Annotated in this window: 48 protein-coding genes and 1 riboswitch (1 of these 49 only partly in view); of the genes, 20 read left to right on the top strand and 28 right to left on the bottom strand. The window is 73.2% G+C overall.

Annotated elements, in window-relative coordinates; genetic code table 11:
• Positions 1–512 precede the first annotated feature (512 nt).
• Entirely contained in the window at positions 513–2,033 is a 1,521-nt protein-coding gene (locus tag AB0N04_RS06610; protein WP_360204422.1) for a PAS domain-containing sensor histidine kinase, read from the top strand.
• A 530-nt stretch (positions 2,034–2,563) separates the two neighbouring features.
• Here the strand turns inward: AB0N04_RS06610 and AB0N04_RS06615 are convergent.
• Entirely contained in the window at positions 2,564–2,815 is a 252-nt protein-coding gene (locus AB0N04_RS06615) for a WhiB family transcriptional regulator (protein WP_014138019.1), read from the bottom strand.
• 370 nt (positions 2,816–3,185) lie between these two features.
• Positions 3,186–4,157 (bottom strand): diacylglycerol kinase family protein, encoded by a 972-nt coding sequence (locus tag AB0N04_RS06620; protein WP_360204425.1) that lies wholly within the window; start codon positions 4,155–4,157, stop codon positions 3,186–3,188.
• A gap of 50 nt (positions 4,158–4,207) precedes the next feature.
• On the opposite strand from AB0N04_RS06620, the gene AB0N04_RS06625 reads away from it, so the two are divergent.
• The gene (locus tag AB0N04_RS06625) at positions 4,208–4,636 is read left to right on the top strand and encodes a hypothetical protein (RefSeq protein ID WP_360204428.1); all 429 of its coding nucleotides are present in this window, start codon (positions 4,208–4,210) and stop codon (positions 4,634–4,636) included.
• A 67-nt stretch (positions 4,637–4,703) separates the two neighbouring features.
• On the opposite strand, the gene AB0N04_RS06630 is transcribed toward AB0N04_RS06625, so the two are convergent.
• From AB0N04_RS06630 to sodN, 8 genes are all read right to left on the bottom strand, one after another.
• Entirely contained in the window at positions 4,704–5,696 is a 993-nt protein-coding gene (locus tag AB0N04_RS06630; RefSeq protein ID WP_360204431.1) for an RNA polymerase sigma factor SigF, read from the bottom strand.
• Positions 5,697–5,853: 157 nt separating this feature from the next.
• Positions 5,854–6,264: an anti-sigma regulatory factor gene (locus tag AB0N04_RS06635; protein WP_360204433.1), complete on the bottom strand. Its 411-nt coding sequence runs from the start codon at positions 6,262–6,264 to the stop codon at positions 5,854–5,856.
• A gap of 249 nt (positions 6,265–6,513) precedes the next feature.
• The gene (locus AB0N04_RS06640; protein WP_360204436.1) at positions 6,514–6,990 is read right to left on the bottom strand and encodes a GNAT family N-acetyltransferase; all 477 of its coding nucleotides are present in this window, start codon (positions 6,988–6,990) and stop codon (positions 6,514–6,516) included.
• Between the two features lie 10 nt (positions 6,991–7,000).
• The gene (locus tag AB0N04_RS06645; protein WP_360204438.1) at positions 7,001–7,384 is read right to left on the bottom strand and encodes a nuclear transport factor 2 family protein; all 384 of its coding nucleotides are present in this window, start codon (positions 7,382–7,384) and stop codon (positions 7,001–7,003) included.
• Between the two features lie 102 nt (positions 7,385–7,486).
• Positions 7,487–8,479, bottom strand: a complete 993-nt coding sequence (locus tag AB0N04_RS06650; RefSeq protein ID WP_360204441.1) for an ABC transporter substrate-binding protein — start codon at positions 8,477–8,479, stop codon at positions 7,487–7,489.
• Between the two features lie 8 nt (positions 8,480–8,487).
• Positions 8,488–9,264 carry an ABC transporter ATP-binding protein gene (locus tag AB0N04_RS06655; RefSeq protein WP_360204443.1) on the bottom strand — a complete coding sequence of 259 codons (777 nt, stop codon included), beginning with the start codon at positions 9,262–9,264 and terminating at the stop codon, positions 8,488–8,490.
• Positions 9,264–10,328 (bottom strand): iron ABC transporter permease, encoded by a 1,065-nt coding sequence (locus AB0N04_RS06660; RefSeq protein ID WP_360204445.1) that lies wholly within the window; start codon positions 10,326–10,328, stop codon positions 9,264–9,266. The genes AB0N04_RS06655 and AB0N04_RS06660 overlap by 1 nt, the downstream gene beginning before the upstream one ends.
• A 176-nt stretch (positions 10,329–10,504) precedes the next feature.
• Positions 10,505–10,644: riboswitch (cobalamin riboswitch) on the bottom strand.
• A gap of 98 nt (positions 10,645–10,742) precedes the next feature.
• A complete protein-coding gene (sodN, locus tag AB0N04_RS06665; protein WP_360204447.1) occupies positions 10,743–11,138 on the bottom strand; it encodes a superoxide dismutase, Ni in 396 nt (131 codons plus the stop codon).
• 177 nt (positions 11,139–11,315) lie between these two features.
• On the opposite strand from sodN, the gene sodX reads away from it, so the two are divergent.
• Positions 11,316–11,780: a nickel-type superoxide dismutase maturation protease gene (gene sodX, locus AB0N04_RS06670; RefSeq protein ID WP_360204449.1), complete on the top strand. Its 465-nt coding sequence runs from the start codon at positions 11,316–11,318 to the stop codon at positions 11,778–11,780.
• Here the strand turns inward: sodX and AB0N04_RS06675 are convergent.
• The 5 genes from AB0N04_RS06675 to AB0N04_RS06695 all read right to left on the bottom strand — a co-directional run bounded on the left by AB0N04_RS06675 (position 11,777) and on the right by AB0N04_RS06695 (position 16,570).
• Entirely contained in the window at positions 11,777–12,367 is a 591-nt protein-coding gene (locus tag AB0N04_RS06675; protein ID WP_360204451.1) for a CGNR zinc finger domain-containing protein, read from the bottom strand. The two genes, sodX and AB0N04_RS06675, sit on opposite strands and share 4 nt — an antisense overlap.
• A 113-nt stretch (positions 12,368–12,480) precedes the next feature.
• Positions 12,481–13,233, bottom strand: a complete 753-nt coding sequence (locus AB0N04_RS06680) for an amino acid ABC transporter ATP-binding protein (RefSeq protein WP_360204856.1) — start codon at positions 13,231–13,233, stop codon at positions 12,481–12,483.
• 44 nt (positions 13,234–13,277) lie between these two features.
• The gene (locus tag AB0N04_RS06685) at positions 13,278–14,252 is read right to left on the bottom strand and encodes an amino acid ABC transporter permease (protein ID WP_360204454.1); all 975 of its coding nucleotides are present in this window, start codon (positions 14,250–14,252) and stop codon (positions 13,278–13,280) included.
• Between the two features lie 34 nt (positions 14,253–14,286).
• Complete coding sequence (locus AB0N04_RS06690; protein ID WP_360204457.1) at positions 14,287–15,222, bottom strand: ABC transporter substrate-binding protein; 936 nt, start codon at positions 15,220–15,222, stop codon at positions 14,287–14,289.
• Positions 15,223–15,637: 415 nt separating this feature from the next.
• Positions 15,638–16,570: an ABC transporter substrate-binding protein gene (locus AB0N04_RS06695; protein WP_360204461.1), complete on the bottom strand. Its 933-nt coding sequence runs from the start codon at positions 16,568–16,570 to the stop codon at positions 15,638–15,640.
• 579 nt (positions 16,571–17,149) lie between these two features.
• Between AB0N04_RS06695 and AB0N04_RS06700 the strand changes: the two genes are divergently transcribed.
• Both AB0N04_RS06700 and AB0N04_RS06705 read left to right on the top strand, forming a co-directional pair.
• Positions 17,150–18,346, top strand: a complete 1,197-nt coding sequence (locus AB0N04_RS06700; RefSeq protein WP_360204464.1) for an NADP-dependent malic enzyme — start codon at positions 17,150–17,152, stop codon at positions 18,344–18,346.
• 131 nt (positions 18,347–18,477) lie between these two features.
• The gene (locus AB0N04_RS06705; RefSeq protein WP_360204467.1) at positions 18,478–19,440 is read left to right on the top strand and encodes a zinc-binding dehydrogenase; all 963 of its coding nucleotides are present in this window, start codon (positions 18,478–18,480) and stop codon (positions 19,438–19,440) included.
• 144 nt (positions 19,441–19,584) lie between these two features.
• Here AB0N04_RS06705 and AB0N04_RS06710 read toward each other — a convergent pair whose 3' ends face one another.
• The 7 genes from AB0N04_RS06710 to AB0N04_RS06740 form a co-directional block, all read right to left on the bottom strand.
• The gene (locus AB0N04_RS06710) at positions 19,585–20,622 is read right to left on the bottom strand and encodes a PadR family transcriptional regulator (RefSeq protein WP_360204469.1); all 1,038 of its coding nucleotides are present in this window, start codon (positions 20,620–20,622) and stop codon (positions 19,585–19,587) included.
• A gap of 1 nt (position 20,623) precedes the next feature.
• Positions 20,624–21,532 (bottom strand): DUF4097 family beta strand repeat-containing protein, encoded by a 909-nt coding sequence (locus tag AB0N04_RS06715; protein ID WP_360204472.1) that lies wholly within the window; start codon positions 21,530–21,532, stop codon positions 20,624–20,626.
• A gap of 256 nt (positions 21,533–21,788) precedes the next feature.
• Positions 21,789–21,968 (bottom strand): DUF6104 family protein, encoded by a 180-nt coding sequence (locus tag AB0N04_RS06720; protein ID WP_360204474.1) that lies wholly within the window; start codon positions 21,966–21,968, stop codon positions 21,789–21,791.
• Positions 21,969–22,015: 47 nt separating this feature from the next.
• Positions 22,016–24,031: a serine/threonine-protein kinase gene (locus tag AB0N04_RS06725; protein WP_360204477.1), complete on the bottom strand. Its 2,016-nt coding sequence runs from the start codon at positions 24,029–24,031 to the stop codon at positions 22,016–22,018.
• Positions 24,032–24,292: 261 nt separating this feature from the next.
• Positions 24,293–28,024, bottom strand: coding sequence for a multifunctional oxoglutarate decarboxylase/oxoglutarate dehydrogenase thiamine pyrophosphate-binding subunit/dihydrolipoyllysine-residue succinyltransferase subunit (locus AB0N04_RS06730; protein ID WP_360204479.1), 3,732 nt, complete (start codon positions 28,022–28,024; stop codon positions 24,293–24,295).
• Positions 28,025–28,342: 318 nt separating this feature from the next.
• Complete coding sequence (locus AB0N04_RS06735) at positions 28,343–29,476, bottom strand: HAMP domain-containing sensor histidine kinase (protein ID WP_360204482.1); 1,134 nt, start codon at positions 29,474–29,476, stop codon at positions 28,343–28,345.
• 93 nt (positions 29,477–29,569) lie between these two features.
• Positions 29,570–30,307, bottom strand: coding sequence for a response regulator transcription factor (locus AB0N04_RS06740; protein WP_360204484.1), 738 nt, complete (start codon positions 30,305–30,307; stop codon positions 29,570–29,572).
• Positions 30,308–30,868: 561 nt separating this feature from the next.
• On the opposite strand from AB0N04_RS06740, the gene AB0N04_RS06745 reads away from it, so the two are divergent.
• The 4 genes from AB0N04_RS06745 (at position 30,869) to AB0N04_RS06760 (ending at position 36,467) form a co-directional block, all read left to right on the top strand.
• Complete coding sequence (locus AB0N04_RS06745) at positions 30,869–31,657, top strand: rhomboid-like protein (protein WP_360204486.1); 789 nt, start codon at positions 30,869–30,871, stop codon at positions 31,655–31,657.
• A gap of 146 nt (positions 31,658–31,803) precedes the next feature.
• Positions 31,804–34,197, top strand: a complete 2,394-nt coding sequence (gene lon, locus AB0N04_RS06750; protein ID WP_360204488.1) for an endopeptidase La — start codon at positions 31,804–31,806, stop codon at positions 34,195–34,197.
• A 131-nt stretch (positions 34,198–34,328) separates the two neighbouring features.
• Complete coding sequence (locus tag AB0N04_RS06755; RefSeq protein WP_360204491.1) at positions 34,329–35,183, top strand: GtrA family protein; 855 nt, start codon at positions 34,329–34,331, stop codon at positions 35,181–35,183.
• A gap of 51 nt (positions 35,184–35,234) precedes the next feature.
• Complete coding sequence (locus tag AB0N04_RS06760; protein WP_360204493.1) at positions 35,235–36,467, top strand: ROK family transcriptional regulator; 1,233 nt, start codon at positions 35,235–35,237, stop codon at positions 36,465–36,467.
• A 116-nt stretch (positions 36,468–36,583) separates the two neighbouring features.
• Here AB0N04_RS06760 and AB0N04_RS06765 read toward each other — a convergent pair whose 3' ends face one another.
• Positions 36,584–37,621 (bottom strand): ABC transporter permease, encoded by a 1,038-nt coding sequence (locus AB0N04_RS06765; RefSeq protein WP_360204495.1) that lies wholly within the window; start codon positions 37,619–37,621, stop codon positions 36,584–36,586.
• A 112-nt stretch (positions 37,622–37,733) separates the two neighbouring features.
• Here AB0N04_RS06765 and AB0N04_RS06770 point away from each other — a divergent pair, with 112 nt between their 5' ends.
• Positions 37,734–38,183 (top strand): MarR family transcriptional regulator, encoded by a 450-nt coding sequence (locus AB0N04_RS06770; RefSeq protein ID WP_360204498.1) that lies wholly within the window; start codon positions 37,734–37,736, stop codon positions 38,181–38,183.
• 143 nt (positions 38,184–38,326) lie between these two features.
• A complete protein-coding gene (locus AB0N04_RS06775; protein WP_360204500.1) occupies positions 38,327–39,874 on the top strand; it encodes an MDR family MFS transporter in 1,548 nt (515 codons plus the stop codon).
• A gap of 115 nt (positions 39,875–39,989) precedes the next feature.
• Here the strand turns inward: AB0N04_RS06775 and AB0N04_RS06780 are convergent, their stop codons facing one another.
• Positions 39,990–40,238: a hypothetical protein gene (locus AB0N04_RS06780; protein WP_360204502.1), complete on the bottom strand. Its 249-nt coding sequence runs from the start codon at positions 40,236–40,238 to the stop codon at positions 39,990–39,992.
• Positions 40,239–40,264: 26 nt separating this feature from the next.
• Complete coding sequence (locus AB0N04_RS06785) at positions 40,265–41,440, bottom strand: inorganic phosphate transporter (protein WP_360204504.1); 1,176 nt, start codon at positions 41,438–41,440, stop codon at positions 40,265–40,267.
• A 333-nt stretch (positions 41,441–41,773) separates the two neighbouring features.
• On the opposite strand from AB0N04_RS06785, the gene AB0N04_RS06790 reads away from it, so the two are divergent.
• Positions 41,774–43,399: an NlpC/P60 family protein gene (locus tag AB0N04_RS06790; protein WP_360204507.1), complete on the top strand. Its 1,626-nt coding sequence runs from the start codon at positions 41,774–41,776 to the stop codon at positions 43,397–43,399.
• Between the two features lie 150 nt (positions 43,400–43,549).
• Here the strand turns inward: AB0N04_RS06790 and AB0N04_RS06795 are convergent, their stop codons facing one another.
• Positions 43,550–45,829: an FdhF/YdeP family oxidoreductase gene (locus AB0N04_RS06795; RefSeq protein WP_360204509.1), complete on the bottom strand. Its 2,280-nt coding sequence runs from the start codon at positions 45,827–45,829 to the stop codon at positions 43,550–43,552.
• 163 nt (positions 45,830–45,992) lie between these two features.
• On the opposite strand from AB0N04_RS06795, the gene AB0N04_RS06800 reads away from it, so the two are divergent.
• A complete protein-coding gene (locus AB0N04_RS06800) occupies positions 45,993–47,981 on the top strand; it encodes a serine/threonine-protein kinase (RefSeq protein ID WP_360204512.1) in 1,989 nt (662 codons plus the stop codon).
• 47 nt (positions 47,982–48,028) lie between these two features.
• Here AB0N04_RS06800 and AB0N04_RS06805 read toward each other — a convergent pair whose 3' ends face one another.
• Complete coding sequence (locus AB0N04_RS06805; RefSeq protein WP_360204515.1) at positions 48,029–49,948, bottom strand: FAD/NAD(P)-binding protein; 1,920 nt, start codon at positions 49,946–49,948, stop codon at positions 48,029–48,031.
• Positions 49,945–50,928, bottom strand: coding sequence for an amino acid ABC transporter permease (locus AB0N04_RS06810; RefSeq protein WP_360204518.1), 984 nt, complete (start codon positions 50,926–50,928; stop codon positions 49,945–49,947). The genes AB0N04_RS06805 and AB0N04_RS06810 overlap by 4 nt, the downstream gene beginning before the upstream one ends.
• A 686-nt stretch (positions 50,929–51,614) precedes the next feature.
• Here AB0N04_RS06810 and AB0N04_RS06815 point away from each other — a divergent pair.
• The 7 genes from AB0N04_RS06815 to AB0N04_RS06845 all read left to right on the top strand — a co-directional run.
• Positions 51,615–52,787 (top strand): LLM class flavin-dependent oxidoreductase, encoded by a 1,173-nt coding sequence (locus tag AB0N04_RS06815; RefSeq protein ID WP_360204521.1) that lies wholly within the window; start codon positions 51,615–51,617, stop codon positions 52,785–52,787.
• The gene (locus AB0N04_RS06820) at positions 52,784–53,305 is read left to right on the top strand and encodes a GNAT family N-acetyltransferase (protein WP_360204524.1); all 522 of its coding nucleotides are present in this window, start codon (positions 52,784–52,786) and stop codon (positions 53,303–53,305) included. The genes AB0N04_RS06815 and AB0N04_RS06820 overlap by 4 nt, the downstream gene beginning before the upstream one ends.
• 10 nt (positions 53,306–53,315) lie before the next feature.
• Complete coding sequence (locus tag AB0N04_RS06825; RefSeq protein ID WP_360204527.1) at positions 53,316–54,260, top strand: ABC transporter substrate-binding protein; 945 nt, start codon at positions 53,316–53,318, stop codon at positions 54,258–54,260.
• Between the two features lie 49 nt (positions 54,261–54,309).
• On the top strand, positions 54,310–55,392 hold the full coding sequence (locus tag AB0N04_RS06830; RefSeq protein ID WP_360204530.1) for an amino acid ABC transporter permease: 1,083 nt from the start codon (positions 54,310–54,312) through the stop codon (positions 55,390–55,392).
• Positions 55,393–55,454: 62 nt separating this feature from the next.
• Positions 55,455–56,207: an amino acid ABC transporter ATP-binding protein gene (locus AB0N04_RS06835; protein ID WP_360204858.1), complete on the top strand. Its 753-nt coding sequence runs from the start codon at positions 55,455–55,457 to the stop codon at positions 56,205–56,207.
• A 90-nt stretch (positions 56,208–56,297) separates the two neighbouring features.
• A complete protein-coding gene (locus AB0N04_RS06840; protein WP_360204533.1) occupies positions 56,298–57,284 on the top strand; it encodes an ABC transporter substrate-binding protein in 987 nt (328 codons plus the stop codon).
• Between the two features lie 84 nt (positions 57,285–57,368).
• On the top strand, positions 57,369–57,471 hold the start of the coding sequence (locus AB0N04_RS06845; protein WP_360204536.1) for a serine/threonine-protein kinase. It continues 1,118 nt past the right edge of the window; the window shows 103 of its 1,221 coding nt (coding positions 1–103); the start codon lies at positions 57,369–57,371; its stop codon lies beyond the right edge, outside the window.

A 57,471-nucleotide genomic window follows, 5' to 3' on the forward strand; every position in this document is an offset into this window, starting at 1 on the left:
CATCGTCGTGCCGGCCTGGCGTTCGATCTCGCAGCCCCCGCCCGTCGAGGCGATCACCGCCCTGCGCCCGTCCACAGCCTGTGGACGGGGCCCGAGCCGTTCGAGCGGCGGAGCGGGGCTCCGGCGGGGGAGTCCCGGGGCGGCCGCCGCACCCGGGGGCGGCCGGAAAGCACTACGGGCCACGGCGCCGACACGGGACCCTCAACCCGTGCGGCACCGCAGCCCGGAGCTGTCGTCGGTCGCCGGGGTCGATCGAGAACTGTGCGGGGTCCTCGCTCGGCGGCGTCCGACCGAGGAAAGGCCTCGCGCGGTCAGGGCAGTTGCGCGGTGGGCCTCTCCTTGGTGCTCATTCATTGTGGACTAGACCAATCTCGGTTGTCCAGGCCTCCCCGAAAATTGGTCTGGACAACTCGGGTCGACCGGTTCCGCCGCAGGCCGGCCGCGCGATCCGCCCCCGGTCCGCCTCCCGGTCCGCCGCGCCCCGCCCGCACCCGCGGCGATACGCTCGCCATGTGCCCTCGCTGAACGAACTCGTCCGCCGCCACACCACCCTCACCGGGGCCGACGTGGAATGGCTCCACATGCTGGTCTCGGAGTGGCAGCTGCTCTCCGACCTCTCCTTCGCCGACCTCGTCCTGTGGATCCCCACCTGGGACGGCATCCGCTACGTCTCGGTGGCGCAGATGCGGCCCAACACCGGGCCCACCTCCTACCAGGACGACATGGTCGGCCACCTCGTCCCGCGCGGCCGCCGCCCGCTCCTGGACGCCGCCTTCGACGAGGGCCGGATCGTGCGCGAGGGCGACCCCGAGTGGCGCGAGGAGGTGCCGGTGCGGGTGGAGTCCATCCCGGTCCGGCGCGAGGGCAAGGTGCTCGGGGTGATCGCCCGCAACACCAACCTGCTCACCGTCCGCACCCCCAGCCGGCTGGAGCTCACCTACCTCCAGAGCGCCTCCGACCTGGCCCAGATGATCGCGGCCGGCGCCTTCCCGTTCCCCGGCATCGAGCAGGCCGACATGGACGCCGCGCCGCGGGTCGGCGACGGCCTGATCCGCCTGGACGCGGACGGCATCGTCACCTACGCCAGCCCCAACGCCCTCTCCGCCTACCACCGCCTGGGGCTGACCACCGACCTCGTCGGCAGCCACCTCGGCCGGGCCACCGCCGACCTCGTCCCGCCCTCCCGGGCGGCCGTGCACGAGGCGCTGGTGAAGCTGGCGAGCGGCTGGGCGCCGCGGCAGACCGAGGTGGAGGCGCAGGGCGGAGTGGTGACGGTGCGGGCGATCCCGCTCAAGCCGAAGGGCACCCTCACCGGCTCGCTGGTGCTCTGCCGGGACGTCACCGAGCTGCGGCGCCGCGACCGCGAGCTGATGACCAAGGACGCCACCATCCGGGAGATCCACCACCGGGTGAAGAACAACCTGCAGACCGTCGCGGCGCTGCTGCGCCTGCAGTCCCGCCGGATGGAGTCGGAGGCCGGCCGGGCCGCGCTGGACGAGGCGGTGCGCCGGGTCGGCTCGATCGCGATCGTGCACGAGACGCTCTCCCAGGCGCTGGACGAGCAGGTGGCCTTCGACGAGATCGCCGACCGGGTGCTGGCGATGGCGATGGAGCTGTCCCAGGACGGACGGGTCGCCACCCGCCGCAGCGGCAGCTTCGGCATCCTGTCCGCGGAGGTCGCCACCCCGTTGTCGATGGTGCTGACCGAGCTGCTGCAGAACGCGCTGGAGCACGCCTTCGGCCCGACCGCCTCCGGGAACCTGGAGGTGAGCGCACTGCGCGGACGGGCCCCGGCGACGGGGATGGGCTGGTCGGACAGCTGGAACGGCGGGGCCCGGCCGGAGGAGTACCTGCTGATCACCGTGCAGGACGACGGCCGCGGCATGCCCGAGGGGTTCGATCCGAAGACGGCCGGCAACCTCGGCCTGCAGATCGTCCGCACGCTGGCGACCGGCGAGCTGGGCGGCACCTTCGACATGGTGGCCGGACCGAACGGCGGCACCAAGGTGATCCTGGAGATCCCGGTCCGCTGACCGGCTGTCCCGGCCTCCGCGTTCCAACTGCCGCGTTCCAACTGCCGCGTTCCGGCTGCCGCGTCCGGCCGGCGCACTCGGGCCGATGTGCTCCGGCCGGCAGGTTCAGGCCGCCACGGGTCGGTGCGTCGAGGAGCGCGGCGGGGGCGTGCATCCGGCCCGGGCGCCGGGTCCGCACCCCACGCGCCCCGGGACGGCGCACCCGTCCGGGCGCGGAAACAGAAACGAGGCCCTGTCGACCGGGGGGGGGTGGGTCGACAGGGCCTCTCAACCCGTTCCGGCCGTCGGGGGGAGTCGGCCGGAACGGGGGCTCTGGGTAGCGACACCTCGCCGGTGCGTTGCACACGGTGAGCGCCACAGCTCCACAATATTGCTCTAAGTGAACAGTATCAAGTGTCTGGGGCGGTCCGGTGTCGCGGGACCTCGCGGGGCAAGGTCCTTTGTGCGGAAGGCTTCACCAGGAGGTGCAGGGAAGCCTTTGATCATGTGTCGATCGGTGCTGCGGTTACCGCTGGTACTACGGCGTGTGATCAGGCGGTGCGGGCGCGGTTGCGGGCGGCACGGCGCTTCATCGCGCGACGCTCGTCCTCGCTCATGCCGCCCCAGACGCCGGCGTCCTGGCCGGTCTCAAGAGCCCACTGCAGGCACTGCTCCATGACCGGACAGCGGCGGCACACGGCCTTGGCTTCCTCGATCTGCAGCAGAGCAGGACCGGTGTTCCCGATCGGGAAGAACAGCTCCGGGTCCTCTTCGCGGCAGACAGCGCGGTGGCGCCAGTCCATGGTCGTCCAACTCCTCCTGCCGGCGGGGGTCACCCGATCGGCATAATCGATGGCTTGTGAATGTGAACGCTTTCACGAATCCCGCAACAGCAAAAGAGACCAAAGGCCCGCCGGGGCCCGGGTGGTCTGTGCTGGGGAGGGATTCGGCGATTCGAGGGACGCCCCGCGGTCGACACCCGCCAGGATCTGAGGTTGCCGTCGCTGCGATGTGTCCCGAACGCCATGTAGAGGTTCGCAAACCTCGGGCCCGGATACAACCCCCTTCAGGGAGGAATTTTTGATTCTTCGGTGTCGCCTAGCTCACAGCCAGTACTTCTATGGAGTGAAGGGGGCTTGTGCGTTCGAGAAGAAGGGTGAACCCCCCTTCCGGTCACACAATCACACGCAGTGCCCGCCGAACGCCTGTGAAACTGACGCGCCTCCTGTCTCCAAGATGGTCGCCGTCGACCTGGAACGGGGCGGGTTCCTCTGAAACCAAGGTGAAGTGTCTGACGTCGTGATAGGAGACGACGTGCTTGCCGGTGGGGCCCACCGGCGGTGCGCCGTCGCTCGAAGGCGCGTACGACCGCAGGATCTGACGGATCGTTCGAGCCGTACCGAACGCCGTCATCCGGGTGATGCCGAAGACGTCGAGATCCGTGTCGAAGGAGGCGAGCGGTGAGGGGTACACCGGTCGGTTGCCCAGGAACGTCCACGGGGAGGTGTTGCTGACTATGGCCAGCACCAGGCCCGGCACGCCCTGGTGGCCCGGGAGTTCCAGGGTCACCGGGCCGGAACGGCGCTGCTCACGCTGGGTGACGTAGTGCCGGAGCGCCTGCCCGACGTAGAGCGCGTGGGTGGACTTGCGCCCCGCCCTCCGCTGCTCCTCCACCCGGCCCACCACCCCCGCGTCGAAGCCGAGGCCGGCGGTGAAGGTGAACCAGCGGTCCGGCAGCCCCTCGGTCATCGCCTTGCCCAGGCCGATCGGCCGCTCGCTGCCCTGGTCCAGCGCGTTCAGCAGGGCGCCGGTGGCCTCCACCGGGTCGTTCGGCAGCCCCAGTGCCCGGGCGAACACGTTGGTCGAACCGCCCGGCACCACGGCCAGTCGCGGGACCTTCTCGCCCGGGCCGTGCGCCAGCAGCCCGTTCACCACCTCGTTGACGGTGCCGTCACCGCCGAGCGCGACCACCAGGTCGACCGTGCCGTCCTCCGTCGCCTCGCGGGCCAGGTCGCGCGCGTGGCCCCGGTACTGCGTCTCCGCGACCTCCAGCTTGAGGTCGCTGCGCAGCGCGTGGATCAGCACGTCCCTGGTCCGGCCACTGGTGGTGGTGGCCTTGTGGTTCACGACCAGGAGAGCGCGCATGGGGAAAGCCTACGGGTCGGTACGGGCCGACCGGCGGCTACCCTGCTGGAGTGACCGCAGAATCCTCCGCACCCGTACCCTCGGCGGGCCCGGCCCGCCCCGCGCCGCTGACCGTGGGCGCCGCCATCACCGCCCTGGAGGGCGCCGCGCTGGCCGTCGTCGGCGTCTGGGACATGGTCTCGGCGCTGTCCGGGCAGTCCAAGCAGCTGGCCCTGAACGAGTTCGGCGGCCTGGTCATCGTGCTGCTCGGGGTGCTGCCGATACTGGCCGCCCGGGCGCTGCTCAAGGAGCGCCGCTGGGGCCGCAGCCCCGCGGTGCTGACCAACTCGATCTGCCTGCCGGTCGGCTACTACATGCTGCAGAGCGGTGGCGCGATGATCGCCGTCGGCGTGCTGGTGGGTCTGCTCGGTCTGGTCGGCATCGGCTCGCTGCTGAACCCGAAGGCGACGGCGGCCCTGTACGCGCCGCACGAGGGCTGAGCGTCAGGGCCGTCACGGCCGTCACGGCCGTCGGGGGGTCGGCCGCCGTCTCCGGCGGCCGACCGTCCTACTCCTCCACGAGGAGCTTCTCCCGCAGCTGCGCCAGGGTCCGGGCCAGCAGCCGGGACACGTGCATCTGGGAGATCCCCACCTCGGCGGCGATCTGCGACTGCGTCATGTTCCGGAAGAACCGCAGCACCAGGATCTTCTGCTCCCGGGGCGGCAGTTGGGCCAGCAGCGGCTTGAGCGACTCGCGGTACTCGACGCCCTCCAGGGCCTCGTCGGTGGCGCCCAGGGTGTCCGCCACGGCCGGCGACTCGTCGTCGCTGTCCGGGACGTCCAGGGACAGCGTGGAGTACGCGTTGGCGGACTCCAGACCCTCCAGGACGTCCTCCTCGGAGATGCCCAGGTGCTCGGCGAGCTCGTGCACCGTGGGGGAGCGGCCGTGCCGCTGGGAGAGCTCGCTGGTCGCCGTGGTGAGCGACAGCCGCAGCTCCTGCAGCCGGCGCGGCACCCGGACCGCCCAGCCCTTGTCGCGGAAGTGCCGCTTGATCTCGCCGACGATGGTCGGCGTCGCGTAGGTGGAGAACTCGACCCCGCGCTCGTGGTCGAAGCGGTCCACCGACTTGATCAGGCCGATGGTGGCGACCTGGGTGAGGTCGTCCAGCGGCTCGCCCCGGTTGCGGAACCGCCGGGCCAGGTGCTCGACCAGCGGGATGTGCATCCGCACCAGCTGGTTGCGCAGCTCGACGCGCTCCGGGGAGCCCTCGGGCAGCGCCGACAGCCGGACGAACAGCGCGCGGGCCGCCTCCCGGTCCGGCGCGCCCGTGCGGTGCGGGCCCTGGGTGGGCACCGCGCCCCGCAGGTCCCCCGCCTCGTCCGCCGGCTCGGGCGGGGTCGGCGAGGCGGGCGTCGGATCAGACGTCGGCTCGGTCGGGTGGCTCATCCGGTGGGCGTCCTTCGGGTGCGCATCGTCGTTGGCGGCGAGGCCGGGAACGCTCGCCTGGGTCGGTACGGCAGGGCCCGCCGTCGCGAGGCCGGTACGGTCCAGATCACTCACGGCCATTCCCCCGTTCCGTTCCGGGAGCACCGGGGCCCGTTGGCCCCGGCATCTTCTCGTTGGTCGTACCGCTGGGGGGCGGTACCGGGCGCCGCCCGCCCGGCCCCGGATCGGGGGCGGACGGACGGCCCTTCGCGCGGTGCTGCTCGACGCCCGTCTAGTGGGCGGCGGGGCCGCCGCGCTTCTTGTGCAGGCTGATCGACACGGTCTTGTCCTCGGCGACCGAGGAGTCCACCTCGCCGGCCAGTGCGGAGAGCACCGTCCAGGCGAAGGTGTCGCGTTCGGGCGCCTTGCCGTCCGTGGTCGGGGCGGCGACCGTCACCTTCAGCGAGTCGCCGACCAGCCGGAACTCGCAGGACAGGACGGAACCGGGCACCGCCTGCTGGAGCAGGATGGCGCAGGCCTCGTCGACCGCGATCCGAAGGTCCTCGATCTCGTCGAGGGTGAAGTCGAGCCGCGCCGCCAGGCCGGCCGTCGCTGTTCGCAGGACCGAGAGGTAGGCCCCTGCCGCGGGCAGCCGGACCTCCACGAAGTCCTGCACTCCGGGCTCGCCGTCGATCTGGGACACCCTCACCTCCTGGGTGACGCGCTGTGCTTCCGGGCCGGTGGCCGCGGCACTGTCTGTTGCTTGGCTCAACTGCTTCGCCCCAACTGTCCAGAGGGGTGGTGCGGTACGTACCGGTCATACCCCTCGCAGGGCGGCCGGACGCCGCGTATCCGCCTGAGACCTTACCGCTTTCCGCACGCCGTCCGGGGCTCGGGAGTCACTCATGGTAAGCCATCGCGACGCAGGGTGGCAGGGGTTCGGGCGGACCGTTCAGCGGCTCCCGGCGGCGGTGAGCGCCTCGCCGGTGAGCCGGAAGATGCTCCAGTCGTCCATCGGGACGGCGCCGAGCGACTTGTAGAAGTTGATCGAGGGCTCGTTCCAGTCGAGGACCGACCACTCCATCCGCGCGTAGCCGCGCTCGACGGCGATCCGCGCCAGCTCCAGCAGCAGGGCCTTGCCGTGGCCGCCGCCGCGGGCCTCCGGGCGGACGTAGAGGTCCTCCAGGTAGATCCCGTGGGTGCCGCGCCAGGTCGAGAAGTTGAGGAACCAGACGGCGAAGCCGACCGGCTCGCCGGTGGCCTCGTCCTCGGCGACCAGGCCGAAGAGCGCGGGACTGGCACCGAACAGAGCGTCGTGCAGCTGCTCCTCGGTGGCCACCGCCGCGTGCGGTTCCTTCTCGTACTCGGCGAGTTCGCGGACCATGGCGTGGATGACGGGGACGTCGGTGGCGACGGCGGTGCGGATCATGCCGACGAGCCTACTGGGCGGGCCCGGTCTCGTCCCAGGCCTGGATCGAGGTCTGGTCGACGATCCTGCCGTCCCGCAGGTCGGCCATGGAGGTCATCAGCACCCGCACGCCGTCGGGGTAGCGGCAGGACTCCATGAAGGCGACGTGCTCGCCCTGGACCACCACCTGTTCGAGGGTGTGGGTGGGCTCGCGGCTGTAGACCTCGTTCAGCATGGCGGCGATCTCGTCCCGCCCGTGCATCACCAGGGGGTGGCTGGGCTGGGTCTTGCGGTCGACCACGCGCAGTTCCGCGTCGTCCGCGTACAGGGCCAGCAGGGCCGCGGGGTCGCTGCGCTCGATGCCCTCGCGCAGCGCACGGGTGTCGAAGGCGGACGGCGCCGCCGTGGTGGTCATGATCTCGCTCCTCCGGTCGGGTCCGTCGGCTCGCACCTCCGAGCGTACGCCCGGCGGGCCGGGCCGGCGGGCCCGCCGGGGGAGCGGGATCCGGGCCGCCGGTCAGCGGGCGGGGACGGTGCGCAGGTAGGCGGCCAGTGCGGTGATCGCGGCCGGGTTGCGCGGGCTCTCCACCAGGTCGACGTAGTCCAGGACGAAGATCCGGTCGTTCCGGACCGCCGAGACGCCGGCGAGCGGCGGGAAGGACTTCAGGAAGGCGCGCTTGGCCTCGGCGCCGGTCTCCCCGTAGTTGTTGATCACGATCACCTCGGGATCGCGCTCGACGACGCTCTCCCATCCGACGGTGGTCCAGCTGTCGGCGAGGTCGCCCGTCACGTTGGTCCCGCCGGCCCTGGCGATGATCTCCTGGGGCGCGGCGAACCTCCCGGCGGTGTACGGCTTGTCCTTCCCGCTGTCGTACAGGAAGACGGACGGCCGGTGCGCGGGCTCAGGCACGGCGGCCACCTGCGCCCGGAAGTCGGCGATCAGCCGGTCGGCGCGGTCCCGGACGTCGAAGACCTCGCCCAGGTTGGCCAGGTCGGTGTAGAGCGCGTCCAGCGGGGACATCACCCCGCGCTCGGGGCCCCGGCCGCTGCGGCAGGACTCGCTGAGCACGTACGAGCCGATGCCGAGGTCCTTCAGCGCCTGCGGGGTGAAGCCGCTCCCCTCGTCGAAGCCGTAGTGCCAGCCCGCGAAGACCAGGTCGGCCCGGGCGTCCAGCACGATCTCCTTGGTGATCTCCTTCCTGGAGAGCCACGCGGTCCGCTGGTAGCCGTCCTTCCAGGCGACCTGGTCGACCCGGCCCTTGTCGTCGGGCATCACGTAGCCGGCCATCCGGTCGGCGAGGCCGAGGGCGAGCATCAGCTCGGTGATGCCGACGTCGTTGGTGACCGCCCGGGCGGGCTTGCGGTCGAAGGTGAGCGCGGTGCCGCAGTTCTGCACGGTCACCGGGTAGTGGGCGGAGCCGGCGGCGGCGTCGCCGGGGGCGATCTCCGCGCCGCAGGCGGTGAGTCCGAGGGCGAGCAGGGCGGCGGAGGCAACGGCCTTGGTGCGCAAGCGGGTTCCTAGCGGGTGGGGTGGACACGGTCGAAGAGCAGCTGGAGGGCGCCGGTCACCGGGTGCCGGACGGGGGTGGCCCGGACGCCGAACACCTCGGCCAGCAGGTCGGGCCGGAGCACCTCGGCGGGCGGCCCGGAGGCGACGATCCGGCCGGCCCGCAGCACGTACAGCAGGTCGCAGTGGCCGGCCGCCAGGTTGAGGTCGTGCAGGGCGGTGAGCACCGTCGGCCCGGCCTCCCGGACCAGCGCCAGCACGTCCAACTGGTGGGCGATGTCCAGGTGGTTGGTGGGTTCGTCGAGCACCAGCAGCCGCGGGTCCTGGACCAGCGCGCGGGCGATCAGCACCCGCTGCTTCTCGCCGCCGGACAGGCTCGGGAAGCCCCGTCCGGCCAGGTGCTCGGCGCCGACCCGGCGCAGCGCCCGCGCGCAGCGCGCGCGGTCGTCCGGGCCCGGCCCGCCCAGCCCGCTCCGGTGCGGCAGCCGGCCCATCGCGACCACCTCGGCGACGGTGAAGTCGAACTCGGCGGAGTGCTCCTGCGGCAGCGCGGCCACCCGCCGGGCGGCCTCGCGGGCGGGGAGCGCGTGCAGCTCGGCGCCGTCCAGCAGGACGGCCCCGGCGGCGGGCCGCAGCGCCCGGTAGACGCAGCGCAGCAGGGTCGACTTGCCGCTGCCGTTCGGCCCCACCAGACCGACCACCTGCCCGGCGGCGGCCTTCAGCACGACGTCGTGGACCAGCCGGGCACCGGCCAGGTCGACCGAGACCCGGTCGAGGGAGAGGTCCATCAGCGCCCCCCGAGGGCGTGGCCGCGGCGGCGCATCAGGAACAGGAAGCAGGGCACGCCGAGCACCGCGGTGCCGACCCCGACGGGCAGTTCGGCGGGCGCCAGCAGGGTCCGCGAGACGATGTCCACCCAGACCAGCAGTAGCGCACCCGCCACCGGCGCGACCAGCAGCACCCGGCGGTGGCCGGCCCCGACCAGCATCCGGGCCAGGTGCGGGACCATCAGCCCGACGAAGCCGATCGCCCCGCTGACCGCGACCACCGTGCCGGTGACGGCGGCGGTCACCACGAACAGCTCGCGGCGCAGCCGGTCCGGGTCCACGCCGAGCGAGGCGGCCGTCTCGTCACCCATGGCGAGCGCGTCCAGCCGGCCCGCGGAGCAGTGCAGGTGGACCAGGCCGGCGAGCACGGTGGCGGCGACGATCGGGACGGATCCCCAGGTGGCGCCGCCGAGGTTGCCGAGCAGCCACATCATGGCGTCCCGGGCGGCCTCGCCGCGGGCGGCGGCGAAGACCATCAGCGCGGTGGCGGCGGAGAAGCCGTAGGAGAGCGCGGTGCCGGTGAGCACCAGGCGCAGCGGGGTGAGTCCGTGGGCGGTCCGGGCGGCCAGGTAGACCAGCACCATGGCGAGCAGCGCGGTGCCGAAGGCGGAGGCCGAGATCGCCCACACCCCGAGCGAGGCGAAGGCGCCCAGCAGCAGGACGGCGTTGGCGCCGACGGCCGCGCCGGAGGAGATCCCGAGCACGAACGGATCGGCCAGCGCGTTGCGCACCAGAGCCTGCACGGCGACCCCGGTGGCGGCGAGCCCGGCGCCGACCACCGCGGCCAGCACGGTGCGCGGCAGCCGGATCTCCCAGACGATGGCGTACGCGGCGGCCTCGTCGGCCTCCAGTCGACCGCCCGTCAGCCCGGCGGCGAGCAGCCGCAGCACCCGGGCAGGGCCGAGGCCGGCGGCGCCCAGCGCGACCCCGCAGACCAGCGAGAGCAGCAGGGCGACGGCCAGGCCGAGGGCGAGGGGCGGGGCGGGTATCCGCCGGGCGGGCGGCGCGGCCGCGGCGCCGCTCACGTGCCGGCCCCGCCGGGCCGCACACGGGCGTGGGCCCGCGCGCACCTGTTGACGGTCCGTTCGCTGCGCTCGTTCACCGGGGTTGTGCGCCTTGCCTCGGGCCGCGGGCGCGCGGGGGCGGGCGCCGGGCGGGCGCGGGCCCGTGCGGCGCCGTCCCCTCGCAGTCCACGGCGAGTTGTCGGGAGGTCAGCGGCCGGGGGCGATCGGGCTGGCGCGGCCGTGCGGGCCGCGCTCACCGTTGCGGGTCAGCGCCGGACTCACACCGGACTTCCCCCTCGGACGCCCTGGCAGCATAACAGCCACTCAGGCTAGGCAACCCTTACCGGGGTGGGTCCCGGCCGGGTCGGCCGTGGACGCACGACCGCCCCCGTCCGGCGGTGCGGACGGGGGCGGTCGGGTGGCGACGCGTCAGGCTCAGGCCTGCTTGGTCTCCCAGAAGATCTTGTCGACCTCGGCGATCAGGTCCAGCAGGGCCTGGCCGGTGGCCGGGTCGGTGGACGCCTTGGCGGCCGAGGCGGCCTTCAGGGTGTCGTTGATCAGCGCGTGCAGCTGCGGGTACTTCTCGAAGTGCGGGGCCTTGAAGTAGTCGCTCCACAGCACCGAGATGTGGTGCTTGACGGCCTCGGCGCGCTGCTCCTTGATGATGACGGCGCGGGCGCGGAAGTGCGGGTCCTCGTTGGCCTGGTACTTCTCCTGGGTGGCCTTGACCGACTCGGCCTCGATCCGGGCCTGCGCCGGGTCGTACACGCCGCAGGGCAGGTCGCAGTGGGCGTGGGCGGTGGCGCGCGGTGCAAACAGACGAGAGAACATGGGAGTCCTTCCTTAGATCGTCTTCCCGCGCCCGAGATTACCCTTCCGCCCTGCGGGTTTCGCGATCGGGCGGTGGGCCTAGGGCAAAAGGCGGACCCGGAACCGGGGTAATCCGGACATCGAACGGGGTGACGATCCGTGCGGCAGACTGGGACCGTTCGGTCGGGAGGAGGAGTCGTGGCGCGGAGCGCGGAAGCCGGGGGCGGCGCCCGGGGCGGCGGCGCGCTGCCGTTCGGGCTGGTCGACGTGGCCGGGCCCTCGATGGTCCCGACCCTGCGCGAGGGCGACCAGCTGCTGGTGCGCTACGGCGCGCCGATCCGCCCGGGCGCGGTGGTGCTCTTCCGGCACCCCTTCCAGCAGGACCTGCTGGTGGTCAAGCGGGCCGCCGAGCGCCGCCCGGCGGGCTGGTGGCTGCTGTCCGACAACCGGCCGGTGGACAGCGACAGCCGCAGCTACGGCCCGGTGCCGGACGAGCTGGTGCTCGGCCGGGTGCTGCTGCGGTTGCGCCCGCGCCCGGCCTGGCTGGCGCCCGGCCGCCGGCTGGAGCGGCTGCTGCTCGGCGGCCGGCTGGCCGCCGTCCCGGGCCTGGCCCGCCGGCTGGGCCTCTGGGTGGAGGACGTCCACCCGCCGCAGCCGCGCTAGGGGGTGTTGCCCGGCGCCGCGGCCTCCGCCTCCTGGCGCTTGCGGGCCCGGTAGGCGGCGACGTTGGCGCGGGTCGCGCAGCGGTCCGAGCAGTAGCGGCGGGAGCGGTTGGTCGAGGTGTCCAGGTAGGCGTTGCGGCAGGGGGCGGCCTGGCAGATGCCGAGCCGGTCGGCGCCCAGCTCGGTCAGGTGCACGGCCAGGCCCATGCAGGCGACGGCGCTGAAGTGCGCGGTGGCGGTCGGCGAGTTGTCGGCGAGGTGCAGGTGCCAGCGGGGCCGGCCGGCGTCGTCCAGGTAGTCGTGCCCGGAGACCAGCGGGCTGACGGGGTACTCCATCAGCAGGCTGTTCAGCAGGTCGACGCCCCGGACCTCGTCGTTCTCGGCGGCGGCCTCGAAGACCCCGCGCAGTCTGGTCCGCACCGCCCGCAGCCGGGGCAGGTCGGACTCGTCGGCCAGCGCGGCGGCCCGCGAGGAGTCGGAGAACAGCTCGCGCACGGCCTCGACGGAGGTCAGCGAGTCGGTTCCGCGCTCGGGCTCCTCGGTGTTCACCAGCCGGACGGCGAGGTCGGCGTACGAGGCGAGCTCCACGGCGGTCCTTCCAGAAGTGTCGGTAACGGGCTGACTGCTTCCAGCCTATTACCCGAGTGGGGAAAACGTCGGCGCCCGGCAGGAGCAGCCTGCCGGGCGCCGACGGTAGGGATCTACAGGACCTTGGAGAGGAAGGCCCTGGTGCGTTCGTGCTGCGGGTCGGTGAGCACGTCGCGGGGGGTCCCGGACTCGACGACGACGCCGCCGTCCATGAACACCAGCGCGTCGCCGACCTCGCGGGCGAAGCCCATCTCGTGGGTGACGACGATCATCGTCATCCCCTCCTCGGCCAGCCCGCGCATGACGTCCAGCACCTCGCCGACCAGCTCCGGGTCGAGCGCGGAGGTGGGCTCGTCGAAGAGCATCAGCTTCGGCTTCATGGCCAGTGCGCGGGCGATCGCCACGCGCTGCTGCTGGCCGCCGGAGAGCTGCGACGGGTAGTTCTTCGCCTTGTCGGACAGGCCGACCCGCTCCAGCAGGGCCATCCCGCGCTCGCGGGCGTCGGCCTTGGACTCGCCCTTCACCTGGACCGGCGCCTCGATGACGTTCTCTATGGCGGTCATGTGCGGGAACAGGTTGAAGCGCTGGAACACCATGCCGATGTCGCGCCGCTTGAGCGCGACCTCGCGGTCCTTGAGCTCGTAGAGCTTGTCGCCCTTGCGCCGGTAGCCGACCAGCTCGCCGTCGACGGACAGCAGTCCGCCGTTGATCTTCTCCAGGTGGTTGATGCACCGGAGGAAGGTCGACTTGCCGGAGCCCGACGGGCCGATGAGGCAGAACACCTCGCGGGGCTTGACCTCCAGGTCGATGCCCTTGAGCACCTCGACCAGGCCGTACGACTTGCGCACGCCCTCGGCCTTGACCATCGGCTCGCCCGGTGCGGCGTCCTGCGGCTGCTTGGTCAGATCGGTCATGCGTGACCACCTCCCTCGAGCCCCGGGACGACGTCGTGCTCGGTCTTCGGCGCGGGCTTGCCGCGGAAGAGGCCGCGCACGCGCTGGAGCGGGGTCGGCGGCAGCGTCCTGCTGGTACCCCGAGCGTAGTACCGCTCGACGTAGTACTGCCCGACGGTCAGCACGGAGGTCAGGAAGAGGTACCAGAGGCTGACGGTGATCAGCAGCGGGATGGTCTGGAAGGTGCGCGAGTAGATGTTCTGCCCGGCCCGGAACAGCTCCTCCAGCGCGATGACGCTGACCAGCGAGGTGGTCTTGAGCATCGAGATGGTCTCGTTGCCGGTCGGCGGGATGATCACCCGCATGGCCTGCGGCAGGACGATCCGGCGCATGGTCGCGAACCGGCTCATGCCGAGCGCGTGGGCCGCCTCGGTCTGCCCCTCGTCCACCGACTGGATGCCGCCGCGGACGATCTCCGCCATGTACGCGGCCTCGTTGAGGCCCAGGCCGAGCAGCGCCGCGGTGAAGACCGGGATCAGCGTGTTGGTCGACTCGGACCAGAACTCCGGGCCGAACGGGATGCCGATCGACAGCTTGGGCCAGAGCGCGCCCATGAAGTTCCAGAAGACCAGCTGGACCAGGACGGGGGTGCCGCGGAAGACCCAGATGTAGAACCACGCGGTGCCGGACAGCAGGGGGTTCGGCGACAGCCGCATCACCGCGAGGATGATGCCGCCGGCGACGCCCATCACCATGGACAGCGCGGTCAGTTCGAGGGTGACGCCCAGGCCGTGCAGGATGCTGGAGTCGAAGAGGTAGGTGTTGACGACGTCCCACTGGAAGGCGGGATTGAAGATCAGGGCGTGGAGCATCATGGCCGCGAGGACCGCGACGACGACGGCTCCGGCCCACCGGCCGGGGTGGCGGACCGGGACGGCCTTGAAGGTTTCGGGCCGTCCCGGGTGCGCCGTCCCCTGATCGGAATGGTTCACAGTGGCCTCAGGGGGGTGGGGAACTGGCGGAGGGTCAGCTGGTGGCGCCGTTGATCTGGGACTGGGTGATCGCGCCCGCCTGGACGCCCCACTTCTCGAGGATCTGCTTGTAGGTGCCGTCGTCCATCAGCGACTGGACGGCGCCCTGGACGGGCTTGGCGAGCGCGGAGCCCTTGGTCAGGACGATGCCGTACGGGGCCTTGCCCTCGACGGTGCCGAGCTGCTCCAGCTGGCCGTTGGTCTGCTTGATGGCGTAGTCGACGACCGGGGAGTCGGCCAGCATGACCTGGTCGCGGCCGGAGACCACGGCCTGGGTCACGTCGGTCTGCAGGTCGAACTTGTCGCCGTCGTTGGGCACCGGGGGCTTGCCGGCCTTGACGCACGCCGGGTTGATGACGTCCTTGATCTGGTCGGCCTGGGTGGTGCCGGTCTGGACGGCGACCTTCTTGCCGCAGAGGTCGTTGGCGTCGATCTTGTCCGGGTTGCCCTTCTTGACCGCCGCGCTGGTGCCCGCCGAGAAGTAGGTCACCATGTCGACGGTGGCCTCACGGTCCTTGTTGTCCGTGAAGGAGCTCATGCCCAGCTGGAACTTGTTGGCCTGGATGCCCGGGATGATCGCGGTGAACGGGGAGTTCTGGACCTCGACCTGGAGACCGAGCTTCTGGCCGATGGCGTTGGCCAGGTCGACGTCCATGCCGATGACCTTGCCCGAGGCGTCCTGGAACTCGTTGGGCGCGTAGGAGGCGTCGGCCGCGACGACGATCTTGCCCGAGGACTTCACGTCGGCCGGCAGCTGGGAGACCAGGGTGGGGTCGGCGGTGACCGCCTTGACCGAGGCGGACGCGTTGGCGCCGCTGCTGCCGGCCGAGGAGGACGAGCCGCTGCTGCCGCAGCCGGTCAGGACGAGGGAGACGGTGGCGGCAACCGCGCCGGCGGCGAGGAGCCGGGTGCGCTGGGTACGGGCGGTCATGAGGGGGATCTCCTCCTGAGGGAGAGGTCGGGCGGAGCGCGCCGCGGGGGCGGCACACCTGGGCAGCAGGCCGTACGGCGCTGTACGGGTGTATGTCGCTGTACGTCGTCGTACGTGCAGGGCCGGGTCGTGCAGTGCCCGGGCGGGGGGTACCGCCCGGGGTGGTACGAAGAACTGCATCCGCCACCCTCCGCCGAGGTGGACGTTGACCGAACCGCCTCGACCAGTGGCCGGCTCGATCCGAGATGGGGGGAATCCTGCCATCTGAGGACGGTCAGGTGGCCCTCATTCAGATCAAAATCGGATAACGAGGGCTCACACCGTCCGCTATTCGGACCGATTCCGGGCCCCTGTCACCCTGCGTATAAGTATGCAGATCCCCCTGCTTCTGGCCCGGAGGCCCGCCGCCCGAGGCTCAGATGCCGCCGTTGACCACCGCGTTCTGCGCCGCACCGGCGCTGACGTTCCACTTCCCGAGGATCTTGTCGTAGTCGCCGCTGCGGATCAGCTGGTCGACGGCCTTGGCCATCACGTCCCGCAGCGCGGTGTCGTCCTTGCGCAGCGCGATCCCGTACGGGTTGGAGGTGGACTGCCCGCCGGTCACCTCGAAGCGGTTGCCGCCGTCGGTGGTCTTCGCCGCGTAGGCCGCCACCGGGAAGTCGTTCACGCCGGCCGCGGCCGCGCCGGAGGCCACCTCGGCCAGCGCCTTGGCGTCGCTGTCGAACTTGCGGGTGGTGAGCTGGCGCCCGGTCCGGGCGCAGACGGCCACCTGGCGGGTGATGATCTCGTCCTGCGTGGTGCCCTGCTGCAGCGCGACCGTCCGGCCGCACAGGTCGTCCAGGTTCCGGATCCCCTTCGGGTTGCCCTTCGGGACGATGATCGAGGTGCCCGCGATGAAGTAGTCCACGAAGTCGACGCCGGGGTTGACCTGCTTGCCGTTGTCGTCCAGGCCCTCGCGGCGCTTGCGGATGTCGCTGATCGCGGACATCGCCATGTCGAACTGCTTGGCCTGCAGTCCGGGCACCAGCTTGTCGAACGGGGTGTCGACGATCTCGATCCGCACGTCCAGGATCTTGCCGAGCGCGTTGGCTATGTCCGGGTCGAGGCCGTCCGGCTTGCCGTCCGAGCCGCGGAACTCGACCGGGGCGTAGTTGACGTCCATGCCGATCCGCAGCACCCCGGCGGAGCGCTGCGCCTTCGGCAGCTTGCCGCGGATGTCCTGGACCGGATCGCTCGCCGCGGCGGCCTGCCCGCCGTCGTCGCAGCCGGTCAGCAGCAGGGCTCCGGCGGTGGCCAGTGCGACGCAGGCGGCGACCTGGCGGCGGCGGGGGAGGGGGAGGTGGTGCATGAGGGGGCTCCTGTGGGAGTGACGTGCGGCCGCCACGGTGACTCGTGGGTGTACGCGAAATGGCGGACAAGCGATCCTGCCATCCCGCCCTGCCGGGCCCGGCGGCGGGTGTGTCAGAATTCGGTACCGGGTGACCCCCGAACGCTCGAACCAGACCGCCGAGTCCCGACAGGCTCGGGGTGTCCGGGAACGGAAGTCACGACGTGGCTCCGTATCCGGGACACCGGCTCCCCTTCGCGTCTGCGTTCACTCCTGCGGGTGCGCGTGCGCCATCGCCGTTGCCGCCGCCGGAGCCCGTCGCTTCCGACGCCGGGCCCCTGTGACGCGACAGCTCGGCGATGAACTGCACGTGACGAGGACGAAAAGGCATAGGTGCGATGCCTTTGTCCGACCTACGCTCGGCCGCAAGCACAACGCGGACAGACAAGACCCATAAACCCTCATCCGAGGGCGCCGCCCGACGCAGCGCCCCGACCCACCCCCCGGGTCCGCTTCGGCGTACCCGGTTTCCGGTTTCCGGAGGGGTCGTCCCGCCCGTCGGCCGCGCACCCTCGCCAGAACAATGACGAAGAGGTCATCGTGGCAGCGGAGATCATCAGCAGCAGCACCCAGGACACCGACGATCCGGTCGACGCGGTCTTCGCGCTCCACCGCGGCGGCAAGATGGAGATCCGGGCGACCGTCCCGGTGCGCGACGCGGACGACCTGTCCCTCGCCTACACCCCCGGTGTCGCCCGCGTCTGCACGGCCATCGCCGAGCAGCCGGAGCTGGTCAACGACTACACCTGGAAGTCCAACACCGTCGCCGTGGTCACCGACGGCACCGCGGTGCTGGGTCTGGGCGACATCGGCCCGGAGGCCTCCCTGCCCGTGATGGAGGGCAAGGCCATCCTGTTCAAGCAGTTCGGCGGCGTGGACGCGGTGCCGATCGCGCTCGCCTGCACCGAGGTCGACGAGATCGTCGAGACCGTGGTCCGGCTGGCGCCCTCCTTCGGCGGCGTCAACCTGGAGGACATCTCCGCCCCCCGCTGCTTCGAGATCGAGCGCCGCCTCCAGGACGCCCTGGACATCCCGATCTTCCACGACGACCAGCACGGCACCGCGATCGTCACCACCGCCGCCCTGTGGAACGCGGCCAAGGTGACCGGCCGCGAGATCGGCTCGCTGCGGGCCGTCATCTCCGGCGCGGGCGCGGCCGGCATCGCGATCGCCAAGATGCTGGTCGCGGCCGGCATCGGCGACGTCGCGGTCTGCGACCGCAAGGGCGTGGTGTACGAGGGCCGCGGCGACCTCACCGACGTCAAGGCCGAGATCGCCGAGCAGACCAACCGCACCGGGCAGAAGGGCTCGCTGGCCGACGCGCTGGCCGGCGCCGACGTGTTCATCGGCGTCTCCGGCGGCACCGTGCCGGAGGAGGTCGTCGCGACCATGGCCGAGGGCGCGTTCGTCTTCGCGATGGCCAACCCCAACCCGGAGATCCACCCCGAGGTGGCCCACAAGTACGCGGCGGTCGTCGCCACCGGGCGCAGCGACTTCCCGAACCAGATCAACAACGTGCTGGCCTTCCCCGGCATCTTCGCCGGCGCCCTGCAGGTGCGGGCCAGCCGGATCACCGAGGGCATGAAGCTGGCCGCCGCCAAGGCGCTGGCCGGTGTCGTCGCCGACGAGCTGACCCCGCAGAAGGTCATCCCCTCGCCGTTCGACGAGCGGGTCGCCCCGGCGGTCACCAAGGCCGTCGCCGAGGCCGCCCGCGCCGAGGGCGTGGCCCGGATCTGACGCGGCCGGGGGAGCGCACCGGTCCGCCGGGAGCGCTCCCCCGCCTCTTCGGGCGGGGCCGCCGAAGCCGGGACGCGCGTCACACCCGTGCGTGGTTCCCGGCCCCGGCCGTCGCCGCTATCGTCCGGGACATGTTTGCTGCCTACGCCGCACGTATCGACGCCGCCGACCCGCTGAGCGGACTGGAGTTGGGCGAACTCCCCGAGCCGCAGGCCCGCCCCGGCTGGAGCGTGGTCACGGTCAGGGCCGCCAGCCTGAACCACCACGACCTGTGGTCGCTGCGCGGCGTCGGCCTGCCCGCCGAGAAGCTGCCGATGATCCTCGGGTGCGACGCCGCCGGCGTCGACGAGCACGGCAACGAGGTGGTCCTGCACTCGGTGATCGGCCAGTCCGGCCACGGGGTGGGCCCCGACGAGCCCCGGTCCATCCTGACCGAGCGCTACCAGGGCACCTTCGCCCAGAAGGTGGCCGTCCCCACCTGGAACCTGCTGCCCAAGCCCGCCGGGCTGACCTTCGAGCAGGCCGCCTGCCTGCCCACCGCCTGGCTGACGGCGTACCGCATGCTGTTCACCAACGCCGGGGTCCGCCCGGGCGACACCGTCCTGGTGCAGGGCGCCGGCGGCGGGGTCTCGACCGCGCTGATCGCCCTCGGCAAGGCCGCGGGGCTGCGGGTCTGGGTCACCGGCCGGGACGAGGCCAAGCGCGGGCGCGCCGTGGAGCTCGGGGCCGACGCCGCCTTCGAGAGCGGCGCCCGGCTGCCCGAGCGGGTGGACGCGGTGATGGAGACGGTCGGCGCGGCGACCTGGTCGCACTCGGTGAAGTCGCTGCGGCCGGGCGGCACCATCGTCATCTCGGGTGCCACCTCCGGCGCCAACCCGAGCGCCACCGAGCTGAACCGGATCTTCTTCCTGGAGCTCAAGGTGGTCGGCTCGACGATGGGCACCAAGGAGGAGCTGGCCGGGCTGCTCTCGCTCTGCGCCACCACCGGCGTCCGGCCGGTGATCGACTCGGTGCTGCCGCTGGCCGAGGCCCGGGACGGCTTCGCGCGGCTCGCCAAGGGCGACGTCTTCGGCAAGATCGTGCTGACGCCCTGACGCCCTGACGCCCTGACGCCCTGACGCCCTGACTGGCCGGCCCACCGGCCGCCCGGCGTCCCGGTGGCCCGGACACGGCCCGGCCCGGCGCCCTCGGGAAGAGGGGCCGGGCCCGGGTCCGTCCGCGGCGGCCGAGCGGCCGGCTCAGCCGAGCAGCCGCTTCAGCCGCTCGCCGGCCGTGCCCAGCACCGAGCTCGCCTCGGCCAGCGCGTCGCCGTCCACGCCGCCGTCCCGGGCCGCGTCGCGGACCTGGTCGCGGAAGCGGTCGAGCAGTCGCTCCAGCTCGCGGGCCGGGTCGCCGGCCGGGTCGGTGCGCGCCCAGGACGGCAGGTCCTCGGGGGCGGTCGGAGCGGCGTCCTCGTCCAGGTCGATCCGGGTGACGGTGACCCGCTCGGCCGGCTCGTCGGCCGGGTGGCCCCAGCGGGCCGCGTCGGCCAGCCCGGACAGGCCCTTGGTCAGCTCGGACAGGCCCTCGGCCAGGCCGGTGGGCCAGTCGCCCTTGGCGGCGTGCTCGCGCACCTGCTGCTCGACCCGGCGCTTGATCCGCAGCGCCTCCTGCTGCGCGGCCGTCCGGGCGGCCTTGGACTGCTCGCGCAGCCGGCGGGCCTCCGCCTCCGCGGCCTTCGCCTTGGCCTTGGCGGCCTTCTCCTGCTCCCGGGCGCGCTTGGCCTGGTCCTTGGCCTGCCGCTTGAACTGGGCGAACTCCTCCTTGGCGCGCTGCCAGGCCTCGTTGTCGCCCCAGGGCCCGGCCCACGGGTCCCCGCCGTCGGTCTTCTCGGAGCGGTCCGGCCGGGGCGCCTGCTTGGCGGCCTGCCAGAGCTCCTCGCGCAGGTCCTTGGCGCTGTCCCGGACGTCCTCGCGGATCGCGCCGGCGGCGAGCTGGGCCACCGAGTCGCGGATCTCCAGCTCCAGTTCGTCCAGCTCGCCCTGGCGGGCCTCCAGCTCGGCGCGTCCCGCGTCGCTCAGCCGGTAGACCTTGCGGCCGCCCTCGGTGCTGTGGGCGACCAGGCCCTCCTGCTCCAGCTTGGCGAGCCGCGGGTAGACCGTCCCGGCGGAGGGGGCGTACAGGCCCTGGAAGCGCTCCTCCAGCAGGCGGATCACCTCGTAGCCGTGCCGGGGCGCCTCGTCCAGCAGCTTCAGCAGGTACAACCGGAGCCGGCCGTGGCCGAACACGGGGGTCATCTCAGGCCTCCTTGGTGAGGTCGGGCTTGCCGGGGCCGGCCGGGAGCTCCTTGGTGACGGCCGGCGCGTCGTCCTCCGGGTCGGGGCGGCGCAGCACGGTGACGGCACCGGAGACGGTGGTGACGGCGAGGCTGCCGCGGCCGTCGCCGAGCTGGCCGGACAGCCGCTTGGCGCCCCAGGTGCTGCTCACCTTGAGGCCGTCGAAGGTGCTGGAGAGGTCGCCGCTGGTGGAGCCGGCCTCGACCTTGGCGTCGGCCAGCGAGGGGATCCGGATCGCGACCGGGCCGGAGACGGTGGTGACCTTGACGTCGGCCGGGTTGGCGACGTCCAGGTCCAGGGTGACGGCGCCGGTGACCGAGTTGGCCTGCACCCGCTCGGCGGTGCCGGCGACGACGGTGAGCCGCCCGGAGACGGTGTTGACCTTGAGCTGGCCGGCCACCGACTGGGCGTCCACGTCGCCGGTGACGGTGTTGGCGTCGGTGCGGCCGGTCAGCCCGGCGAGGGTGGTGTCGCCGCTGGCGCTCTGCACCGAGACGTGCCCGGTGATCCCGGAGACGGTGACGCCGGCCGAGACGGTGCCGACCTTGACCTCGGCCTCGGCCGGGACGGTGAGGGTGACGCCGGCGATCCGCTTGCGCTTGAAGGAGCTGAAGAGGCCCTTGACCGCGTCGACGCTCTTCAGCCGCTCGCCGAACTCGCTCCAGCTGTTGATGTCCTGGTAGGTGACGGTGAGGACGCCGTCCACCAGCGTCACGTGCAGCGGCTCGCCCTGGAGCTCGGTGACCTCCAGGCGGGCCGGGCCCTCGGCGGCCACCACGTTCACCGTGCCGTCGATGATCCGCACGTGCAGCGCGCGGACCGCCTCGTCGAGGGTGATCCTCTCGGGTCCGTCGACCGTCCACTGGCTCATCTCTGCCGCCTCCCGTCGTGGATCGCGATGTATCGCGTTCTCTTCTAAAGACGATATATCGCGTTGCGGGGAAGTCAAGGGCGTCCGACCCCGGTCCCGCCCCCGAGACGACCCGGAGCCGCCCCCTAGGGCCCGCGGCCCGGGAGCCGCCGGCAGGGAGCCGCCGGGCGGACCCCGGGCGGGAACGCCGGAGGCCCGGGAGGCGGTTGCCTCCCGGGCCTCTCGGCTCCGGCCACCGGGTCGTCGCGTCAGCCGGTCAGTCGTCGTCCTCGTCGTCGAGCCGGGCCAGCCAGGTGGCCAGCCGCTCGACCGGGATCTCGAAGTCCGGGTTGAGGTCGACGAACTCGCGCAGGCGCTCGGCCAGCCACTCGAAGGTGACCTCCTCGTCGCCGCGCCGGTTCTGCAGCTCCTCGATGCCGCGGTCGGTGAAGTACACGGTTCGCTCCGGTCAGATGGGGATTGACCCGGTCAGGATAGTCCGGGTCAGCTGGCCCGCCAGGTGCTGACGGTGAGCTTGGCGGCTCCGGTGGTCGGGTCCGCGGTCTCGATCGCGGCGACGGCGATGTTCCGGGTGACCCGGTCGCGGACGCAGAGCAGGCGGCCGGGGGCGACCCGGTTGTAGGAGAGGTCGGTGTCCGGCCGGGAGTCGATCGCGGCGGCGCACTGCTCGGCGGTCACCGAGGACTCGGTGATCACCGCGAAGTCCGAACGGTTGTCGCCGTAGCTGGTGAAGGCGTTGGCCTTGCTGCTGCCGCCGCCGACGTTGGTGACCCCGAGCCCCCACTTCAGGTCGTTGGAGCGCGGCACCACGGTGCCCGAGTCCAGGTCGATCCGGTAGGCGTCGGAGGAGTAGTCGGCGCCGGGGATGGCCAGCGACTTCTTGTCGAGCATCGGGGTGTAGCCGGCCGGCCGGGCCGGGGCCGAGACGGTGCCCTGGGCGGACTTCGAGGGGGCGGCCGTCACCGGCGCGCTGGAGGCGGTGGCGCCCGACCCGGTGCTCGACCCGGTGCCCGCGGCGGCGCTCGGGGAGGTGCCGCCGGTGGTGGCCGGCTGGGGAGCGGGCTGGGCCGGGGGCTGCTGGGAGGCGGTCGCGGCGGAGTCCTTCTTCTTGCCGTCGTCCAGCTTCTTCATCAGCACCACGCCGCCCGCCGTGCCGCCGACCGCCATCACCAGGGCGACGGTGAGCAGCACCTTCCAGGACACCCCGCCCTTGCGCCGGGGTGCGGGCTCCGGCTCGGCGGCCGGCGGGTCCGTGAAGGCGGGCGCGGGCGGCGGGGTGTCGTGGCCCGCGGGCTCCTGGCGCAGCTGCACGGTGGGCGGCGCGGACAGCACCGGGGCGGTCGGCGTCTCGGTGGGCTGCTGCGGGGCGCCGTAAGCCCCGAGCGGGGGCGGCGCGAAGCCCGGCGGCGGGCCGGCCGGCTGCTGCGGCGAGGGCGGCGGGGTCAAGGTCAGCGCGGTCGCCGGGTGGGTCGGCGCGCCGAGCGGCGGCGGGGGCGCGGTGGGCGCCGCGGCCGGTGCGGGCGGCGGGGTGGCGGGCGCGGCCGGCAGCGGGGTGGGCGGGGTCTTCGGGAGGTCCGAGCGGCGGGTGATCTCGGTGTTGACCTGCCGCGGCAGCCAGTCGTCGCCGAACCGGAGCTGGCCGCCGACCTCCGGGTGGTTGCGGGCGACCTGGATGATCTCGGCGGGCGTCGGGCGGTCCTCCGGGGACTTCGCCAGGCAGCGCTGGACCAGCTCGCGCAGGTCCGCGGGGACGCCCGACAGGTCGGCCTCCTCGTGCACCACCCGGTAGAGCACCGCGGTGTCCGGGCCGTCGCCGAAGGGCGCGGTGCCGCCGGCCACGTACGCGGCCAGCGCGCCGAGCGCGAAGACGTCGGTGGCGGGGGTCACCGCGCGGCCCTGGGCCTGCTCGGGGGACATGAAGGCGGGGGAGCCGATCCGGTAGCCGGTACCGGTCAGCGCGGTGGCGTCGGCGGCCCGGGCGATGCCGAAGTCGATCACCCGCGGGCCGTCGCCGGCGACCAGCACGTTGGCGGGCTTGAGGTCGCGGTGGACCACCTCGACGCTGTGGATCGCCTGCAGCGCCTCGGCGATGCCGCCCATCAGCAGCAGCACGGTGCGGACCGGCAGCGCGCCGTTCTCCCGGACCACCTGCTGCAGGGACGGGCCCGGGACGTAGGCGGTGACCAGCCAGGGGGCGTCCGAGTCCAGCCCGCCGGAGTCGATCACCTGCGCGGTGTAGAGGCCGTGGATCCGCTGCGCGTTGCTGACCTCCTGCGCGAAGCGGCGGCGGAACTCGCCGTCCTCGGCGAACTCCGGGCGGACCACCTTGAGCGCGACCGGGCGCCCGCCCGGCGTGTAGGACAGGTAGACCCGGCCCATGCCGCCGGCGCCGAGCCGGGCGAACAGCCGGTAGCCGCCGACCTCCCGGGGGTCGTCGGGGAGGAGGGGCTGGAAGACCGGCGGGAGCTTGCTGGCGTCCCGCGGCGTGTCGGCGGTCATGTGGTGATCCCCCTGGGAGTGCGGTGAGGTCGTACGGCCGGTGCCGGGGGCGCGGACGGGCGCCCGGGCGGCGGACCGGCGAGGCATAACCTATCGATCCGTCAGGTGGGCGTGCAGCGAGGCCCCGGATTGGTTGCAGAGCTGCGACCTTGACATGGCACCACCGTGAACCCGGGGCAGCCGGGAACGCCCGCGGCCCCCGTCCTCCGGTGGGGAGGGCGGGGGCCGCGGGCGTCAGGCGTCAGGGCCTCGACCGGTCGCTCAGAGCGAGTAGACCTCTTCGATCAGGGCCTGCTGCTCGGCGGCGTGCCGCTTGGCCGAGCCGACCGCCGGGGACGAGGCCGTCGTGCGGGCGACGCGGCGCAGGCGGGAGCCGCCGGCGCTGCGGCCGATGACGACCTGCAGGTGGTCGACCAGGTTCATCGCGATGAACGGCCAGGCACCCTGGTTGTCCGGCTCCTCCTGCGCCCAGACGAACTGGACGTCGTCGCCGTAGCGGGCCAGCTCCTCCTGGAGCTCGGCCACCGGCAGCGGGTAGAGCCGCTCGACCCGGACGATCGCGGTGTCGGTGACGCCGCGCTCGGTGCGGGCCGCCTCCAGGTCGTAGTAGAACTTGCCGGCCGTGATGACGACCTTGCGGACCTGCGCCGGGTCGACGGTGGTGTCGCCGATGACCGGGCGGAACGAGCCGGACAGGAACTCCTCGGTGGCACTCGCCGCGGCCTTGAGACGCAGCATCGACTTCGGGGTGAAGACGACCAGCGGCTTGTGGTGCGGGTTGTGCGCCTGCCAGCGCAGCAGGTGGAAGTAGTTCGACGGCAGGGTCGGCATGGCGACCGTCATGTTGTTCTGCGCGCACAGCTGCAGGAAGCGCTCCGGGCGGGCGGACGAGTGGTCCGGGCCCTGGCCCTCGTAGCCGTGCGGCAGCAGCAGGGTGACGCCGGAGTGCTGGCCCCACTTCTGCTCGGCGGAGGCGATGTACTCGTCCACCATGGTCTGCGCGCCGTTGACGAAGTCGCCGAACTGCGCCTCCCACATGACCAGCGCGTTCGGGCGGGTCAGCGAGTAGCCGTACTCGAAGCCCATGGCCGCGTACTCCGACAGCAGGCTGTCGTAGACGGTGTAGCGGGCCTGGTCCTCGGTGAGGTACTGCAGCGGGGTGTAGTCCTCGCCGGTCTTGCGGTCGATCAGGACGGCGTGCCGCTGGCCGAAGGTGCCGCGGCGGCTGTCCTGGCCGGCCAGGCGGACCGGGTGGCCCTCCATGAGCAGCGAGCCGATGGCGAGGGTCTCGCCCGTCGCCCAGTCGATGGTGTTGTCCTCGACCGAGCTGGCGCGGCGCTGCAGCTGCGGCAGCAGGCGCGGGTGGACGGTCAGCCAGTCCGGCAGGTTGACCTGGGAGGCGGCGATCCGCTTGACCATCTCCTGGGAGATGCCGGTCTGGATGTTGACCGGGAAGTCGGCGACGGGCTTGCCGTTGGTGGTGCCGGCCGGCGCCTGGGCCGCGTCGCGGACCTCGGCGAAGACCTTCTCCAGCTGGCCCTGGAAGTCCTGGAGCGCCTGCTCCGCCTCTTCCATGGTGATGTCGCCGCGACCGATCAGGCCCTCGGTGTACAGCTTGCGCACCGAGCGCTTCTTGTCGATCAGGTCGTACATCAGCGGCTGGGTGAACGACGGGTTGTCGGCCTCGTTGTGACCGCGGCGGCGGTAGCAGATGAGGTCGATCACCACGTCCTTGTGGAACTCCTGGCGGAACTCGAAGGCGAGCCGCGCGACGCGGACCACGGCCTCCGGGTCGTCGCCGTTCACGTGGAAGATCGGGGCCTCGATCATGCGGGCCACGTCGGTGCAGTACATCGAGGAGCGCGAGGACGCCGGGGCGGCGGTGAAGCCGACCTGGTTGTTCACCACGACGTGCACGGTGCCGCCGGTGCGGTAGCCGCGCAGCTGCGACATGTTCAGGGTCTCCGCGACGACGCCCTGGCCGGCGAAGGCCGCGTCGCCGTGGATCTGGATCGGCAGCACCGGGAAGGTGGTGCCGCCCTGGTCCAGGATGTCCTGCTTGGCGCGGGCGATACCCTCGACGACCGGGTCCACGGCCTCCAGGTGGGAGGGGTTCGCGGCGAGCGAGACCTTGATGGTCTCGCCGTCCAGGCCGGTGAAGGTGCCCTCGGCGCCCAGGTGGTACTTGACGTCGCCGGAGCCGTGCATCGACTTCGGGTCGAGGTTGCCCTCGAACTCGCCGAAGATCTTGCCGTACGGCTTGCCGACGATGTTGGCCAGCACGTTGAGGCGGCCGCGGTGGGCCATGCCGATGACGGCCTCGTCGAGGCGGTGCTCGGCGGCGGCGTCGATGGTCGCGTCCAGCAGCGCGATCAGCGACTCACCGCCCTCCAGGGAGAAGCGCTTCTGCCCGACGTACTTCGTCTGCAGGAAGGTCTCGAAGGCCTCGGCGGAGTTCAGGCGGCGGAGGATCCGCAGCTGCTCCTCGCGCTCGGGCTTGGCGTACGGCTTCTCCAGGCGGTCCTGCAGCCACTTGCGCTGCTTCGGGTCCTGGATGTGCATGTACTCGATGCCGACCGTGCGGCAGTAGGTGTTGCGCAGCAGGCCGAGGATGTCGCGGAGCTTCATCATCTTCTGGCCGCCGAAGCCGCCGACCGCGAACTCGCGCTCCAGGTCCCACAGGGTGAGGCCGTGCTGGACGACGTCCAGGTCGGGGTGCTTGCGCTGCTTGTACTCCAGCGGGTCGGTGTCGGCCATGAGGTGGCCGCGGACCCGGTAGGAGTGGATCAGCTCCATGACGCGCGCGGTCTTGTTGACCTCGTCGTCGTGGGTGGTGGCGACGTCGGTGGCCCAGCGGACGGGCTCGTACGGGATCCGCAGCGACTCGAAGATCTCGTCGTAGAAGCCGTTCTCGCCGAGCAGCAGGCGGTGGATCTCGCGCAGGAACTCGCCGGACGCCGCACCCTGGATGACGCGGTGGTCGTAGGTCGAGGTCAGCGTCATGATCTTGGAGACGCCGAGGCGGGCCAGGGTCTCCGGGGCGGAGCCCTGGAACTCGGCCGGGTACTCCATGGCGCCGACGCCGACGATGGTGCCCTGGTTCTGCATCAGGCGCGGCACGGAGTGCACGGTGCCGATGCCGCCGGGGTTGGTCAGCGAGACCGTGACGCCGGTGAAGTCGTCCATGGTCAGCTTGTTGGCGCGGGCCCGGCGGACGATGTCCTCGTAGGCCTGCCAGAAGCCGAAGAAGTCGAGGGTCTCGGCCTTCTTGATGGCCGCGACGACGAGCTGGCGGTCGCCGTTCGGCTTGACCAGGTCGATGGCCAGGCCGAGGTTGATGTGCTCGGGCTTGACCAGGTAGGCCTTGCCGTCCTCCACCTTGTAGCTGTGGTTCATCCCCGGGCTGGCCTTGATGGCCTGGACCAGGGCGTAGCCGATCAGGTGGGTGAAGGAGACCTTGCCGCCGCGGGCGCGCTGCAGGTGGTTGTTGATGACGATGCGGTTGTCGATCAACAGCTTCGCGGGCACCGCGCGGACCGAGGTCGCGGTCGGCACCTCCAGCGAGGCGTCCATGTTGGTGGCGACGGCCTTCGCCGGGCCGCGCAGCTGGACGAGCTCGGGGCCGGCCGGCGCGGCCGCGGCGGGCGCGGCCGGGGCGGCCTTGGGGGCCGGCGGCGCGGCGGGGGCCGCGGCGAGCGGCACGGGGGCCGGGGCCGGCGCGGCCGGAGCGGCGGCGGGTGCGGCCGGTGCGGCAGCAGCGGGCGCGGGGGCAGCGGCAGGGGTCGGCGTGGGGCCGGCCTGGGTCGCGGCCTGGGTCACTGGGGTCACCTCGGTACCGGGCTTGTAGTCGGCGAAAAAGTCCCACCAGGCTCGGTCGACCGAGTTCGGGTCCTGGAGGTACTGCTGGTAGATCTCATCGACGAGCCACTCATTGGGGCCGAAGCCAGTGGAGCTTGCCGAGCTATTGGGGGTTTCAGGGGACTGTGGCGACACGGCGGCAACCGCCCTCTTCCGCTTCCTTTTGGGATGTTTGGACAGCGGGGATTAAGGCTACGCCCCTGACCGGTGATCGCGCAGTCCCCGGGGCTCAGGCGTCGCCCAGATCACAGTCCTGACCTGCAGATTGGCTGAAAATGTGCGTTAGAAAGCCATATCTGAGGGGAACTGACTGCCCCGTGCGGGAGTCATACCCGGACGAAACCGGACAAACCTCTGTTCGGATCATCGAACGATCTTCGTGTACGTCTGTGTCGCTTCTGTGACACAACCGCCCCCGTCGGGGCGCTGGAGGATCCGACGAAGCGGCCCGGCTCAGCGCTGCCCCGGCAGCCGGACCTCGATCCGGCAGCCGCGCGGCGACTCGGCGACCGCGATCCGCCCGCCGTGCAGGTCCACCGCCCACCGGGCGATGGCCAGCCCGAGGCCGGTGCCGCCGTCCGAACCGGGCCCCTGGGCGGTCGCGGTGCCGCTGCGGCTGAACCGCTCGAACACCCGGCTGCGGTCGGCCGGCGGGATGCCCGGGCCCTCGTCCTCGACCTCCAGCAGCAGGCCGCCGGGCTCGCCGTCGGGCCGCGCGCGCACCGTGACGGTGCCGCCGGGCGGGGAGTGCTTGCAGGCGTTGTCGACCAGGTTGGCGACCACCTGGTGGAGCCGTTCCGGGTCCGCCACGCCGGTCAGGCCGGTCGGGCTGACCTCCAGGGCCAGCCGGACGTCGCCGCGCCGGGAGAACGCCCCGCCGGCCGTCGCGCCGTCCACGGTGACCCCGCGCAGCACGCCGTCCAGGAACTCGCGCACCTCGAAGGGGCGGGCGTCCAGGTCGACCACGCCGTCGTCGATCTTGGAGAGGTCCAGCAGGTGGGTGACCAGGCGGCCGAGCCGCTCGGTCTGCTCCAGGGCGGCCCCGAGGGTCGCCGGATTGGGCTGGACGACGCCGTCCACCACGTTCTCCAGCACGGCGCGCAACGCGGCGATCGGCGTGCGCAGCTCGTGCGAGACGTTGGCGACCAGCTCGCGACGGTGCCGGTCGGCGGCGCCCAGGTCGGCCGCCATCTGGTTGAAGGCGGCCGCCAGCTCGCCGATCTCGTCGCGCGAGTTGACCTCGACCCGGCGGCTGTAGTCGCCGGAGGCCATCGCGCGGGCGGCGGCCGTCATCTCGCGCAGGGGGGCGGTCAGCCCGTGCGCGAGGAACTGCATGAAGAGCAGCGAGGCGATCATGGAGAAGACCATGATGATCCGGATCTGGGTCTCGGACCGGATCGCCACGACCACCATGCCGGTGGCCAGGAAGACGGAGACGATCACCAGCAGGGCGAGTTTGCCCTTGATCGAGCGGACCGGGTCGAGCGGCCGGATGTCGGCCCAGACCCGGCGGGCGGCGCGGACGGCCAGCGTCTGTGGCCGCGTGCCGTCGGTGTCCCCGTTGTTGCGTTGCTGCGGAAAGGTCATTGGTTTTTCCTGTGATCCCCGCGTACGTCCCGCGCGTGCCTGCGCGGCGGTCCGGGACACGGGCCCCCCGGAGGCCCGTCGCCCGAGGCGCCGCTAGGAGAGCGGGGCCTCCAGCGCGTACCCGACGCCGTGGACGGTGCGGATCCAGCTCGCGCCGATCTTCCGGCGCAGGGCCTTCACGTGGCTGTCCACGGTGCGGGTGCCGGACGCGTCGGTCCAGTCCCAGACCTCGGCCAGCAACTGCTCGCGGGTCAGCACCGCGCGCGGCTGGGCGGCCAGGCAGGCGAGCAGGTCGAACTCGGTGGGCGTCAGGTGGACGTCCCCCGAGGCCAGCCGGACCCGGCGCTGCACGTGGTCGATCTCCAGCTCGCCGAAGCGCAGCGAGCCGAGCGCGGGCGTGCGGGCAGCCTGCTGGGCGCGCTCGACGCGGCGCAGCAGCACGTTGACCCGGGCGGCCAGTTCGCGCATCGAGAAGGGTTTCGTCATGTAGTCGTCCGCGCCCACGCCGAGGCCGACCAGCAGGTCCGTCTCGTCGTCGCGCGCGGTCAGCATCAGCACCGGCACCGGGCGCTGCGCCTGGATCCGGCGGCACACCTCGAGGCCGTCGAATCCGGGCAGCATGATGTCGAGGACGACCAGGTCGGGCTGCCAGGTGTGGAAGCCGTCGACCGCTCCCGGTCCGTCGTGGGCCACGGCGACCTTGAAGCCCTCCGCGCCCAAGCGGGCCGCGATCGACTCCGCGATCGTGGGCTCGTCCTCCACCACCAGCACTCTGCGCTGGCTGCTCACCGTGCCGCCGCTGTTGTTGTGGTCCTGCTGAAGTTCTGTCACGGTCACGCCACCGCCCCCAGGGCTGCGGGCCGGCCACCTGTGGGGATGGCGGGGCTCCGCTCGTAGTCTTGTTCCGTCGTGGACTGTGCCGGGTCCGCCGTCCCGTCGCGCTCGGATCGGAGGACGGACTGTAGGCCACCCACCCGCTCCCGCGCACCTCGCAGCGTACGGACAGTGGGTGCTTCCCGGCAGGCGGACCGGACGTTTCCGGCCCGTGGGCCGGCTGTCCGCCGCCCTCTGAACCCACTGCACGAGTGGGCACGGGCCGATACCTTACCCGCCGAATTTTCACTGCGTAACGGTACGTATGCAGTCGAGTTGACGCCAAGTCGCCGGTCAGAGGGCCTACTGACGCGTTAATCGGAAGTAGGTCTGGACCAATGCCGGGAAATCCGGTCGGCCGGTTTACCGATGGTCTTCACGGACAATTCCCAGCTGCCTCTCAGGACCCCGACGTAACGTGGCCACGACAACACCCTGCCGGGCGGGATTCACCGCGCGCGCCGGTACGTTGGGCACCTGTGACGGGCCGGTGGCTGCGGGTGTGGAGCGGGAGGCGTCATGGCTGGAGTGCGGCGCGGGGCCGGACGGGTCGGGCCGCCGCCGACGGGCGTGCCGTACGGGATGCTCCGGTTCGGCCTGCGCGCGAGCGCCGTCGACCGGCTGCTCGCCCTGGTGCCGACGCCCCGGCGCACCCCTTTCACCCTCGGCTACCTCGCCGTGGTCGGTGCCACCACCACGTTCGCCAAGCTCGCCGATCCGGAACTCGTGCAGCGGTTGCAGGAGGCTTCCAGCTCCGACGGCCACAACCTCCTGCAGCATCCCCTGCGCGCTCTGCTGCTGAGTGGTTTCTGGGTGGCCGGTGACGTGTGGATGCCCTACCTGTGGGGATTCGCCGTCACCCTCGCGCCGCTGGAGCGGCGGATCGGCCCCGCCCGCGCGGCCGCGGTGTTCGCGACCGGCCACGTCGTCGCCACCCTGCTCTCCCAGGGCGTGGTGATCGCGGCGGTGGAGACGGGGCGGATGGAGCCCGGGGCGCTGGACTACCTGGACATCGGCGTCAGCTACGGCGTGCTCGCCTGCCTGGGCGCGGTGGCCGGGCTGCTGCCGCTGCGCGGGCGGGTGGTCGCGCTCGGCGGCGCCGGGCTGCTGATCGCCGAGCAGATCCTCACCGAGCGGGACGTGGTCACCGCGGTGGGCCACCCGGCGGCGGTACTGACCGGCGTGGCGCTGTGGCGCTGGGCGCGGCGCGTCCGGGCGAGCCGGCCCGGGCCGGCCCCGCGCCGGGCCGAGGCGGTGGCCGGCGGTGCGCCCGCGACGGGTGGCGCCCGGGTCCTGGACGCCCGCTGACACCTTCGGGTGCATCTTCCGGACGGGTTTTGACGGACCCCGCGCGGCCCCACGGTGTTCGCTCATGGCGAACAAGACGCCGGGAACATCCGGCGTCCGCCGAGCCTTAGTCAGGTCGGCTCAACTTCACTGACTGGGGAGAGATCATGGCATCCACGTCCACACCGCTCACCCTGCCCGTGCTGCCGCTCGACGACGAGGTCGTCCTGCCGGGCATGGTCGTCCCGCTGGACCTGAAGGACACCGAGGTGCGCGCCGCCGTCGAGGCCGCCCGCGCCGCGGCCACCGGCGCCGGCAAGCCGCAGGTCCTGCTCGTCCCGCGGGTGGACGGCTCGTACGCGGCGGTCGGCACGCTGGCCACCGTGGAACAGGTCGGCCGGCTGGCCGACGGCGATCCGGCCGCGCTGGTCCGCGCCGTGCGCCGGGTCCGGATCGGGGTCGGCACCACCGGCCCCGGCGCCGCCCTCTGGGTGGAGACCACGCCGTTCCGGGAGTCCTCGGTGGGCACCCCCGTCGCCGGCCGGGCCGCCGAGCTGGTCAAGGAGTACAAGGCGCTGTCCACCCAGTGGCTGCGCCGGCGCGGCGCCTGGCAGATCGTCGACCGGGTGGCGCAGATCGAGGGCGTCGGCGAGCTCGCCGACAACATCGGCTACGCGTCCTTCGTCACCGCCGAGCAGAAGCTCAAGGTGCTGCTGGAGGCCGATCAGGTCGCCCGCCTGGAGTACGCGCTGACCCTGCTGCGCGACCACCTCGCCGAGGAGGAGGTCAACGACACCATCCGCAAGGACGTCGAGGAGGGCGTGGCCAAGCAGCAGAAGGAGTTCCTGCTCCGCCGCCAGCTGGAGGCCGTCCGCAAGGAACTGGCCGAGCTGAACGGTGACCCGGCCGACGAGGAGGGCGACTACCGGGCCCGGGTCGAGGCCGCCGACCTGCCCGAGAAGGTCCGCGAGGCCGCGCTCAAGGAGGTGGACAAGCTCGAACGCGCCTCCGACCAGTCGCCCGAGGGCTCCTGGATCCGCACCTGGCTGGACACCGTCCTGGAACTGCCCTGGAACGAGCGCAGCGAGGACACCTACGACATCGCCGGCGCCCGCGCGGTGCTGGACGCCGACCACGCGGGCCTGGCGGACGTGAAGGACCGCATCGTCGAGTACCTCGCGGTGCGCAAGCGCCGCGCCGACCAGGGGCTCGGACTCGTCGGCGGGCGGCGCGGCGGAGCGGTGCTGGCGCTGGTCGGCCCGCCCGGGGTGGGCAAGACCTCGCTCGGCGAGTCGGTGGCCCGCGCCATGGGCCGCAGCTTCGTCCGGGTCGCCCTCGGCGGCGTCCGGGACGAGGCCGAGATCCGCGGCCACCGGCGCACCTACGTCGGCGCGCAGCCCGGCCGGCTGGTGCGGGCGATCAAGGAGGCCGGCTCGATGAACCCGGTCGTCCTGCTCGACGAGATCGACAAGGTCGGCTCCGACTACCGCGGGGACCCGGCCGCCGCCCTGCTGGAGGTGCTGGACCCGGCGCAGAACCACACCTTCCGGGACCACTACCTGGAGGTCGAGCTCGACCTCTCCGACGTGGTCTTCCTCGCCACCGCCAACGTGCTGGAGGCCATCCCCGAGCCGCTGCTCGACCGGATGGAGCTCGTCCGGCTGGACGGCTACACCGAGGACGAGAAGGTCCTCATCGCCCGCGACCACCTGCTCCCGCGCCAGCTGGAGAAGGCCGGACTGGGCGACGGCCTGGTCTCCGTCGACGAGCCGGCGCTGCGCCGGCTGGCCGGTGAGTACACCCGGGAGGCCGGGGTGCGGACCCTGGAGCGTTCGATCGCCCGGGTGCTGCGCAGGATCGCCGCGCAGACCGAGCTCGGCGAGCGCGAGCTGCCCGTCACCATCGGCGCGGACGACCTGCGCGCCCTGATCGGCCGCCCGCACCACGTGCCGGAGGCCGCGCAGGAGCCGGCCGAGCGGCGCACCGCCGTGCCCGGCGTGGCCACCGGCCTCGCGGTGACCGGCGCGGGCGGCGACGTCCTCTACATCGAGGCCTCGCTCGCCGACTCCGAGACCGGCGGGACGGGCCTCACCCTCACCGGGCAGCTGGGCGACGTGATGAAGGAGTCCGCGCACATCGCGCTCTCCTTCCTGCGCTCGCGCGGCGCCGAGCTGGAGCTGCCGGTCACCTCGCTGCGGGACCGCGGCGTGCACCTGCACGTCCCGGCCGGGGCCGTCCCCAAGGACGGGCCGAGCGCCGGCATCACCATGACCACGGCGCTGGCCTCGCTGCTGTCGGGGCGCCGGGTGCGCACCGACGTGGCGATGACCGGCGAGGTGTCGCTGACCGGCCGGGTGCTGCCGATCGGCGGGGTGAAGCAGAAGCTGCTCGCCGCCGACCGGGCCGGGGTCACCACGGTGATCATCCCCAAGCGCAACGAGGCCGACCTGGACGACGTCCCGGCCGAGGTGCTGGAGCGGCTCACCGTCCACCCGGTGGCGGACGTGCGCGAGGTGCTGGAGCTGGCGCTGGAGCCGGCGGAGGTGCTGGTCGCCGCCTGACGGGCGGTCACCCGGAGGGGCGCGGGGCCGGATCGGCGGCCCCGCGCCCCTCCGGGCATTGTGCAACAAAATGTCAGTAGGCGACCTGGCGTACGCCTGCTCCGCGATCTGTCACCGCGCGCTCTGACGCGGTGATCCGCCCGGCCGCCCCCGGCGCCTCGGCCACCTCGGTCCTCGACCCCTACTACTACGCCGAGATCGACCCGCGCACCGGTGACGTCACCCGAACCGCCTACCTGGGCGCCGGGTTCCTCTTCGACACGCTGCAGACGGTCGGGTCCATCGCCCCCGGCGGGGTGGTCTACCAGGCACCACCACCGGGATCCCGCGGATCACCGCGCAGTGAACGGGAGGGACGGCACCGCCCGTGCGAGACTGCGGAGATGCCGTCCCCCACGCAGCGCGCCCTGGCCCGGGTGCCGGTCCGGCTGCGGCCGTTCCTGGTCCGGCACCGCAGGCTGGTGAAGTTCCTGCTGGTCGGCGGCCTCTGCTTCGTGCTCACCCTGGTGGTCGACGTCCAGCTGAAGGCCACCGTGCTGGAGCACAAGCCGGTGGTCGCGCTGACCGTCGCCACGGTGATCGGCACCGCCGTCTCCTACGTGCTGAACCGCTGCTGGTCCTTCCGGGCCGACGGGCACCGGCGCGAGGCGCTGCTGTTCCTCCTGGTCAGCGCGGTGGCGATCGCGGTGAACGACGTGCCGCTGGTGGTCTCGCGCTACGTCCTGGACCTGCGCGAGCCCTTCGTGGGCCCGGTCGCCCAGGAGGCCGCCGACTTCCTCAGCGGGATGGTCCTCGGGACCTTCGTCGCCATGCTGTTCCGGTACTGGGCGATGCGCCGGTGGGTCTTCACCCGGCCCGCCGCGCGCCCCGCTGCCGGCCCGGCCGCCGCCCCGACGGCCGGCTCCGCCCTGCTCAGGACGCCGCCCCCGGAACCCGGTTACGCTGCAACGGAGGTGCCCCGCGGGATGCCACCGGACATGCCGTAGCCCGGCGACGGACCCGGCGGCGCCCGTCGGCACGCAGGCGGGAGTGGGTGCATGAGCGCGAGTGCGATGCGCGAGCCGGAGGGCGTCCTGCCCGGGCCCGCCAGCCAGCGCGGGATGCGCCGCGCCAACCTGGCCCTGGTGCTCGGGGTGATCGCGCTCGCCCCGCGCTCGCGCGCCGAGGTGGCCGCCGAGACCGGCCTGACCAGGGCCGCCGTCTCCTCGCTCGCCGAACAGCTGATCGCCGCCGGCCTGGTCGTCGAGGCGGGACCGGCCGCCCCCAGCGGGAAGGTCGGCCGCCCCGGCACCGCACTCGGGCTCAACCCGCTCGGGCCGGGCGGCCTCGGCGCCGAGATCGGCGTCGAACACCTCGGGGCCTGCGTGGTCGACCTGCGCGGCGAGGTCCGGGCCTGGCGCCGCCGGGAGGTCCGCAACCGCGGCCGCCGGCCCGCCGCCGTGATGGCCGACCTCGCCGAGCTGCTCGGCTCGGCCGTCGCCGAGTCGGGCCTGCGACCGGCCGGGATCACGCTGGCCGTCCCCGGGCTGGTCGGCATCTCCGGCGGGGTGCTCCAGCGGGCCGCCAACCTGGGCTGGGAGGACGTGCCGCTGGCGGCGGGGCTGCGCCCCGAGCTGCGCGCGGCCGGCGCGGCGGACCTCGCCGAACTGCCGGTGGAGGCGGACAACGAGGCCAATCTGGGCGGCCTCGCCGAGCGCTGGCTGGGGGAGGGGCCGGAGCACTTCCTGTACGTCTCCGCCGAGGCCGGCGTCGGTGCGGCGATCGTGGTCGGCGGGCGGCTGCTGCGCGGGGCGCGCGGCTACGCGGGCGAGTTCGGCCACCTGCCGGTCCACCCGGACGGCCCCCGCTGCGCCTGCGGCGCGAACGGCTGCCTGGAGCAGTACGCCGGCGAGGCCGCGGTGCTGCGGGCGGCCGGGCTGACCGGGCTGCCCGGCGACTGGGTGGCGCTGCTCGCGGAGCGCGCCGAGGCCGGGCGGGAGAGGGTGCTGGCGGCGCTGGCCGGGGCCGGTACGGCGCTCGGCACCGCGGCCGCCGGGGCGGTCAACCTGTTGGACCCGGAGCGGGTGGTGCTCGGCGGGGGCTACGCCCGGCTGGCGCCCTGGCTGCTGCCGGCGATGCAGACCGAGCTGGCCGCCCGGGTGACGGTGCGCCCCTGGTCGGACGCTCGGCTGGCGGTCTCCCGGCTCGGCCGGCGCGGGCCGCTGCTGGGCGCCGCGGTGGGCGTGGTGCGCGCCGTCGTCGCCGATCCGGGGAGGCTGGCGGCCGGCTGACGGATTGGCCGGAAGTCGACCCCAGGGCGGGTGCGGGCCGCGCACGGCGACGCCCGTGCGCCGGCCGGGAGGGCCGGGGCACGGGCGTGGGGGTCGGAACGGCGGGGCCGGGAGGCTCAGGCCTGGTCCACCAGCTCGCGGCCGACGGTGCGCGGGCGGCGCAGGACGGCCAGGAAGGTGACGGCGACGCCGAGCACCGCCCAGACCAGCAGCACCACGATCGGCAGCAGCAGGTTGGTGGAGCCGAAGTAGGCGATCGAGCGGGCGGCCGAGGTGCCGGCACCGTTCGGGATCCAGGAGCCGATGGCCCGCCAGAACGGCGGCATCATCGGCGGCGGGTAGACACCGCCGGCGCTCGGGTTGCCCAGCACGACGAAGACCAGCACCGCGACGCCGATGCCGACGATGTCGAACAGGCACTGCAGCGCCATGGTGAACGCGCCGACCGTGAACACCACCAGGGCGCCGAGGGCGGACAGGCCCAGGATCGAGCCGGGCAGCGCGTCCAGGACGGGCCCGGCGATCACCGTGCCGCCGATGCCGGCCGCGATCGAGTACAGCGCCAGCACGCCGAGCCGGATCGTCGCCCGCTGGGCGTTGGCGGGCTTGGAGCCGGCGCTGATGCCGAGGATCGAGGCGACCAGGTAGCCGCCGACGCACCAGCCGATGACCAGGTAGAAGCCGGAGAGGCCGTTGGTGTCGCCCTTGGCGAGCGGCACGACGTCCTCGACCTTGACCGTGCGGTTCTGGGACTTCTCCAGCGCCGTGGTGATGCTCTCGGCGGCCTTGGCGGCGGACGGGCCGCGGGCGCCGCCGACCAGCAGGGCGTCCTCGGTGCCGGCGGTGTTCACCACCAGCGCGGCGTAGATCTTCTGGTCCTTGATCTGCCGGGTGGCGGTCTCGGCGTCGGGGGCGGTGACGGCCTTGACGGCGTCGTCCGGGACCGACTCCAGCGCCTGGACGAACTTGGGGGAGACCTGCGGCGGGGCGACCACCGCGATCGACAGGTCGTGCGGGGCCGGGTGGTGCAGCGCCCCGACGTACGAGGTGATGAAACCGAGTTGGAGCAGCAGTACGGCGATCACGAGCAGCGCGGCGCGCGGGGTGACCGCTCCCTTCAGTTCGGCGACGAAACCCTGCCCCGGGGCGGCCATCCACATCTCCTTGCGTATAGGGGAAAAACGGATACTTCATACCATGAAGTAGTTGGGTTGTCGTACCCCACGCGCCGCATTCCGGCCGGTGCGGCTGCGGGATACTGGCGCCGTGAGTGACGAGGACGCCCTGCTGGCGGTGGAACGCGAGGTCGCGCTGATGTTCCGGCGGGGCCGGGCCAGAGTGGCGGAGCTCTCACGCCGGGTGCACCCCGAGCTGGAGGGTGCGGCGTACAGCATGCTCGGCTACATCGAGCAGGCCGGGCGGGTGCGGGTGACGGACGTCGGCGCCCACTTCACGGTGGGCAAGGCGACGGTGAGCCGGCAGATCCGGGCGCTGGAGGAGCTGGGTCTGGTGTCCCGGGAGGCGGACCCGCTGGACCGGCGGGCCGCGCTGGTCTCGCTGACCGCGGACGGGCGCCGGCGCTACCTGGCCGCCCGGGACGTCCGGATGCGGCGGGTGAGCGAGCTGCTGGGCGACTGGTCCCGGGAGGACGTCGACCGTTTCGCGGAACTGCTGCACCGCTTCAACGACGTGCTCGACGAGCCCACGGTGGAGTGACCCGGCCGCGGCCGGAGCGGTGGTGAGCCCGGTGGGCCCGCAGGAGGCGGGTTCCGGCCGGGCTTTACTTGTCCTTGAAGAAAGTTGCCTTAGTCAACCATTAGTCCTATGGTTGCTTAAGGCAACGATATTTAAGGATCCGGATGACCATGACCACCGAGGCCGCGACCGGCGCCGCCGCCGTCGACGACCGACCGATGACCCACCGGCAGGTGATGGAGGCGCTGTCCGGCCTGCTGCTCGGCCTCTTCGTGGCCGTGCTCTCGTCGACCGTCGTCTCCAACGCCCTGCCCCACATCCTCACCGACCTGCACGGCGGCCAGTCCGCGTACACCTGGGTGATCACCGCGACGCTGCTCACCCTCACCGCCTCCACCCCGATCTGGGGCAAGCTGTCCGACCTCGCCAGCAAGAAGCTGCTGCTGCAGATCGCCCTGGTGATCTACATCGCCTCCTCGGCGCTGGCCGGCCTCTCCCAGAACACCGGCCAGCTGATCGCCTGCCGCGCCCTCCAGGGCATCGGCGCCGGCGGTGTCACCGCGCTGGCGCAGATCTGCCTGGCCGCGATGGTCCCGCCGCGCGAGCGCGGCCGCTACAGCGGCTACTTCGGCGCGGTCTTCGCGCTGGCCACCATCGGCGGCCCGCTCATCGGCGGCGTCATCGTGGACACCTCCTGGCTGGGCTGGCGCTGGTGCTTCTACGTCGGCATCCCGTTCGCGATCGCCGCGATCCTGGTGGTCCAGCGGACCCTCAAGCTGCCGGTGGTCCGGCGCAAGGTCAGGATCGACTACCTCGGCGCGCTGGTCATCACCGCCGCGGTCAGCCTGCTGATGATCTGGATCACGCTGGCCGGCAAGAACTACGACTGGGTGTCCTGGCAGACCGCCGCGATGGTCGGCGGCGGCCTGCTGCTGGGCGCGCTCGCCGTGGTGATCGAGCGCCGCGCCGCCGAGCCGATCATCCCGCCGGACCTCTTCCGCTACCGCACCGTCACCCTCGCCGCGCTCGCCAGCGTGCTGGTCGGCGTCGGGATGTACGGCGCGACCACCTTCCTCAGCCAGTACTTCCAGCTGGCCCGCGCCAAGTCCCCGACCATGGCCGGCCTGATGACCCTGCCGATGATCCTCGGCCTGGCGCTCTCCTCCACCGTCGCCGGCCGGCTGATCACCAAGTACGGCAAGTGGAAGGCCTACCTGGTCTCCGGCACCTTCCTGCTCGCCGTCGGCTTCGGCCTGCTCGGCACCGCCCGGGTCGACACGAGCTACGGGCTGCTCTCCGTCTACATGGCGATCACCGGCGTCGGCCTCGGCCTGACCATGCAGAACCTGGTGCTCGCGGTGCAGAACACCGTGCCCCGCCACGAGCTCGGCGCGGCCAGCTCGGTGGTCACCTTCTTCCGCACCATGGGCGGCGCGATGGGCGTCTCCGCGCTCGGCGCGCTGATGAACAACAAGGTGACGCACTACCTGGCGGAGAACCTCGCCGCCGCGCACGTCCCGGCCGGGCCCGCGGCCGGCGGCGGGGGCATCCCGGACCTGCACCGGCTGCCGGCCCCGGTCGTCCCGCTGGTGACGGACGCCTTCGGGCACGGCGTCGGCGACGTCTTCCTGGTGGCCGCGCCCTTCTCGCTGCTGGCCTTCGTCACCGTCCTGTTCATCCGGGAGACCGCGCTGAAGACCCGACAGGGCTGACCGGCGGCGCCCACGCACGCGAACGGGCCGGGGAGTGTCGATGCACTCCCCGGCCCGTTCGGGCTCTCCCGGCGGTCACGTCCCGCCGGTCACGCGGTCGGTCGGGTCCCGCCGGTCACTTCCCGGCGATCAGCGTCAGCCCGTAGACGACGGCCGCGGCGCAGAGGCCGAAGCAGGCGTAGGCGCCGACCAGGGCGAGCCGGCCGCCGCCCGGGCCGCCGGAGGCCTCGCCCTCGCGGGCGGCCAGGGTGGCCTCGCGACGGGACAGGGCCAGGATGCCGAGCGCGAAGACCGCGACCACGGCGACGGTGATCCCGAAGCTGGCACCGGCGGTCTGGGCCAGGGCGTTCCACTTGATGTGCATGGCGTGTGCTCCTCAGCCTGCGGCGCTCAGGCCGCGACCGTGGTCGAGGCGGGGGTGGGGGCGTTGGCGGTGGGGACGGCCTGCGGGACCTCCACCGGGGCGGCGTCGTTGACGTTGTCCGCGCCGACGGGCTGGCGGCGGGAGATCAGCCACATGGCGCCCGAACCGGCCACCAGCACGGCGCCGACCAGGACGACGCCCCAGGTGCCCTGGCGCGCCAGCAGCGCGGCGCCGCCGGAGACCAGCGCGGCGGCCGGCAGGGTCAGCGCCCAGGTGTAGACCATGCGGCGCACCATGCTCCAGCGCAGCTGGGCCTTCGGGCCGCCGAGGCCGGCGCCCATGATGCCGCCGGAGCAGACCTGGGTGGTGGAGAGGCCGAAGCCCATGTGCGAGGAGGTCAGGATGACGGTCGCGGCGGCCGACTCGGAGGCGAAGCCCTGCGGCGCCTGGATGTCCGCCAGGCCCTTGCCCATCGAGCGGATGATCCGCCACCCGCCCATGTAGGTGCCGAGCGCGATCGCGGCACCGGCCGAGACGATCACCCAGGTGGGGGGCAGCGCGCCCTTGGGCAGGGCGCCGACCGAGACCAGGGTCAGGGTGATGATGCCCATCGTCTTCTGGGCGTCGTTGGTGCCGTGCGCCAGCGAGATCAGCGAGGACGAGAAGATCTGGCCGGTCTTGAAGCCCTTGGTGGCGATCCCGGAGTCGCCCTTGCGGGTGATCGCGTAGGCCAGCTTGGTGGCGCCCCAGGAGGCGAGGCCGGCGACCAGCGGCGAGGCGATCGCCGGGATGAGGATCTTCGACACGACGGTGTCGAAGTTGACGCCGTTCATGCCGACCCCGACGACGGTGGCGCCGATCAGACCGCCGTACAGCGCGTGCGAGGAGCTGGACGGCAGGCCGCGCAGCCAGGTCAGCAGGTTCCACAGGATCGCGCCCGCCAGTGCGGCGAAGATGATCTCGGGGTGGACGCCCGTCTTCTCGTTGACGATGCCGCCGGAGATGGTGGTGGCGACCTTCACGGACAGGAACGCGCCCGCGAAGTTGAGGACGGCCGCGATGGTGACCGCGACCTTCGGCCGGAGGGCTCCCGTCGCGATGGAGGTGGCCATCGCGTTGGCGGTGTCGTGGAACCCGTTGGTGAAGTCGAAGGCGAGCGCCGTGATGATCACAACGGCCACCAGGAACGAGATGTGTTCCATACCCAAACAATCGTCGTAGTTGTCGCACGGACGTTGGTGTCGTCGCGACCGTAGGTCGGCTTGGTAAACGGAAGGTGAACTGGACCGGGAATCGTGGTTCCGATGGTGGCCCCACGGTGTCCAACAGCTTTCGTGGGGGTGTCCCGGGCCGTGCTGAGCTGGGCATCGGCGAAGAACGCCCCGGTTCGCTCCGGTTTGCTGAGACCTGTCTCACACATCAATCGAGAATTAACCTCCCAGTCCGGGTGCGCCCTGTTTCCGGCGAGTAACCCGTGGGAGGATCGGCGGGATCCGGGGAACCCGGGGCACGGGCGGGGCGGGGAGGACGAACCCATGGGCGGGGCTGCACAGCGCACGGAGTCGGCGGGCGTACGGCCCTGGGTGCGGGCGGCACTGCGCTGCGGAGCGGCCCTGGCCGCGGCCGCGCTCGCGCTCCCGTTCGCCGCGCAGGCCGCGTACGCCGCCCCCGACCCGGGCGCGCCGGTCATCGCGGCCAGCCCCGGCGAGGACCCGCTGGCCGCCGCCAAGGCCACCCTCGGCCCGCTGCTCGACAAGCTGCACGGGCTCTACCAGAGTGCCGAGGCCGCCACCGAGCAGTACAACGGCGCCGTGGCCAAGGTCGCCGAACAGCAGGCCGCGCTCACCGACCTCCAGGGCCGCCTCGACCGCCAGCAGAAGCAGGTCGACGCCGGCACCGACATCGCCTCCCAGCTCGCCGCCGCCCAGTACCGCAACGGCGCCAGCTCCGCCTACGCCGAACTGCTGCTGTCCAAGGACCCGTACGAGGCCGTCACCATCGCCGAGCTGCTCGCCGCCGCCAGCCGCTCCCAGTCCGAGTTCCTCGACCGGCTGAAGAGCGACCGCGAGGCCCTCACCGGCCTGAAGCAGCAGACCGAGGAGGCCCTCAAGACCTCCCAGACGCTCGTCTCCGAGCAGGACGCCGCCAAGGCCAAGGTCGCCGCCGACCTCGCCTCGGTCGAGCAGCTGGTCTCCTCGCTCACCGGCGCCCAGCGCACCGAACTGGAGAAGCTGGAGAAGGAGAAGGCCGACGAGGCCCAGCTCGCCTTCCTCGCCTCCGGCGCCCTCGGCCAGGGCGAGCGCACCCCCTCGCTGGAGGGACGCGCCGCCGTCGCCTTCGCCCTCGCCCAGCTGAACAAGCCCTACCTGTGGGGCGGGACGGGCCCGGAGGCCTACGACTGCTCGGGCCTCACCTCGCAGGCCTGGCTGCACGCCGGCCGCCCGATCCCGCGCACCAGCCAGGAGCAGTGGGCCCAGCTCCCGCACATCCCGCTGAACCAGCTGCGCCCCGGCGACCTGATCATCTACTTCGAGGGCGCCACCCACGTGGCGATGTACATCGGCGGCGGCCTGGTCGTCCAGGCGCCCCGGCCGGGCGCCGTCATCAAGGTGTCGCCGATCGGCTCGATGCCGATCCTCGGGGCCGTCCGGCCCGACCCGTCCGGCGCGGCGGACGAGGCCGGCGGCGCCTGGAAGGTGCCCGCCCTGCCCGCCGGCTGGGACGCCGTCACCCCGATCGCGCCCAGCCCGGCCAACCAGGCCCCGGTGACCCCGGCCCCCGGCACGCCCGCCACCCCGCCCGGCGCCACCCCGGGCACGCCGTCCACCGGCCCGGGCACGCCCACCGGCACCGGCACGCCGTCGGGCACGGGGACGCCCACCGACCCGGGCACGCCGAGCGGCGCCGGGACCACCACGCCCACCCAGACGCCCACCGGAACGCCGACCACCACGCCCACCCAGAGCCCGACCGGCACGCCGACCACGACGCCGACCGGCACCCCGACGCCCACCGGCACGGGCACGCCGACGCCCACCGGGACGCCGACCGGCACCGGGACCGGCGCCCCGAGCTCCACCGGCACCGCCACCACCAGCGGTTCGGCCAGCGCCCCGGCCCCGGGCAGCGCCAGCGCGACGCTCCCGCTCGGCGGCCACTGAGCACGGTGGTCCACTGAGCTCGGTGGTCCACTGAGCACGGTGGTCCACCGGCGGGACGGTCCGGGGAACGGGACGCTTCGAGGAACGGGACGGCCGCCCGGCGCACGCTGCGCCGGGCGGCCGTCCCGTTCCGTTCCGGGGCCTGCGCCGCTACTCCCCGCTGTCGGGCTCGAAGCGGACGACCACGGCCTTGGACGTCGGGGTGTTGCTGATGTCGGCCGTGGAGTCCAGCGGGACGAGCACGTTGGTCTCCGGGTAGTAGGCCGCCGCACCGCCGCGCGCGACGGGGTAGTGGACGACCCGGAAGTGCGGGGCGCGGCGCTCGACGCCGTCCTTCCACTCGCTCACCAGGTCCACGAACGCGCCCTCGGTCAGCCCCAGTTCGGCGGCGTCGGCCGGGTTCACCAGGACCACCCGGCGGCCGCCCTTGATGCCGCGGTAGCGGTCGTCCAGGCCGTAGATCGTGGTGTTGTACTGGTCGTGCGAGCGCAGCGTCTGGAGCAGCAGCCGGCCCTGCGGGACCTCGGGGGCGGTGAGCGGGTTGACGGTGAAGTTGGCCTTGCCGGTGGCGGTGGGGAAGCTCCGGGAGTCGCGCGGGCCGTGCGGGAGGGTGAAGCCGCCGGGGCGGCGCACCTTCTCGTTGAAGTCCTCGAAGCCCGGCACCACCCGGGCGATCCGGGCCCGCAGCGTGTCGTAGTCCGTCGCGAAGTCCTCCCACGGCAGGCTGTCCTGCGGGCCCAGCACGGCGCGGGCCAGCCGGCAGACGATCGCCGTCTCGGAGAGCAGGCCCGGCGCGGGCGGGCGCAGGCCGCCGCGCGAGGAGTGCACCTGGCCCATCGAGTCCTCGACGCTGACGAACTGGGCGCCGGCGCTGGTGACGTCCCGGTCGGTGCGGCCCAGCGTGGGCAGGATCAGCGCGCGGGCGCCGGTCACCACGTGCGAGCGGTTGAGCTTGGTGGACACGTGCACGGTGAGCCGGCAGCGGCGCATCGCGGCCTCGGTGACCTCGGTGTCCGGGGTCGCCGCGACGAAGTTGCCGCCCATCGCGAAGAACACCTTGACCTTGCCGTCGCGCATCGCGCGGATGGTGTCCACCGAGTCCAGGCCGTGCTCGCGCGGCGGCTCGAAGCGGAACTCGTTCTCCAGCGCGTCGAGGAAGGCCTTCGAGGGCCGCTCGAAGATGCCCATCGTCCGGTCGCCCTGGACGTTGCTGTGCCCGCGCACCGGGCAGACGCCTGCGCCCGGGCGGCCGACGTTGCCGCGCAGCAGCAGGAAGTTGACCACCTCGCGGATGGTGGGCACGGCGTGCTTGTGCTGGGTGAGGCCCATCGCCCAGCAGACGATGACCTTCTCCGAGGCCAGCACCAGCCGGCCCAGCTCCTCGATCTGCTCCCACGGCAGGCCCGTCGCGGCGAGCACCTCGGCGCGCTCCGTCGCCCGGACCTGCGCCTCGAAGTCCTCGTAGCCGTGGCAGTGCTCGGCGACGAAGTCGCGGTCCACGCCGTCCTGCTCCACGATGATCCGGTTCAGCGCGCGGAACAGCGCGAGGTCCCCGCCGAGGCGGATCTGCAGGAACAGGTCGGTCAGCTTGGTGCCGTGGCCGACCAGGCCGCGGGCGTTCTGCGGGTTCTTGAACCGCTCCAGGCCCGCCTCCGGCAGCGGGTTGACGCTCACGATCGTGGCGCCGGCCCGCTTGGCGCGCTCCAGCGCGGACAGCATCCGGGGGTGGTTCGTCCCCGGGTTCTGGCCGGCCACGATGATGAGGTCGGCCTGGTAGAGGTCCTTGAGGCTGACGCTGCCCTTGCCGACGCCGAGGGTCTCGGAGAGCGCCGAGCCGGAGGACTCGTGGCACATGTTGGAGCAGTCCGGCAGGTTGTTGGTGCCGAGCCGGCGGGCGAACAGCTGGTAGGCGAACGCGGCCTCGTTGCTCGTCCGGCCCGAGGTGTAGAAGGCGGCGCCGTCCGGGGTGTCCAGGGCACGCAGCTCCTCGGCGATCAGCGCGAAGGCGTCGTCCCAGGAGACCGGCGTGTAGTGGGTGGCGCCCTCGTCGAGCAGCATCGGCTGGGTGAGCCGGCCCTGCTGGCCCAGCCAGTAGCCGGAGCGCCCGGCGAGCTCGGCGACCGGGTGGGCGGCGAAGAACTCGGCCCGGATCCGGCGCTCGGTGGCCTCCTCGGCGACGGCCTTGGCACCGTTCTCGCAGAACTCCGCGGTGTGCGTCTTCCCGGGCTCCGGCCAGGCGCAGCCCGGGCAGTCGAAGCCGTCGGGCTGGTTCACCTTGCGCAGCGTGGCCAGGGTCCGGCGCGGGCCCATCTGCTCGGCCGCCATCCGCAGGCTGTGGCCGACCGCGGGCAACCCGGCCGCGGCGTGCTGGGGCGCGGACACTTCGGGTGCGTCCTGCGCCGGGTCGCTCTGCGGGGCCTGCTTGGCCATGACCGCTTCTCCTCGGCTCTGCTCGTCCGACGGCCGTGCCGCCGTGGCCGCCGCGCCGTCGCGGGGGCCCGGTGCCCATCCTTACACCTGGTCGAAGCCGGGGGGAGGGGCGGCCGCCGGCGTCGGTAGAGTCGGGGGGTCCAGGAGGGTGGGGGAGGGGCGCGTGCGAGTCGGTGATGTCCTCGACGGCCGGTACGAGCTGGTGGAGAAGCTCGGCCAGGGCGGCTTCGGGGTGGTGTGGCGGGCGCTCGACAACCGGATGCGGCGGCCGGTGGCGGTCAAGGTCATCGGGCACCACGGCGGCGACCGGGCGAAGGCGGCGCTGCGGTTCGTCCGGGAGGCCTGTGCGGCCGGGAACCTCTCGCACCCGCACATCGTCACGGTGCACGACCTCGGCGAGAGCGCGCTCGGCGACCAGCAGATGACCTTCCTGGTGATGGAACTGCTGACCGGCCGCACCCTGACCGAGGTGCTGCGGGCCGGCCTGCCCGCCCCGGAGGAGAGCCTGCGCTGGGCGCGGCAGCTCTGCGAGGCGCTGGCGGTGGCGCACGACGCGGGCATGGTGCACCGGGACGTCAAACCCGACAACATCATGATCACCGACGCCGGGCACCTCAAGGTGCTGGACTTCGGCATCGCCCAGCTGGACACCGGCGCGGGCGGTCTGACCACCACCGGGACGATCGTCGGCAGCCCCGCCTACATGGCGCCCGAACGCTGGACCGGACAGCGGGTGGACGGCCGGACGGACCTGTACGCCCTCGGCTGCGTCCTGGTCGAACTCTTCACCGGGGCACGGCCGTTCGGCGGGGACTCGACGCCGGTGCTGATGTACCAGCACCTCAACGAGCCGCCGCCGGCGCTGGACCCGGTCCGGTTCGGGCTGCCGGAGGAGGTCGCCGGGCTGGTCGCCGAGCTGCTGGCCAAGGACCCGGCCGACCGGCCGGCCGACGCGCGGACCGTCGAGCGCCGGCTCCGCGAACTGGCCGGGCGCCCCGTCGGCGCGGCGGCCGGGCCGGCGGTGGTGCCCACGGTGCCGGACCGGCCGGCCCCGGCCGAGCTCCCGGCGCCGCCTAGCGTGCCGCCGAGTGCGCCGCCGAGTGCTCCGCCGGCCGGAGCGCCGAGTGCGCCGCCCGTCGCACCCCCGCCCGTGCCGGCGACCGCCCCGCCCGTGCCGCCCGCCGCGCCGCCCGCCGTCGTGGCACCTGCCGTCGATGCACCGCCCGTCGATGCACCGCCCGTCACCGCGCCGCCCGTCGATGCACCGCCCGTCGTCCCGGCCCCGCCCGCGCCGGGGGCGCCGGTGCTGTCCCCGCTCACCACGCCGCCGATGGTCGCCGCGGTCGTGCCCGACGCCGTCCGGGCCGCCCTGCGCGAGCGGCGCTCGGCGGCCTTCCGGGCGGCGACCGCCGGCGAGTCGGTGATCCAGCTCCAGGCGGTCGCCCAGGAGTGCGTCGCCGTCCTCGGCGCCGCCGACCGCGACACCCTCTGCACCTGGCGGGACTTCACCTGGTACCTCAGCCGGGCGGGCGACCTGGACGGCGCGATCCGGCTGCTGTCGACCCTGGTGGAGGACATGCGCTCCGCGCTCGGCCCGGCCGACCCGGACACCCTCGGCGCCCGCTACCACCTGGCGTGGTGCGTCGGCGAGAGCGGCGCGACGGTGACCGCGATCCGGCTGCTCTCCGAGCTGCTGCCCGACCTGCACGTCTCCTGGGGGCCGCAGGACACCCGGGTCCTGAAGGCCCGGCACGACCTCGCGCTCCACCGGGCCAACCGGGGCGACCTGCAGGGCGCCGTCCTCCAGCTGCACGGGCTGCTGCCGGAGCTCGTCCAGGCGCTCGGCGAGCGCCACCCCAGCACCCTGCAGGCCTGGCAGGACCTGGCCGGCTACCAGCAGCGGCTCGCGCAGGCGGGGCGGCATCCGGGGTCCGGCCCGCGCCGGGGCCGGACGCCGCGGATCAGCCCGATGGAGGCGCTGGTGCTGGTGCGGCGGCTGCGGCTGTGGGACTTCGCCGACGACCGGCAGGCCCGCGCGTGCATGGACGCGCTGGACCGCGGGACCGGCCTGAAGGGCGTCGCCGACCTGGTCTTCGAAGCTCCGGACCACGTCTCCGACGAGGACCTGGTGGAGGAGATCTTCGGGCCCTGACCCCGCGGCGCCCGGAGCCCCCGCCGGAGCTCGGTCGGACAACACACCTAGGCCGCCAGCGCCGCCGCCGGCAGGGCGGCCAGCGCCCGCAGCAGCGCACGGGCGGCGGCGTCGTTCTGCCGGAACCCCGGGGAGTCGGTGCGCGGGCGGGCGAAGGCGGCGGCGGCCCGCAGGCTGGTGTGCGGGCCGAGCGCGGTGCGCCGCGGGTGCGGGGCGCCGCCCAGGGCCGGATCGAGCAGTCCGCTGTCGCCGGGGGCGATGGTGACGAGCCCCGAGCGGTGGGTGAACTCCTCGTCCGCGACCACCTCCTCCACGATCCGGCCGGCGCGGTGCAGCCCGCGCAGCACCGGGTCGAGGGTGCGGGACAGCTGGTGCTTGGGCAGGTAGGCCTCGATCAGCGCGGTGGCCGTGACGGTGTGGCCGGGCACGGTGGCGCCGGAGGCCCGCCAGGTGCCGGTCGGTTCGTCCCGCACGACCCGCACGCCCGCACCGAGGAAGCGGACCACCCCGGCCTCGGAGAGGGCGAGCAGCTGGCGCAGCCGGAAGCCGGGCGGGCCGGAGGCGAGGTGGCTGAAGTAGCCGAAGAACCACTCGTCCACCTCCTCGGCGACCGAGCGGGCGGTGAGCCGGCCGGTCGCGAGGATCCGGGGGAGCTGGCCGAACAGCGAGAGCAGGGCGAGGAAGGCGCCGAGGTCGGCGCTGTGCGCGGGATCGGCGCGGCGGTCGGCGTCGGCGGTGACGTAGTCGCGCAGGTGCTGCTGGAGCTCCTCGGCGGAGCCGAGTTCGAGACCGGCCAGCGGGTGGTCGAGCCGTTCGAAGTCGATCCGGTCGGCCGGGTCGGGGACGGCCTCGGCGACCAGCGCGGCGAGGCCGGGGGAGTACCAGTCGAGCCGGTCGAGGCGTTCCAGGAAGACCGGCCAGGGCAGCGCGGTGCGCTCGGGGTGGGCGTGGAACAGCTCGTGGTAGTGCCCGAAGGCGATCTCCTTGGCCATCGACGGCCAGAAGTCGCGCCGGAGTTCGAGCGGGCCGTCGGTGGCGAGGACGGCGTCCACGGCGGCCGCGTCGAAGTACCGGGGGAGCGGGGCGCGCGGCCCCCGGAGCCGGTAGCCGGTCTTGGAGTGGTAGGGCACGCCGCGCCGGGAGCCGAGGTGGAGCACCGGCTCGCGGCCGGACGGGCGGTAGCGCAGCCCGCCGCCCGCGGGCTCGAAGCGGCCGCCGCGCCCCTCGGTGAGCAGGGCCACCAGGTCGACGGAGGCGAGGCCGAGGCCGCGCAGCACGACGTGCTCGCCCGGGGCGACGCCCGCCAGCCGGGCCTCCGCGTCGGCCGAGTAGGCGGGCGGGAGGTGGAAGCGGCCGTGCCGGGCGGCGAAGGCGGCGTCGGCGGCGTACCGCGGGTGCGGGGCGGAGTCGAGGTGGCCGAGGGTGAGGGCGACGTGGTCGGCGGTGAGCGTGCGGTCGCTGAGCCGGACGGTCTGCGGGCCGTCCGCCGGGCCGTCGACGCCCTGGACGGTGTCCCGGTGGACGGTGACCGTGACGTGCGGCGGGAGGTCGGCGACCGCGCGGCGGAACACCCAGTCCAGGTAGGCGCTCTGGGCCCGCCGGGTGGGGAAGTCGGTGGGCGCGAGGGTGGCCAGTTCGTCCCGTACGGCGGGGTCGGCGACCTCCCGGTACGGTGCGAACTCCTCCTGCCGGGGCGCCCATTCGGCGAGCGAGGGGCCGGGGCGGACCGGGCCGTCGATGGTCGAGCGCTCGTCGGTGAACATGGTGACGTCCTCGGCCATCGAGTTCATCCGCAGCAGCGGGGACTGCTCGCTGCGCCAGATCCGGCCCGCACCGGGCGGGTGCGGGTCGACCAGGTGGACGTGCAGGGGTCGCTCCCGGGGCAGGAGTTCGGCGGCGTTGGCGGCGATCCGCTCCAGCAGGCCGGTCCCGCGCGGGCCGGCTCCGACGATCACCAGCGCCGTCATGCCGCCACCTCGCGCAGCCGGCGCAGGGCGGCCCGGGCCCGCTGCAGCGGGGTGGGCGGCAGGGCCTCCCGGCTGGCGCCCCTGGCGTAGTGCCGCTCGACGTAGTACTGGCCGACGGACAGCAGCGTGGTGATCACCAGGTACCAGAGGGTGGCGACCACCAGCATCGGGATGACCCGGTACGACTGGAGGTAGACCAGCTGCACCGAGTAGAGCAGGTCCGAGACGGCCAGCACGCTGACGATGCTCGTCCCCTTGAGCGCGCTGATCAGCATGTTCCCGGCGGTCGGCACGATGGAGCGCATCGCCTGCGGGACGACGATCCGGCGCAGCACCCGCCACCGGCCGAGCCCGAGCGCGGCCGCCGCCTCCAGCTGGCCGCGGTCGACGGAGAGGATGCCGCCGCGGATCACCTCGGCGGCGTACGCGCCCTCCAGCAGGGTGAGGCCGATGACGGCGGTCAGCGTGGGGCCGATCAGGTTGACCGTCCGCACAGTGACGAACTCGGGGCCGAAGGGGATGCCGAGGCCGAGCGTCGGGTACAGCGCGCCGATGTTGAAGAAGAACAGCAGCTGGACCAGGGGCGGGGTGGCGCGGAAGACCCAGACGTAGCCCCAGCCGAGGGCGCGCAGGACGGGGTTGGCGGACAGCCGCATGGTCGCGAGGCCGGTGCCGAGCACGAAGCCGAGGGCGAGCGTGACGGCGGTGAGCCACAGGGTCAGGGTGAGGCCGTCGAGCACCGACCGTGCGGTGAACCAGTCGGCGACCACGCCCCACTGGAAGGCCTCGTTGCGGGCGATCGAGTTGACGGCCATGGCGGCCAGCAGCAGGGCGACGCCGGCGGCGAGCCACTGGCCGGGGCGGCGGCGGGCGACGATCCGCGCCCCGGGGTCGGGGCCGGGGTCGGGGTCCGGTGGCGTGGCGGGGCGGCCGGGGGCCGTGCGGTCGGGGGCGGGCAGGACGTCCGGCGGGGTGGCCATGGCGGAGGCTCCTGGCGGGAGTGCGGGCGGGCGGGGAGGTACGGGTGTGGTCACGTACGGCCGTCGCACCGGCCCGCGTCCCTCAACACGGCCGGCGCTGTGCACTGCACTCCGCGGTGATCGTACGCATGCGCGATCGACGGCTGTCAAGGGTGGGACGGGCCCGCCGGGCCGCCCGCCGGGACCGGTCGCAGGGCGACAGGAGATCGCAACAGAGCGGCAATGATGGATGGTTGACGGACCGATCGGCCGACTGCTCAACTTGAGGCCATGTACGCCGAGCAGCCCCTGGTCACCCGCGACCACATCGACTTCGGTCGGGTGTGGTCCGCGGCGTGTCACGGCTGACCCGGCAGCGGGCCGCACGTCCCCGGCCCTGATCCCTTCGGGGGACCATCCCTCGGTCCGCCCCGTCGCGGGCCCGGACCGCCGCCCCTGACCGGCGGCGCCCCGGGTGCCGGCCGCCGCCGTTGACCCCGCCCTGCGCTCCGGCAGTCCCCTCCCCGCACCACCGTCACGTACCCGTGCTCCCGGCCGCCCGTGCCGCCCCGCGCCCGGGCCGGCTCCGGTCTGCCCGGCCGTCCGGCCGTCCGGCCGTCCGGCCGTCCGCCCGCCCGTCTGCCTGCCCGTCCGCCCGCCCGCCCATCTGCGGTCCGGGCGTTCCACCCACCCCGAAAGGTTCCGCCATGCCCGTCGAGTTCCTCGGCATCGCCGCCACCGGCGACGGTTCGGAGACCACCGCCCGCACCACCGCCGCCTTCGACCGCGACTACACCCTGCGGCTGGCCCGCGCCCACGAGGACCACGGCTGGGACCGCGTGCTCTTCGCCTACGGGGCCGGCTCCCCGGAGCCCGCGGCCGCGGCCGCCTACCTCGCCGCGCACCTCGACCGGCTGCAGATCCTGCTCGCGCACCGGCCGAACGTCTCCTACCCGACCTTCGCCGCCAAGACCTTCGCCACCCTGGACCAGATCAGCGACGGCCGGCTGACCGTGCACTTCATCACCGGCGGCAACGACCACGAGCAGCGGCGGGAGGGCGACTTCCTGTCCAAGGACGAGCGCTACGAGCGCACCCGCGAGTACATCGGCATCGTGAAGAAGGCGTGGACCAGCCGGGAGCCCTTCGACCACGAGGGCACCCACTACCGCTTCCACGACTTCGTGTCGGACGTCTTCCCCGTCCAGCAGCCGCGCCCCGGGGTCTCCTTCGGCGGCTCCTCGGACGCCGCCTACGCGGCCGGCGGCGCCGAGGCGGACGTCTACTGCCTCTGGGGCGAGCCGCTGGCCCGCACCGCCGAGCAGATCGAGCGGGTGAAGGAGGCGGCCCGGGCCGCCGGGCGCACCGACGTGCCGCGGATCCAGGTGGCGTTCCGGCCGATCATCGCACCGACCGAGGAGCTGGCCTGGGAGAAGGCGCACCGGACGGTGGACGCGATCAAGGCCCGCCGGGCCACCGGGGAGGCCCGGCGGCGCGGCCGCCCGCTCGGCGACGCCCCGGCCGCGGCCCCCGAGAACACCGGCTCGCGGCGGCTGATCGAGATCGCCGAGGCCGGTGAGCGCTACGACCGGGCGCTGTGGACCCCGACCGCCGCGGCCACCGGCGGGGCCGGCAACTCCAACGCCCTCGTCGGCACCCCGGAGACGGTCGCCGAGGCCCTGCTCGACTACTACGACCTCGGCGTCGACATCCTGTCCGCCCGCGGCTACCACCTGCTCGACGACGCGATCGACTTCGGCCGCCACGTCATCCCGCTCGTCCGCGCGGAGGTCGCCCGGCGGGACGCCGCCAAGGCCGCCGCGGAGGCCGCCGAACGGGCCGAGCGCGACCGCCACCAGCTGATCGCGGTCCAGGCGTGAGCGACCCCGCCCCGGTGCCGGAGTTCCGCCGGGTCGACGTCGACGACCCGCTGGTCGAGCCGCTGCTGCGCGAACTCACCCACGAGTACGTCAGCCGCTACGGCCCCGAGGCGCACCAGGAGATGACCCGCTACCCGCGGGACGCCTTCGCCGAGCCGCACGGCGTGCTGATCCTCCTGCTGGAGGACGGCGAGCCGGTCGCCGGCGGTGCGTACAAGTGGTACGACGAGCGCACCGCGGAGCTGAAGCGGATGTGGACGCACTCCGCGCACCGCCGCCGCGGCCTGGCCCGCCGGGTGCTGGCCGAGCTGGAGCGCACGGCCGCCGCCGCCGGTTACGCCCGGATCCACCTGACCACCGGCCCGCGCCAGCCCGAGGCCAGGGGCCTCTACCTGGCCGCCGGCTACACCCCGCTGTTCGACCTCGCCGCCGATCCGCTGACCATCGGCCCGCTCCCCTTCGAGAAGCACCTGCCGGTGCCGTCCGAGCAGCACCTGCCGGTGCTGACCACCACCTGAAAGGCCCCCCGTGAGAACCACCACCGCCCGCCGCCTGTCGGCCGCCGCCGCCCTGCTGCCCGTCCTGGCGCTGGCCGCGTGCGGCTCGGACCCGGGCACCACGGGCCCGGCGGGCGCGGGCGGAGCCGTCACGGCCGCCGCCCAGGACGTCGTCTCCGGCGTGCCGAAGTCGGACGCCGCCGCCGCGCTGCTGCCCGAGGAGGTGCGCGCGGCGGGCACCCTGACGTTCGGGGCCTCCTTCGGCGCGCCGCCCACCGCCTTCTACGCCGACCAGGCGACGAAGAAGCCGGCCGGGATCGACGTGGACTTCACCGACGCGGTGGCCAGGGTGCTCGGACTGACCGTGCAGCGCGAGGAGGCCGCCTTCGAGACCATCCTGCCCGCCCTGGACAGCGGCAAGTTCGACGTGGGCACCGGCAACTTCGGCGTCACCACGGCCCGGTTGAGGACCATCGACTTCGTCACCTACATCGACGACGGCCAGGGCTTCGCGGTCCGCAGGGACGACACCCGGACCGAGCCGGTCACCGACCTGGTCCAGCTCTGCGGGCTGACCGTCGGCACCGGCGCCGGCACCACCTTCGAGACCACGCTGAACGCCAGGAAGGACGTCTGCGCCGCGGCCGGGAGGAAGCCGTACGAGGTGAAGGCGTTCAGCGACAGCGGCGCCGTGCTCACCAGCCTCCAGCAGGGCCGGGTGGACGTGCTGATGTCGACCATCAACGGCCTGCGCTACCAGGCCGCGCAGGAGGCCTCCGGGACGCGCTTCCTCGGCGAGTTCCACCGGCTGGACGTCGGCTTCGCGTTCAGGAAGGGCTCGAAGCTCACCCCGGCCTTCCAGGCGGCGGTCAACCAGCTGATCAAGGACGGGACGTACGAGCGGATCCTCCGCAAGTGGGGGGTCGCCGACTCCGCCGTCAAGGAGTCCCTGATCAGTCCGCCCGAACACCCGTGACCCGCCGGCCCGCCGGACCCGCTCCCCGGGCCGGTCGAAGGAGCCCCCGATGACCGTCACCACCGAGCCGCCCGCGCCCCCGCACCGCGGCAGACCCGATGCCGACCCGGCAGCCCCGGCAGCCCCGGCAGCCCCGGGAAAAGCCGTCGCCGACGCGACAGCCGGAGCCCCGGCCCCGGCCCCCGACCTGGACGAACTGGCCGGCCTGCGGACCGTCCCCGCCCGGCACCCCTGGCGCTGGGCGCTGGGGATCGCCGCCCTGGTCGTGCTCGCCCAGTTCGCCCACGGCCTGGCCACCAACCCCGGCTGGGACTGGGCCACCTTCCGGATCTACTTCACCGCCGACACGATCGTCCAGGCGGTCGGCCGCACCCTCCAACTGACCTTCTACGGGACGGTGCTGGGCTTCCTGCTGGGTGCCGTGGTGGCCGCGATGCGGCTGTCCCGCAGCCCGATCCTGCAGTCGATCGCCTGGGCGTACGTCTGGGTGTTCCGCTCGATCCCGCTGATCGTCCAGCTGGTGTTCTGGTTCAACCTGTCGTACCTGTACAAGCGGTTCGGGTTCGGCATCCCGTTCGGCCCGACCTTCGGCGACTTCGAGACGGTCGGGGTGCTGAGCGCGCTCGGCGCGGCCGTCCTCGGCCTCGGCCTGCACCAGGCCGCCTTCGCCGCCGAGATCATCCGCGGCGGCGTCGTCGCGGTGGATGCCGGGCAGCGGGAGGCCGCCGCCGCGCTGGGCATCCCGCGCTGGCGGCAGGCCTGGCGGATCGTGCTGCCGCAGGCCATGCGCGGGATCCTGCCGGCCGCCGCCAACGAGGTGATCTCGCTGCTCAAGGGCACCTCGGTGGTCTACGTGATGGCCATCGGCGAGCTCTTCTACCAGGCGCAGGTGGTCTACGGCCGGACCGGCCGGGTGGTGCCGCTGCTGATGGTCGCCACCGTCTGGTACGTGCTGCTGACCACCGTGCTGTCGATCGGCCAGTACTACGTCGAGCGCTACTTCTCCCGCGGCTCGCAGCGCAGCCGGCCGCCCACCCCGCTCCAGCGCGCCCGGGCCTTCGTCCGGAGCCTGCCGGCCCGCCCGGCGCCCGCCCGCACGCCCGACACCCGCACCACCGGAGGACGCCCGTGACCACGCTCGCCAAGACCGACCCGGCCGCGCGGCCCGCCGGGCCCGACCCGGCGGCCGCACCGGTGGTGCGGGTCCGCGGCCTGCGCAAGAGCTTCGGGCAGCTGGAGGTGCTGCGCGGGGTCGACCTGGACGTCCCGGCCGGCTCGGTGACGGTGGTGCTCGGTCCGTCCGGCTCCGGCAAGTCCACCCTGCTGCGCGCGATCAACCACCTGGAACGGCTGGACGGCGGCCACGTCTCCATCGACGGCGAGCTGATCGGCTACCGCCGGGTCGGCGACCGGCTGCACGAGCTCAGGGAGCGCGAGGTGCTGCGCCAGCGCACCGGCATCGGCTTCGTGTTCCAGAACTTCAACCTGTTCCCGCACCTCACCGTGCTGGAGAACCTGGTCGAGGCGCCGATCGCCGCGCTGCGCCGGCCCCGGGCCGAGGCCAGGGCGTCGGCGCTGGCGCTGCTGGAGCGGGTCGGGCTGGCCGACAAGGCCGCCGCCTACCCCCGGCAGCTGTCCGGCGGCCAGCAGCAGCGGGTGGCGATCGCCCGGGCGCTGGCGCTGGAGCCGAAGGTGCTGCTGTTCGACGAGCCCACCTCGGCGCTGGACCCGGAGCTGGTCGGCGAGGTGCTGGACGTCATCAAGGACCTCGCCCGCACCGGCACCACCATGATCGTGGTCACCCACGAGATCGGCTTCGCCCGCGAGGTCGCCGACACCGTGGTCTTCATGGACGGCGGTGTGGTGGTCGAGCAGGGCCCGCCGGCCGAGGTCCTGGACCACCCCCGGCACGAGCGCACCAGGGCCTTCCTCGCCAAGGTCCTCTGAATCCCCCGGGCGGCGGACCTCCCGGACCGCCGCTCCCTCGAACCACCCCGCGAACCGCCGAACGACCCCTTCACGAGCAGGAGTTCCGCCATGTCCCTACCCCGTCGCGCCCTGGTGACCGCCGGCGCCGTCACCGCCGCCCTCGCCCTCGCCGCCTGCGGCAGCGGTGCCACCGGGGCCTCGGCGGAGCTCGCCCCGGCCAAGGGCAGCACCGCGCCGAACGGCGCCGTGGTCAACCTGACGGCCGACCAGAAGCGGGTGACCACGCCCAAGGTCGACGCCGTCGCGGCGCTCGTTCCGGAGGAGATCAGGAAGCGGGGCACACTGACCGTCGTGGACGCCATCGGCACCACGCCGCCGCTGGACTTCTACGCGAACGACGACCGGACGATCATCGGCGTCGAGCCCGACGTCGCCTCGCTGATCGGCGACGTGCTCGGCCTCAAGGTCGAGTTCAACCCGGTCTCCTGGGAGAACATCTTCGTCGGCCTGGACAGCGGCAAGTACGACGTCGGCATCTCCAACATCACCGTCACCGAGGCCCGCAAGGAGAAGTACGACTTCGCGACCTACCGGCTGGACGTGCTCGGCTTCGAGGCCCGGAAGGGCAGCGGCCTCAAGGTCGCCGGCGCCAAGGACCTGGCCGGCCGGTCGGTGGGCGTCGCCTCCGGCACCAACCAGGAGAAGCTGCTGATCTCCTGGAGCGAGGAGAACGTCCGCAACGGCCTCAAGCCGATCGACATCAAGTACTTCCAGGGCACCGAGTTCTACCTGGCGCTCTCCTCCGGCCGGATCGACGCCTACGTCGGCCCCAACCCCAGCCTGTCGTTCCACGCCGTGCAGACCGGCGAGACGGAGGTGGTCGGCACCTACTCGGGCGGCGGCGCCGACGTGCTCGGCAAGATCGCGGCGACCACCCGGAAGGACAACGGGCTGGTCAAGGCGTTGAGCGGGGCGCTCAACGAGGTGATCGGGAACGGGACGTACGCCCAGGTGCTCAAGCGCTGGGGCCTGGACAACGAGGCCGTGCCGACCTCCGAGGTCAACCCGCCCGGCCTGCCCAAGCCCAAGCCCTGATGCCCCGAACCCGTTCACCCGCCGGCCTCCCCCCGCCGCTAAGGTGACCCCGCCGACGGCGAACGCCGTCCGGAGGAGCTGGAGTTGGGGGAGGCCATGCGCGAGGGGGAGGTGCTCGACAGCCGCTACCGGCTGGAGGCGGGGCTGGGCCGGGGCGGGTTCGGCGTGGTCTGGCGGGCGACCGATC

It is taken from the genome of Kitasatospora sp. NPDC051702 (assembly GCF_040681575.1).
Classification (GTDB): Bacteria; Actinomycetota; Actinomycetes; order Streptomycetales; family Streptomycetaceae; genus Kitasatospora.

What these genes read in the sequence shown, in the direction of transcription:
- AB0N04_RS06765 (WP_360204495.1), bottom strand. Translation starts at nt 37,621, where the DNA reads ATGGCCGCCCCGGGGCAGGGTTTCGTCGCCGAACTGAAGGGAGCGGTC.
- AB0N04_RS06760 (WP_360204493.1), top strand. Translation starts at nt 35,235, where the DNA reads ATGAGCGCGAGTGCGATGCGCGAGCCGGAGGGCGTCCTGCCCGGGCCC.
- AB0N04_RS06790 (WP_360204507.1), top strand. Translation starts at nt 41,774, where the DNA reads ATGGGCGGGGCTGCACAGCGCACGGAGTCGGCGGGCGTACGGCCCTGG.
- AB0N04_RS06680 (WP_360204856.1), bottom strand. Translation starts at nt 13,233, where the DNA reads ATGGTCAAGGCCGAGGGCGTGCGCAAGTCGTACGGCCTGGTCGAGGTG.
- AB0N04_RS06725 (WP_360204477.1), bottom strand. Translation starts at nt 24,031, where the DNA reads ATGACCGCCGACACGCCGCGGGACGCCAGCAAGCTCCCGCCGGTCTTC.
- AB0N04_RS06655 (WP_360204443.1), bottom strand. Translation starts at nt 9,264, where the DNA reads ATGGACCTCTCCCTCGACCGGGTCTCGGTCGACCTGGCCGGTGCCCGG.
- AB0N04_RS06645 (WP_360204438.1), bottom strand. Translation starts at nt 7,384, where the DNA reads ATGACCACCACGGCGGCGCCGTCCGCCTTCGACACCCGTGCGCTGCGC.
- AB0N04_RS06735 (WP_360204482.1), bottom strand. Translation starts at nt 29,476, where the DNA reads ATGACCTTTCCGCAGCAACGCAACAACGGGGACACCGACGGCACGCGG.
- AB0N04_RS06805 (WP_360204515.1), bottom strand. Translation starts at nt 49,948, where the DNA reads ATGACGGCGCTGGTGATCGTCGGAGCCGGCCCGCGCGGGACCGGCCTG.
- AB0N04_RS06690 (WP_360204457.1), bottom strand. Translation starts at nt 15,222, where the DNA reads ATGACCGCCCGTACCCAGCGCACCCGGCTCCTCGCCGCCGGCGCGGTT.
- AB0N04_RS06640 (WP_360204436.1), bottom strand. Translation starts at nt 6,990, where the DNA reads ATGATCCGCACCGCCGTCGCCACCGACGTCCCCGTCATCCACGCCATG.
- sodN (WP_360204447.1), bottom strand. Translation starts at nt 11,138, where the DNA reads ATGTTCTCTCGTCTGTTTGCACCGCGCGCCACCGCCCACGCCCACTGC.
- AB0N04_RS06620 (WP_360204425.1), bottom strand. Translation starts at nt 4,157, where the DNA reads ATGCGCGCTCTCCTGGTCGTGAACCACAAGGCCACCACCACCAGTGGC.
- AB0N04_RS06795 (WP_360204509.1), bottom strand. Translation starts at nt 45,829, where the DNA reads ATGGCCAAGCAGGCCCCGCAGAGCGACCCGGCGCAGGACGCACCCGAA.
- AB0N04_RS06785 (WP_360204504.1), bottom strand. Translation starts at nt 41,440, where the DNA reads ATGGAACACATCTCGTTCCTGGTGGCCGTTGTGATCATCACGGCGCTC.
- AB0N04_RS06745 (WP_360204486.1), top strand. Translation starts at nt 30,869, where the DNA reads ATGGCTGGAGTGCGGCGCGGGGCCGGACGGGTCGGGCCGCCGCCGACG.
- AB0N04_RS06815 (WP_360204521.1), top strand. Translation starts at nt 51,615, where the DNA reads ATGCCCGTCGAGTTCCTCGGCATCGCCGCCACCGGCGACGGTTCGGAG.
- AB0N04_RS06840 (WP_360204533.1), top strand. Translation starts at nt 56,298, where the DNA reads ATGTCCCTACCCCGTCGCGCCCTGGTGACCGCCGGCGCCGTCACCGCC.
- AB0N04_RS06615 (WP_014138019.1), bottom strand. Translation starts at nt 2,815, where the DNA reads ATGGACTGGCGCCACCGCGCTGTCTGCCGCGAAGAGGACCCGGAGCTG.
- AB0N04_RS06710 (WP_360204469.1), bottom strand. Translation starts at nt 20,622, where the DNA reads ATGACCCCCGTGTTCGGCCACGGCCGGCTCCGGTTGTACCTGCTGAAG.
- AB0N04_RS06715 (WP_360204472.1), bottom strand. Translation starts at nt 21,532, where the DNA reads ATGAGCCAGTGGACGGTCGACGGACCCGAGAGGATCACCCTCGACGAG.
- AB0N04_RS06775 (WP_360204500.1), top strand. Translation starts at nt 38,327, where the DNA reads ATGACCATGACCACCGAGGCCGCGACCGGCGCCGCCGCCGTCGACGAC.
- AB0N04_RS06780 (WP_360204502.1), bottom strand. Translation starts at nt 40,238, where the DNA reads ATGCACATCAAGTGGAACGCCCTGGCCCAGACCGCCGGTGCCAGCTTC.
- AB0N04_RS06830 (WP_360204530.1), top strand. Translation starts at nt 54,310, where the DNA reads ATGACCGTCACCACCGAGCCGCCCGCGCCCCCGCACCGCGGCAGACCC.
- AB0N04_RS06705 (WP_360204467.1), top strand. Translation starts at nt 18,478, where the DNA reads ATGTTTGCTGCCTACGCCGCACGTATCGACGCCGCCGACCCGCTGAGC.
- lon (WP_360204488.1), top strand. Translation starts at nt 31,804, where the DNA reads ATGGCATCCACGTCCACACCGCTCACCCTGCCCGTGCTGCCGCTCGAC.
- AB0N04_RS06695 (WP_360204461.1), bottom strand. Translation starts at nt 16,570, where the DNA reads ATGCACCACCTCCCCCTCCCCCGCCGCCGCCAGGTCGCCGCCTGCGTC.
- AB0N04_RS06810 (WP_360204518.1), bottom strand. Translation starts at nt 50,928, where the DNA reads ATGGCCACCCCGCCGGACGTCCTGCCCGCCCCCGACCGCACGGCCCCC.